The 57,671-nt window shown below is 69.0% G+C and carries 44 protein-coding genes, 6 tRNA genes and 1 pseudogene (1 of these 51 running past the window's edge); 14 read left to right on the forward strand and 37 right to left on the reverse strand.

Annotated elements, in window-relative coordinates; genetic code table 11:
- Positions 1-712: 712 nt before the first annotated feature.
- The 6 genes from ctaF to ACT3SQ_RS11595 all read right to left on the reverse strand — a co-directional run bounded on the left by ctaF (position 713) and on the right by ACT3SQ_RS11595 (position 6,356).
- Complete coding sequence (gene ctaF, locus ACT3SQ_RS11570) at positions 713-1,129, reverse strand: aa3-type cytochrome oxidase subunit IV (RefSeq protein WP_441445672.1); 417 nt, start codon at positions 1,127-1,129, stop codon at positions 713-715.
- A gap of 1 nt (position 1,130) precedes the next feature.
- Positions 1,131-2,843: an aa3-type cytochrome oxidase subunit I gene (ctaD, locus tag ACT3SQ_RS11575; protein ID WP_441445671.1), complete on the reverse strand. Its 1,713-nt coding sequence runs from the start codon at positions 2,841-2,843 to the stop codon at positions 1,131-1,133.
- Positions 2,840-3,796 (reverse strand): aa3-type cytochrome oxidase subunit II, encoded by a 957-nt coding sequence (gene ctaC, locus ACT3SQ_RS11580; RefSeq protein ID WP_441445670.1) that lies wholly within the window; start codon positions 3,794-3,796, stop codon positions 2,840-2,842. The genes ctaD and ctaC overlap by 4 nt, the downstream gene beginning before the upstream one ends.
- A gap of 385 nt (positions 3,797-4,181) precedes the next feature.
- Positions 4,182-4,541, reverse strand: a complete 360-nt coding sequence (erpA, locus tag ACT3SQ_RS11585) for an iron-sulfur cluster insertion protein ErpA (protein WP_441445669.1) — start codon at positions 4,539-4,541, stop codon at positions 4,182-4,184.
- A 133-nt stretch (positions 4,542-4,674) separates the two neighbouring features.
- A complete protein-coding gene (locus ACT3SQ_RS11590) occupies positions 4,675-4,944 on the reverse strand; it encodes a hypothetical protein (RefSeq protein WP_444592404.1) in 270 nt (89 codons plus the stop codon).
- Positions 4,941-6,356 (reverse strand): dipeptidase, encoded by a 1,416-nt coding sequence (locus ACT3SQ_RS11595; protein ID WP_442332254.1) that lies wholly within the window; start codon positions 6,354-6,356, stop codon positions 4,941-4,943. The genes ACT3SQ_RS11590 and ACT3SQ_RS11595 overlap by 4 nt, the downstream gene beginning before the upstream one ends.
- Before the next feature lie 102 nt (positions 6,357-6,458).
- Between ACT3SQ_RS11595 and ACT3SQ_RS11600 the strand changes: the two genes are divergently transcribed.
- Positions 6,459-7,052 carry a DUF3043 domain-containing protein gene (locus ACT3SQ_RS11600; protein WP_442332255.1) on the forward strand — a complete coding sequence of 198 codons (594 nt, stop codon included), beginning with the start codon at positions 6,459-6,461 and terminating at the stop codon, positions 7,050-7,052.
- Between the two features lie 168 nt (positions 7,053-7,220).
- Here the strand turns inward: ACT3SQ_RS11600 and aspS are convergent, their stop codons facing one another.
- Positions 7,221-9,026 carry an aspartate--tRNA ligase gene (gene aspS / locus ACT3SQ_RS11605; protein WP_444592402.1) on the reverse strand — a complete coding sequence of 602 codons (1,806 nt, stop codon included), beginning with the start codon at positions 9,024-9,026 and terminating at the stop codon, positions 7,221-7,223.
- 336 nt (positions 9,027-9,362) lie between these two features.
- On the opposite strand from aspS, the gene ACT3SQ_RS11610 reads away from it, so the two are divergent.
- The gene (locus ACT3SQ_RS11610) at positions 9,363-11,375 is read left to right on the forward strand and encodes a DEAD/DEAH box helicase (protein ID WP_441445664.1); all 2,013 of its coding nucleotides are present in this window, start codon (positions 9,363-9,365) and stop codon (positions 11,373-11,375) included.
- A gap of 159 nt (positions 11,376-11,534) precedes the next feature.
- Here the strand turns inward: ACT3SQ_RS11610 and trxA are convergent, their stop codons facing one another.
- Both trxA and hisS read right to left on the reverse strand, forming a co-directional pair.
- Positions 11,535-11,903: a thioredoxin gene (gene trxA, locus ACT3SQ_RS11615; protein WP_441445663.1), complete on the reverse strand. Its 369-nt coding sequence runs from the start codon at positions 11,901-11,903 to the stop codon at positions 11,535-11,537.
- 71 nt (positions 11,904-11,974) lie between these two features.
- Entirely contained in the window at positions 11,975-13,342 is a 1,368-nt protein-coding gene (gene hisS / locus ACT3SQ_RS11620) for a histidine--tRNA ligase (RefSeq protein WP_441445662.1), read from the reverse strand.
- A 237-nt stretch (positions 13,343-13,579) separates the two neighbouring features.
- On the opposite strand from hisS, the gene ACT3SQ_RS11625 reads away from it, so the two are divergent.
- Together ACT3SQ_RS11625 and ACT3SQ_RS11630 are read left to right on the forward strand one after the other, a co-directional pair.
- Positions 13,580-15,385: a DUF349 domain-containing protein gene (locus ACT3SQ_RS11625; protein WP_444601148.1), complete on the forward strand. Its 1,806-nt coding sequence runs from the start codon at positions 13,580-13,582 to the stop codon at positions 15,383-15,385.
- A gap of 135 nt (positions 15,386-15,520) precedes the next feature.
- On the forward strand, positions 15,521-16,282 hold the full coding sequence (locus ACT3SQ_RS11630) for a hypothetical protein (protein ID WP_444601149.1): 762 nt from the start codon (positions 15,521-15,523) through the stop codon (positions 16,280-16,282).
- On the opposite strand, the gene ACT3SQ_RS11635 is transcribed toward ACT3SQ_RS11630, so the two are convergent.
- From ACT3SQ_RS11635 to thrS, 12 genes are all read right to left on the reverse strand, one after another.
- A complete protein-coding gene (locus ACT3SQ_RS11635) occupies positions 16,213-18,627 on the reverse strand; it encodes a RelA/SpoT family protein (protein WP_441445659.1) in 2,415 nt (804 codons plus the stop codon). The genes ACT3SQ_RS11630 and ACT3SQ_RS11635 overlap by 70 nt on opposite strands.
- Before the next feature lie 127 nt (positions 18,628-18,754).
- Positions 18,755-19,306: an adenine phosphoribosyltransferase gene (locus ACT3SQ_RS11640; protein WP_441445658.1), complete on the reverse strand. Its 552-nt coding sequence runs from the start codon at positions 19,304-19,306 to the stop codon at positions 18,755-18,757.
- Positions 19,303-20,508, reverse strand: coding sequence for a protein translocase subunit SecF (gene secF / locus ACT3SQ_RS11645; RefSeq protein ID WP_444592401.1), 1,206 nt, complete (start codon positions 20,506-20,508; stop codon positions 19,303-19,305). Before secF ends, ACT3SQ_RS11640 begins: the two co-directional genes overlap by 4 nt.
- On the reverse strand, positions 20,505-22,397 hold the full coding sequence (secD, locus tag ACT3SQ_RS11650) for a protein translocase subunit SecD (RefSeq protein ID WP_444601150.1): 1,893 nt from the start codon (positions 22,395-22,397) through the stop codon (positions 20,505-20,507). Before secD ends, secF begins: the two co-directional genes overlap by 4 nt.
- Positions 22,398-22,483: 86 nt before the next feature.
- Positions 22,484-22,879: a preprotein translocase subunit YajC gene (yajC, locus tag ACT3SQ_RS11655; RefSeq protein WP_441445655.1), complete on the reverse strand. Its 396-nt coding sequence runs from the start codon at positions 22,877-22,879 to the stop codon at positions 22,484-22,486.
- A 133-nt stretch (positions 22,880-23,012) separates the two neighbouring features.
- The gene (gene ruvB / locus ACT3SQ_RS11660; protein WP_441445654.1) at positions 23,013-24,059 is read right to left on the reverse strand and encodes a Holliday junction branch migration DNA helicase RuvB; all 1,047 of its coding nucleotides are present in this window, start codon (positions 24,057-24,059) and stop codon (positions 23,013-23,015) included.
- Positions 24,056-24,661 carry a Holliday junction branch migration protein RuvA gene (gene ruvA, locus ACT3SQ_RS11665; protein ID WP_441445653.1) on the reverse strand — a complete coding sequence of 202 codons (606 nt, stop codon included), beginning with the start codon at positions 24,659-24,661 and terminating at the stop codon, positions 24,056-24,058. The genes ruvB and ruvA overlap by 4 nt, the downstream gene beginning before the upstream one ends.
- Positions 24,662-24,687: 26 nt before the next feature.
- Positions 24,688-25,281 carry a crossover junction endodeoxyribonuclease RuvC gene (gene ruvC / locus ACT3SQ_RS11670; protein ID WP_441445652.1) on the reverse strand — a complete coding sequence of 198 codons (594 nt, stop codon included), beginning with the start codon at positions 25,279-25,281 and terminating at the stop codon, positions 24,688-24,690.
- 61 nt (positions 25,282-25,342) lie between these two features.
- Positions 25,343-26,101: a YebC/PmpR family DNA-binding transcriptional regulator gene (locus tag ACT3SQ_RS11675; protein ID WP_442332258.1), complete on the reverse strand. Its 759-nt coding sequence runs from the start codon at positions 26,099-26,101 to the stop codon at positions 25,343-25,345.
- 119 nt (positions 26,102-26,220) lie between these two features.
- Complete coding sequence (locus tag ACT3SQ_RS11680; protein ID WP_441445650.1) at positions 26,221-27,498, reverse strand: PrsW family intramembrane metalloprotease; 1,278 nt, start codon at positions 27,496-27,498, stop codon at positions 26,221-26,223.
- A gap of 104 nt (positions 27,499-27,602) precedes the next feature.
- Positions 27,603-28,160: an HIT family protein gene (locus ACT3SQ_RS11685; protein WP_444502509.1), complete on the reverse strand. Its 558-nt coding sequence runs from the start codon at positions 28,158-28,160 to the stop codon at positions 27,603-27,605.
- The gene (gene thrS / locus ACT3SQ_RS11690; protein WP_441445648.1) at positions 28,157-30,157 is read right to left on the reverse strand and encodes a threonine--tRNA ligase; all 2,001 of its coding nucleotides are present in this window, start codon (positions 30,155-30,157) and stop codon (positions 28,157-28,159) included. The genes ACT3SQ_RS11685 and thrS overlap by 4 nt, the downstream gene beginning before the upstream one ends.
- A 287-nt stretch (positions 30,158-30,444) precedes the next feature.
- Between thrS and ACT3SQ_RS11695 the strand changes: the two genes are divergently transcribed.
- Entirely contained in the window at positions 30,445-32,328 is a 1,884-nt protein-coding gene (locus ACT3SQ_RS11695; protein WP_441445647.1) for a BCCT family transporter, read from the forward strand.
- A 168-nt stretch (positions 32,329-32,496) separates the two neighbouring features.
- Here ACT3SQ_RS11695 and ACT3SQ_RS11700 read toward each other — a convergent pair.
- The 4 genes from ACT3SQ_RS11700 to ACT3SQ_RS11715 form a co-directional block, all read right to left on the reverse strand.
- Positions 32,497-32,571: transfer RNA gene (locus ACT3SQ_RS11700), tRNA-Val, on the reverse strand.
- 27 nt (positions 32,572-32,598) lie between these two features.
- Positions 32,599-32,669 (reverse strand) — tRNA-Cys (locus ACT3SQ_RS11705).
- Between the two features lie 60 nt (positions 32,670-32,729).
- Positions 32,730-32,802, reverse strand: a tRNA-Gly gene (locus tag ACT3SQ_RS11710).
- Between the two features lie 26 nt (positions 32,803-32,828).
- A tRNA-Val gene (locus tag ACT3SQ_RS11715) sits at positions 32,829-32,900 on the reverse strand.
- Positions 32,901-33,491: 591 nt separating this feature from the next.
- Between ACT3SQ_RS11715 and ACT3SQ_RS11720 the strand changes: the two genes are divergently transcribed.
- The 5 genes from ACT3SQ_RS11720 (at position 33,492) to treZ (ending at position 40,548) form a co-directional block, all read left to right on the forward strand.
- Positions 33,492-33,567 (forward strand) — tRNA-Gly (locus ACT3SQ_RS11720).
- Between the two features lie 27 nt (positions 33,568-33,594).
- A tRNA-Val gene (locus ACT3SQ_RS11725) sits at positions 33,595-33,669 on the forward strand.
- Positions 33,670-33,920: 251 nt separating this feature from the next.
- Positions 33,921-36,107: a glycogen debranching protein GlgX gene (gene glgX / locus ACT3SQ_RS11730; RefSeq protein ID WP_441445620.1), complete on the forward strand. Its 2,187-nt coding sequence runs from the start codon at positions 33,921-33,923 to the stop codon at positions 36,105-36,107.
- A 68-nt stretch (positions 36,108-36,175) separates the two neighbouring features.
- Positions 36,176-38,758 (forward strand): malto-oligosyltrehalose synthase, encoded by a 2,583-nt coding sequence (gene treY / locus ACT3SQ_RS11735; protein ID WP_441445621.1) that lies wholly within the window; start codon positions 36,176-36,178, stop codon positions 38,756-38,758.
- Positions 38,755-40,548 carry a malto-oligosyltrehalose trehalohydrolase gene (treZ, locus tag ACT3SQ_RS11740; RefSeq protein ID WP_441445622.1) on the forward strand — a complete coding sequence of 598 codons (1,794 nt, stop codon included), beginning with the start codon at positions 38,755-38,757 and terminating at the stop codon, positions 40,546-40,548. The genes treY and treZ overlap by 4 nt, the downstream gene beginning before the upstream one ends.
- A gap of 69 nt (positions 40,549-40,617) precedes the next feature.
- On the opposite strand, the gene zapE is transcribed toward treZ, so the two are convergent.
- Both zapE and ACT3SQ_RS11750 read right to left on the reverse strand, forming a co-directional pair.
- Positions 40,618-41,721 carry a cell division protein ZapE gene (gene zapE, locus ACT3SQ_RS11745; protein WP_441445623.1) on the reverse strand — a complete coding sequence of 368 codons (1,104 nt, stop codon included), beginning with the start codon at positions 41,719-41,721 and terminating at the stop codon, positions 40,618-40,620.
- 226 nt (positions 41,722-41,947) lie between these two features.
- Positions 41,948-43,303 (reverse strand): alpha/beta hydrolase family protein, encoded by a 1,356-nt coding sequence (locus ACT3SQ_RS11750; RefSeq protein WP_441445624.1) that lies wholly within the window; start codon positions 43,301-43,303, stop codon positions 41,948-41,950.
- A gap of 123 nt (positions 43,304-43,426) precedes the next feature.
- Here ACT3SQ_RS11750 and msrB point away from each other — a divergent pair, with 123 nt between their 5' ends.
- From msrB to ACT3SQ_RS11765, 3 genes are all read left to right on the forward strand, one after another.
- Complete coding sequence (gene msrB, locus ACT3SQ_RS11755; RefSeq protein ID WP_441445625.1) at positions 43,427-43,879, forward strand: peptide-methionine (R)-S-oxide reductase MsrB; 453 nt, start codon at positions 43,427-43,429, stop codon at positions 43,877-43,879.
- Positions 43,880-43,968: 89 nt separating this feature from the next.
- On the forward strand, positions 43,969-44,640 hold the full coding sequence (locus ACT3SQ_RS11760; RefSeq protein WP_441445626.1) for a DUF3000 family protein: 672 nt from the start codon (positions 43,969-43,971) through the stop codon (positions 44,638-44,640).
- A gap of 47 nt (positions 44,641-44,687) precedes the next feature.
- Entirely contained in the window at positions 44,688-45,836 is a 1,149-nt protein-coding gene (locus ACT3SQ_RS11765) for an HRDC domain-containing protein (RefSeq protein ID WP_444601154.1), read from the forward strand.
- A gap of 58 nt (positions 45,837-45,894) precedes the next feature.
- Here ACT3SQ_RS11765 and ACT3SQ_RS11770 read toward each other — a convergent pair whose 3' ends face one another.
- A complete protein-coding gene (locus ACT3SQ_RS11770) occupies positions 45,895-46,518 on the reverse strand; it encodes an NUDIX domain-containing protein (RefSeq protein ID WP_441445646.1) in 624 nt (207 codons plus the stop codon).
- Between ACT3SQ_RS11770 and ACT3SQ_RS11775 the strand changes: the two are divergent.
- Positions 46,480-46,596, forward strand: a pseudogene (locus ACT3SQ_RS11775) (hypothetical protein); the annotation flags it as partial. The gene ACT3SQ_RS11770 and the pseudogene ACT3SQ_RS11775 overlap by 39 nt on opposite strands.
- 64 nt (positions 46,597-46,660) lie before the next feature.
- Here the strand turns inward: ACT3SQ_RS11775 and ACT3SQ_RS11780 are convergent.
- The 9 genes in view from ACT3SQ_RS11780 to ACT3SQ_RS11820 are tightly spaced (at most 17 nt apart) and all read right to left on the reverse strand, a layout consistent with a single transcriptional unit that may run on beyond the window.
- Entirely contained in the window at positions 46,661-48,490 is a 1,830-nt protein-coding gene (locus ACT3SQ_RS11780; protein ID WP_441445627.1) for a CTP synthase, read from the reverse strand.
- A gap of 11 nt (positions 48,491-48,501) precedes the next feature.
- On the reverse strand, positions 48,502-49,719 hold the full coding sequence (locus ACT3SQ_RS11785) for a glycosyltransferase (protein ID WP_441445628.1): 1,218 nt from the start codon (positions 49,717-49,719) through the stop codon (positions 48,502-48,504).
- Positions 49,716-51,500 carry a murein biosynthesis integral membrane protein MurJ gene (murJ, locus tag ACT3SQ_RS11790; RefSeq protein WP_441445629.1) on the reverse strand — a complete coding sequence of 595 codons (1,785 nt, stop codon included), beginning with the start codon at positions 51,498-51,500 and terminating at the stop codon, positions 49,716-49,718. The genes ACT3SQ_RS11785 and murJ overlap by 4 nt, the downstream gene beginning before the upstream one ends.
- The gene (locus ACT3SQ_RS11795; RefSeq protein ID WP_441445630.1) at positions 51,497-52,351 is read right to left on the reverse strand and encodes a hypothetical protein; all 855 of its coding nucleotides are present in this window, start codon (positions 52,349-52,351) and stop codon (positions 51,497-51,499) included. The genes murJ and ACT3SQ_RS11795 overlap by 4 nt, the downstream gene beginning before the upstream one ends.
- Positions 52,348-53,421, reverse strand: a complete 1,074-nt coding sequence (locus ACT3SQ_RS11800; protein WP_441445631.1) for a copper transporter — start codon at positions 53,419-53,421, stop codon at positions 52,348-52,350. The genes ACT3SQ_RS11795 and ACT3SQ_RS11800 overlap by 4 nt, the downstream gene beginning before the upstream one ends.
- Positions 53,422-53,436: 15 nt before the next feature.
- Positions 53,437-54,612 carry a putative cytokinetic ring protein SteA gene (gene steA, locus ACT3SQ_RS11805; RefSeq protein ID WP_441445632.1) on the reverse strand — a complete coding sequence of 392 codons (1,176 nt, stop codon included), beginning with the start codon at positions 54,610-54,612 and terminating at the stop codon, positions 53,437-53,439.
- A complete protein-coding gene (gene recN, locus ACT3SQ_RS11810; protein ID WP_441445633.1) occupies positions 54,609-56,357 on the reverse strand; it encodes a DNA repair protein RecN in 1,749 nt (582 codons plus the stop codon). Before recN ends, steA begins: the two co-directional genes overlap by 4 nt.
- A gap of 17 nt (positions 56,358-56,374) precedes the next feature.
- Positions 56,375-57,319, reverse strand: a complete 945-nt coding sequence (locus tag ACT3SQ_RS11815) for an NAD kinase (protein WP_444601151.1) — start codon at positions 57,317-57,319, stop codon at positions 56,375-56,377.
- A 5-nt stretch (positions 57,320-57,324) separates the two neighbouring features.
- Positions 57,325-57,671: the 3' end of a TlyA family RNA methyltransferase gene (locus ACT3SQ_RS11820; protein ID WP_444601152.1), read on the reverse strand. It continues 499 nt past the right edge of the window; the window shows 347 of its 846 coding nt (coding positions 500-846); the start codon falls outside the window, past its right edge; it ends in the stop codon at positions 57,325-57,327.

Below are 57,671 nucleotides of genomic sequence, written 5' to 3' on the forward strand. Positions count from 1 at the left end.
CACGACCGGCACGAACCTCGGCTAACCTAACCCCGCGACCCGGGGAAGTTCACCGAGCAACTCTGGGGAAAATCGATGAGCGCCATCACTGTAGGGCCGGCAGAAGCCAGCCGCTCGGGTTGTGGTGTTGTCCTGTCCGGACGGCCAGGTCGTCAGTTCCCCGGGCCGGTGTCGGCACCCGCGTCGCTGAAGCCGCCCGAGCCGCTGGAGCAGAGCCACCGTGCTCTGACGTCGGCGATTCCACGCCGACCGTCGCGACTATCGCCGAAATCATTTGTAGTTGCTGTTACAGCCCCACGGTCAGGAGCATCTCGAGGCGGTGCCATCGCGGCACCTTCTCCCCGCTGATGACGCTCGCCATCGCTTCACCAGTGCACATCCGGGAGTCCCAGGGGAATCCACGCTCCCCGACAGCAGCAGAACTCATCGACCGCGACGCAGCAGCCCGGAGATCGCGTACAGGTTCCGCGGGTCCCGCATCGGGATCCGACAGCACGGCGCAGCCTCAGCGGGATTCCACGGCGACGCAGGGGTGAGCAGGGCGCGCAGCACCGCCGGAAGGCCGTGCGCCCGCCCAAGGTGCAGAGCACAGACGCAGGCACTGGCGCAGGCGCAGGCACAGCCGCAGACGACGAGAAGAGGGCCCCGCATCGTCGACACGATGCGGGGCCCTCAGCTGCCCGTCCCTGAGCAGGGATGCGGGCGCGATCGATCAGTGTGCGTGCTGGCCCACCGAGAACTCCATGACCCACAGGAGGATCCCGTAGATGGCGAAGATGACGCCGAAGGCGAAGATCCACCAACCGGCGGCAACCCCTAGGAAGCAGAGCGCGGCGCCGAGCGAGGCCCACAGCGGCGCCCAGCTGTACGGGGAGAAGCTTCCCTGTACGCCGGCGTCGTCGGCGACCTCGCCGTCCAGCTCGTCAGAGGCACCGAGGTAGTTCTTCTTGACCGCCAGGGAGGTCGCCATGGCGATCATGACCGACAGACCCGTCAGGCCGAGAAGCGCCGGGAAACCGACCGGCTCGAGGCCCAGAGGCTCGTAGCGCGCGGTGAGGAAGCCGTAAGCGATCGCGACGATCAGGAAGAAGACCGCCAGGATCCAGAAGATCTTTGCCGTTGCTCTCATGTCAGTTGGTCCTCGGGTTCGCGGCGGGCTCCTCAGCGAGCATGTGGTCCTGCAGAGCGACCTCCGGGTGATGGAGATCGAAGGCGGGACGCTCGGAGCGGATCCGGGGCAGGGAATGGAAGTTATGACGCGGCGGCGGGCAGGACGTCGCCCACTCGAGCGAGGCGCCGTAGCCCCACGGGTCGTCGACCTCGACCTTCTTGCCCTTGACGTGGGTCAGCACCACGTTGAGCAGGAAGGGCAGGGTGGAGACGCCCATGATGAAGGCGCCGACCGTCGAGATCTGGTTCATCCAGTCGAAGCCGTCCTCATGGAGGTAGTTCACGTAGCGGCGGGGGGCGCCGTCCACACCCAGCCAGTGCTGGATGAGGAACGTCATGTGGAAGCCGATGGTCAGCAGCCAGAAGTGCAGCTTGCCGATCCCCTCGCTGAGCTTGTAGCCGAACATCTTCGGCCACCAGAAGTAGAAGCCCGCGAACATCTCGAAGACCACGGTGCCGGCCATCACGTAGTGGAAGTGCGCGACCACGAAGTAGGTGTCGGAGATGTGGAAGTCCAGCACCGGCGAGGACAGGATCACGCCGGTCAGACCACCGAAGATGAAGGTGGTCAGGAAGCCGAGGGTGAACAGCATCGGCGTCTCGAAGGTCAACGACCCTCGCCACATCGTGCCGACCCAGTTGAAGAACTTCACGCCCGTCGGCACTGCGATGAGCATTGTCATGAAGGCGAAGAAGTCGAGCATCACGGCACCGGTGGTGTACATGTGGTGCGCCCACACGGTCACAGAGAGGGCGGCGATGGAGATCGTCGCACCCACCAGGGTCTTGTAGCCGAAGATCGGCTTGCGCGAGAAGACGGGGATGATCTCCGAGGCGATGCCGAAGAAGGGCAGCGCGAGCACGTACACCTCGGGGTGGCCGAAGAACCAGAACAGGTGCTGCCAGAGCACCGGTCCGCCATTGGCCGGGTCGAAGATGTTCGCGTCGAAACGGCGATCAGCGCCCAGCGCCAGCAGTGCGGAGGCCAGCGGCGGGAACGCCATCAGCACCAGCACCGCAGTGATGAGCGTGTTCCAGGTGAAGATCGGCATGCGGAACATGGTCATGCCCGGCATGCGCATGCACAGGATCGTGGTGATGAAGTTGACCGAGCCCAGGATGGTACCGAATCCCTGCAAGGCAAGTCCGAAGACCCAGAGATCACCCCCCAGGCCCGGGGAGAACGTGGTGTCCGACAGCGGCGCGTACGCGAACCAGCCGAAGGAGGCAGCTCCTTGCGGGGTGAGGAAGCCGGAGACGACGATCAGCGAGCCGAAGCCGGTGATCCAGAAGGCGAACATGTTCAGGCGCGGGAACGCCATGTCGACGGCACCGATCTGCAACGGCACCAGGTAGTTGGCGAAGCCGTTGAACAGCGGGGTGCCGAACATCAGGAGCATGATCGTGCCATGCATGGTGAACAGCTGGTTGTACTGATCCTTGGAGACCACGACCTGCAGGCCGGGCTCCCAGAGCTCGGTGCGGATGCCGAGGGCGAGCAGACCCGCGAAGCCGAAGAAGGCGAAGGCCATGCCCATGTACATCATGCCGATCAACTTGTGATCGGTCGTGGTCAGGAGCTTGAAGATCTGCGTGCCGAGATTGGTCGGCCGCTCCTCCTGGAACCGTCCGGCCACCGAGGTGCTCGGTGCGGCGGTGGTCTCGGTGCTCACTCGTTCTCTCCCTCGGTCCCGGTGGAGACGGTCTCCTCGGTGTAGCGAGGACCGGCGTCATCATGCTTCTCTCGCATGCTCCACTCCTCGTGGTTGCGGTTCAGGTCGACACCCAGCTGACCCTCGTTGCCCTGCTCGCGCAGCTCTTCCATGTGCGCGTCGAACTCCTCCTGGGAGACGACGACCACGTTGAACAGCATGTCCGAGTGGTACTCGCCGCAGAGCTCTGCGCACTTGCCGGCGTAGGTTCCCTCGGTGGTCGGGGTGACCTGGAAGCTCGTGGTGTACCCCGGCATCATGTCCTTCTTGTACAGGAAGTCCACGACCCAGAACGAGTGGACGACGTCGCGCGAGTCGAGTCGGAACTCGACGGACTGACCGACGGGCAGGTACAGCGTGGGCAGCGCATCGGCGGCCGCGTCATCCCCGTCGGCATCCACCTCGCCGGTCGCGAAGGACTGGATGCCCGCAGGCTCGTGGACGTTCTGGTCCACGTAGTTGATGTCCCAGCTCCACTGCTTGGCCACCACGTTGACGGTGTAGTCCGGCTCCGCGACATGCATCTCGATCTCGCGGGCGTCACGCTGCGTGAAGTAGAAGAAGGTCAGCACCATCACCACCGGAACGAGCGTGAACATCAGCTCGAGCGGCACGTGGTAGCGCAGCTGCACCGGGAAGCCGGTGTCATTCTTGCGACGGCGGTAGGCGATCGCGCACCAGATCGTGAGGCCCCAGATCATGAGGCCGACGAGGACCAGCACGGTCCAGGAACCGACCCAGAGGTTCGTGATGCGCTCGGTCTGGCTGGTGACCTCCTGGCCATCTTCCCGACCGGGCAAGAACCCGCGCTGCTGCGCCTGGGTGCAGCCCGCGAGGACCAGAGTGGCCAAGGCGAGGCCTGCTGCTGCTGCACGGCGTCCACGCCGCGCGCGCTGAGGAACCTGGGGGATCACAGAGGATGACCTTCCGCTCGTCGTCTCCACCCGCGACTCCGGAGCGAGCACACTGGCTCTCCCCGGCCCCGTGGTGCGGAGCTGGTACTTATATGGGCGGTACATACCCACAGTGCCGCGCCCTCCCCACGAGGAGAAGGCCGTGACCGGCCACGGGGGCCCGCCACTTGACGGCACGCTGTCATCATACGGCTTTTCGGAGGTGGTGAGGCCACCTCGACTCGCCGCAGAGCGCCCTGCCCAGGGCTCCGTGACCGGTCCGTGATCTGCAGGTTGCTGCGGTCACATGAAAACAGGCCCGGTCCGGTGACCTGATCGTCACCGGGCCGGGCCCGTCTCATCCGGGACGTACCCCGCCTCTGGGCGGGACCGCTCCGCAGGGGACTCAGCTGAAGGAGTCGCCGCATGCGCAGGAGCTGCCTGCGTTGGGGTTGTCGATCGTGAAGCCCTGCTTCTCGATGGTGTCGGCGAAGTCGATCACCGCACCGGAGAGATAGGGGCTGCTCATCTTGTCGATGATGACCTCGACGCCGTCGAACTCGACGACCTGGTCGTTGTCCATCAGGCGCTCATCGAAGTAGAGCTGGTAGATCAGTCCGGAGCAGCCGCCGGGCTGGACTGCGATCCGCAGGCGGAGGTCGTCCCGACCTTCCTGCTCCAGCAGCGTGGTCACCTTCTGCGCAGCGCCGGAGGTGAGGGTGACGTCGTGCGCCGCAGTCGGGCGCTCAGTGGTGGGCGTGGTCATGCGTTCCTCCTCGAAGCTCGTGTCCAGCCAGGATACGCCTCGGCGCTGCCGAACGGGGGGTGGAGGTCCCGGCGATCCGCCACACCCTCGGCCCCGGTGCCCGGGACGGGCGTGCATCGAGCTCGCCGCTGATTCACAGCACCCCGCGGAAGAGCGCGAGCAGGATCACTCCCGCGTATCCCAGCACCACGCCCGCGACCGCGCCGGTGGCCCCGTCCCGGCTGCGCCCGGTCAGCACCATCGACGCCGCTGCGACGAGCACGGCGATGACCGCGATGAGCCCCCACCACACGAAGAAGTAGCCGGCGATGAAGCCGATGATGATCCCGAGGAAGAGGAGCGGGATCATCAGGGGCGAGACGGTGGGGCTCCCACCGCCGGAGGGCTGGCCAGAGGTGTTCACTTGGTCCGCCCGTCGAGGGAGCCGGCGCTGCGCAGCAGCAGCGCTTCGGCGAGGCACACTCGTGCGAACTCGCCGAGGTGGAGGGATTCATCGACTCCGTGAGCTCTGGACTCGGGGTCCTCGACTCCGGTGACCAGCACCTCTGCTTCAGGGAACACCTCGAGAAGGTCGGCGATGAAGGGGATGGATCCCCCCAGCCCGGTATCCACGGCCGGCGTGTCCCAGGCACGGGCGAAGGCGTCGCGGGCGAGGTCCATGGCCGCGGACTCCTGGCGCGCGCTGTACGGCTTGCCCCGTTCGCCGCGGTGCACTGTGACCTGTGCGGTGGCGGGCGTGTGCCTCTCCAGATGCGTGACCAGTGCCTCCATCGCCGCATCTGGGTCCTCGCCCGGCGGGATGCGCAGCGAGACCTTGGCCCGAGAGACCGGCACCAGAGTGTTCGAGGCATCTCGCACGCTCGGCGCGTCGATCCCGATCACGGACAGCGCGGGCCTGGTCCACAGGCGCGAGGTGAGCGAGCCGGTGCCCGAGAGCTCGAGCCCGTCGACCACACCCGCGTCCCGGCGATAGTCGGTCTCGTCCATCTCGACCGTCGGGTCCGCTGCACGGATCAGCCCTTCGACGGCGACCTCGCCGTTCGCATCGTGCAGGGTGGCAAGCAGCCGGGAGAGCTGGGTGAGGGCGTCCAGCACCGGACCACCGAAGAGGCCCGAGTGGACGGCATGGTCCAGCGCACGCACCTCGACCACGAGATCGACCACTCCCCGCAGGCTGGTGGTCAGGGCAGGAGTGCCCACGGCCCAATTCGCGGAATCCGCGACGATGATGAGATCGGCGGCGAGACGATCCCGGTAGGTCTCGATGAAGGGACGGAAGGTCGGTGAGCCCGCCTCCTCCTCGCCTTCGATGAAGACTGTCACCCCGACGCCCTCGGCGGCGAGCTCCTCGCCGACCAGGCGGAGCGCGGTGACGTGAGCCATCACACCAGCCTTGTCGTCGGCGGCGCCGCGGCCGTACAGCCGACCATCGCGCTCGGCCGGCTCGAAGGGCGGGCTGGTCCAATCCGAGAGGTCGCCAGTGGGCTGGACATCGTGGTGGGCATAGAGCAGAACGGTGGGCCGGCCAGCGGCGGCAGGCGTGCGGCCGATCACCGCGGGGCTTCCACCGTCGACCGATTCGATGCTCACTTCGGCCAGGCCGGCGCCGCGCAGCAGCTCGGCGACTGCCTGGGCGCTTCGCTGCACCGGGTCGCGGTCATAGCCGTCGAAGGCGATCGAGGGGATGCGGACGAGGTCCTTCAGATCATCGATCGCGGCCGGGAGCAGCGGTTCGAGACGTGCGCGCAGCGCTGCGACCTCGTCGGGGTCTCCGGGGGCGGCAGAGTGCCGGAGGGAATGGTCAGGAGTGCTCATGGACGTCACCGTACCGCCGGGGCTCCCCCGTGCCGAAGTGACGGCGCGATGTGACTGCTCACGCCGGGACGGGTCCCAGGAGACGTCGCCTAGACTGCCCTGGTGATCTTCCGCAAGTCTGAGACTCCCCCGAACCCTGAGCCCGCACCGCTGAACGCGCGTCCCGGCTCCAAAGGGCGACCCACCCGCAGCCGCAAGGAGGCCGAGGCCGCTCGTCGCAGGCCGCTGGTGGTCGACGACCGCAAGGAGGCCCGCCGTCGTGATCGGGAGAAGGCCAGCCAGGAGCGCATGGAGGCGCAGCAGGCGCTGATGACCGGCGATGAGAAGAAGATGCCGCTCCAGCATCGGGGGCCGCAGCGCAGTTTCGTGCGCGATGTGGTCGACACGCGACGCAACATCGCCGAGCTCTTCTTCCCGATCGCCCTGATCTTCATGCTCGTGGCTCTCGTGCTGCCACTGATCCGCCCCGATCTCACGACGCTGCTGAGCACCGGCATGATCGTGGTGCTCTGGGGTGGTATCGCCCTGTGCGTGGTCGACTCGCTGTTCCTGCGGAAGCGGCTGCGACGCGAGCTCACCGAGCGCTTCGGCGAGGTGCAGCAGGGCCTGGTGGGCTACGGGATCATGCGCGCGATCCAGATCCGCCGGTTCCGTCTCCCCCGCCCGCAGATCAAGCATGGTGAGCAGCCGCGCTGAGCCGGACTCCACGCGGCATCTGAGCCGCCCCGGACCGCGCCGCAGAGGCACCGCACCGCGGGACGGCCTCTCGACCGCACGGGAGAACGACTGCACGACGGAACGGCCACCCGGCAGAACGGCCGACGCGATCTCTCGCGTCGGCCGTTCTGTCGTGCGTCTGCCTGCTCAGGCGTCGGTGGCCTCGGGGGCCGCCTGGGTCTTCGCCTTCTCCTCGCGCACGGCGGGCTTGGCGTCGACGCCGGCCTCCTTGCGCTGCTGCGGAGTGATCGCCGCGGGAGCCGCGGTCAGCGGGTCGTAGCCGTTGCCGGTCTTGGGGAAGGCGATGACCTCGCGGATCGAGTCCTCCTTCGCCAGCAGGGCGACGATGCGGTCCCAGCCGAAGGCGATGCCGCCGTGCGGCGGGGCGCCGAACTGGAAGGCGTCCAGCAGGAAGCCGAACTTCTCCTGCGCGTCCTCCTCACCGATGCCCATGACCTTGAACACGCGCTGCTGCACGGACTGGTCGTGGATGCGGATCGACCCGCCACCGATCTCGTTGCCGTTGCACACGATGTCGTAGGCGTAGGCCAGTGCAGACCCCGGGTCGGTGTCGAAGGAGTCCATGAACTCCGGCTTCGGGGAGGTGAAGGCGTGGTGGACCGCGGTCCACGAGCCCTCTCCCACCGCGACATCGCCGGCGGCGCGCGCATCGGCCGCGGGCTCGAACATCGGGGCGTCGACCACCCAGACGAACGCGAAGGCGTCGTGATCGATCAGGCCCAGACGCTCGGCGATCTCGGCGCGAGCGGCGCCGAGCAGTGCGCGCGAGGACTTGGCCTCGCCAGCCGCGAAGAAGATGCAGTCACCGGGGGTGGCCCCGGTGGCGTCGAGCAGCCCGGCCTTCTCCGCCTCGGAGATGTTCTTGGAGACCGGCCCGGTGAGGGAGCCGTCCTCTTGGACCAGGACGTACGCGAGACCCTTGGCGCCGCGCTGCTTGGCCCATTCCTGCCAGGCGTCGAGCTGGCGGCGAGGCTGGGACGCCCCGCCAGCCATGACGACCGCGCCGACGTACGGGGACTGGAACACCCGGAACGGCGTGTCCTGGAAGTACTCGGTCATCTCGACCAGCTCGAGGTCGAAGCGCAGATCCGGCTTGTCCGAGCCGTAGCGCCGCATCGACTCGGCGTAGGTGATCCGCGGGAACGGCGTCGTGATCTGATGGCCGCCCTTGGCCCAGACTGCGGTGAGGATCTCCTCGGCCAAGGCGATCACGTCCTCCTGATCCACGAAGCTCATCTCGACGTCCAGCTGCGTGAACTCGGGCTGGCGGTCGGCGCGGAAGTCCTCATCGCGGTAGCAGCGCGCGAGCTGGAAGTACTTCTCGACACCGCCGACCATGAGCAGCTGCTTGAACAGCTGCGGAGACTGCGGCAACGCGTACCAGGAGCCCGGGGCGAGCCGCGCAGGCACCAGGAAGTCGCGAGCGCCCTCCGGGGTGGAACGGGTCAGAGTCGGGGTCTCGACCTCGAGAAAGCCCTGGTCCAGAAGGGTGTCGCGAGCGGCACGATTGACGTCCGAGCGCAGGCGCAGCGCCTTGGCCGGTCCCTGGCGCCGAAGGTCGAGATAGCGGTAGCGCAGCCGCGCCTCCTCGCCCACCTCACTGTGCTCGTCGAGCTGGAAGGGCAGCGGGGCAGAGGCGCTGAGCACCTCGACGCTCTCCGCAGTGACTTCGATCTCGCCGGTGGGCAGCAGCGGGTTCTCATTGCCCTCGGGCCGCTTGCCCACCGTGCCCACGACCTTCAGGACGTATTCATTGCGCAGGTGCATCGCTTCGTCCTCACGCACCACCACCTGGGTGACGCCGCCGGCGTCGCGCAGATCGAGGAACGTCACACCGCCGTGGTCACGGCGACGGCCGATCCAGCCGGTGAGGGTGACGGTCTGTCCGATGTGCTCCTGGCGGAGCTCACCGGCGGTATGGGTGCGCAGCACGAGGTGTCCTTCTGAAGGGGTCAACAGGTCACGGCACCGTCATGCTCGGAAGCACGCGGCGGCCATCACGCAGATCGCGTGGACTGCTCAGCCTACCGCGCAGCGTGAGGGATCTCGCCACCGCAGCACTGTCGCACCGGCCATCACGCCCGTAGACTCGACGATGGTCCGACCTGCGAGATCGCAAGTCTGTTTTCGCCCAAGTTCGCCTGAGCCGCATCATGCCACCGCATGATCCTCGTAGCGCGAGATGTAGGGCGCCCACGCCCAATGAATGGGCAATCACGCCCTGCGACACGTTAGGGCTTGTTCACCCCCTGACTGTCGAAGGACACCATGACTGAAACCTCCCCTGCTGCTGCGCCCGAGAACGTCGACGCCACCGTCGAAGAGGCCGCAGCCGCCGCGCCTGCTGCCGAGGCCACCGCGCCGGCCACCGAGGCCGCCGCCCCCGAAACCGAAGCCCCCGTTGCTGAGGCCCCCGTTTCTGAGGCCCCCGTTTCTGAGGCCCCCGTTGCTGAAGGCGAGACCTCCGCTGCTGAGGCCCCCGCCGCCGCCGAGGCTGAGGTCCCCGCCGGCCCCACCTTCGATGACATCGCCCTGCCGGCACCGCTGCGCCGCGCCGTCGACGAGCTCGGCTTCACCACCCCGTCGGCCATCCAGTCCCAGGCGATCCCGCCACTGCTGGAGGGTCGCGATGTGATCGGCGTCGCCCAGACCGGAACCGGCAAGACCGCCGCCTTCGGCCTGCCGCTGCTGGCCGCGATCGACCCGAACCTCCGTCAGGTGCAGGCCCTCGTGCTCGCCCCGACCCGCGAGCTGGCGATGCAGGTGGCCGACGCCATCGCGTCCTTCGCCACCTCGATCGGAGGCCTCGACGTGGTCGCGCTCTACGGCGGCTCCCCCTACGGCCCGCAGGAGCGTGCACTCGCCCGCGGTGCGCAGGTCGTCGTCGGCACCCCCGGCCGCGTGATGGACCACATGCGTCGCACCAACCTGCGCCTGGACACCATCCGCTTCGCGGTGCTCGATGAGGCCGACGAGATGCTGCGGATGGGCTTCGCGGAAGACGTCGAGGAGATCCTCTCCCACTCCCCCGCCAGCCGCCAGGTCGCGCTGTTCTCGGCGACCATGCCCTCCGCCATCCAGCGCGTGGCCCAGACCCATATGAAGGACCCGGTGCGCGTGAGCGTGTCCCCGCAGTCCTCGACGGTCAAGAGCGTCACCCAGTCCTACGCCGTGGTGCCCTTCCGGCACCGCACCGGCGCTCTGGCCCGGGTGCTCGCGACCTCCGAGGCGGAGGCGGCGATCGTCTTCGTGCGCACCCGCGCCGCCGCGGAAGAGGTGGGCTCGGCCCTGGTGGCCCGCGGACTGATCGCGGCCTCGATCAGCGGTGATGTGCCCCAGAAGGAGCGCGAGAAGATCGTCGAGCGGCTGCGCGACGGTTCACTGCAGGTGCTGGTCGCGACCGATGTCGCCGCCCGCGGCCTGGATGTCGAGCGCATCGGTCTGGTCGTCAACTTCGACGTGCCCAAGGAAGCCGAGTCCTATGTGCACCGCATCGGGCGCACCGGCCGCGCCGGCCGCACCGGCGAGGCGCTGACCTTCATCGGCCCCCACGAGCGGCGCCAGCTGAAGAACATCGAGCGGGCCACCAAGCAGACCCTCGCGGAAGCTGTGATCCCGTCGCCGCGCGACGTCTCCAAGCACCGCCTGGCCTCTCTGCTGAAGCAGGTCCCCGAGCGCATCGAGCGCGGTCGGCTGGAGCTGTACCGCGAGCTGATCGGCGAGTTCCTCACCGAACAGGGCATGGACCCGCTCGAGCTGGCCGCGGTGCTCGGCGCGATGACCGTCGGCGATGAAGGCCCCGGCTCCGCATCCGAGGAAGAGGAGTTCACTCCCTCGAAGCTCTCGGGCGATGACCGCTCCGGCGATCGCGGCTCCCGCGAGTCCCGCGAGCCGCTGCAGACTGAGCGCGGCTACACCTCGTACAAGGTCGGGGTGGGACACACCCACGGCGCACGGCCGCCGGGCATCGTGGGTGCGATCACCGGTGAGGGTGGTCTGACCGGGAAGGACATCGGCAAGATCCAGATCTTCCCGAACTTCGCCCTGGTCCAGATCCGCGGCTCCCTCTCCTCGGAGCAGATGGAGCGGATCTCCCGCGCCAAGGTCGGCGGGCGTGAGCTGCGCATCGGGCCGGATCATGGCCCCCGCGGCAGCAGCGGACCGCGCCGGGACGGCGATCGCCCGTTCCGCCGGGATGATCGTCCGCGCCGTGATGGCCGTGAGGACCGCGGTGGTCGCTTCGACTCCAAGCGCCGCCCGTTCCGTCGCTCTGAGGGCTGAGCGCCCCTCTCAGCGGACCCGCTGAAAGAGAACGACCCCGCCACCGAGATCGGTGGCGGGGTCGTTCTTCGTGGTCATACAACGCGGTCACGCAGCACAGTCACATTGCGTGGTCACACAGCGTGGAACTGTGTGGTCACACTGCGCGGAGTGGGATTCTCAGTCCTGCTTCTCCTGCGCCTCGGTGTACGCCTTGCGCACCTCATCCATGTCCAGGTTCTTCACCTGGCCGATGAGATCCTCGAGGGCGGACTGCGGCAGGGCGCCGGCCTGGGAGAACACCGGGATGCCCTCGCGGTAGGCGACCAGGGTCGGGATCGACGTCACGCCGTAGCGCATCGCCAGCTCCTGCTGGTCCTCGGTGTCGACCTTGGCGAAGGTGACGTCCTCGTGGGTGTCGGAGGACTCCTCGAAGATCGGGGCGAAGCGCTGGCACGGCACGCACCAGCCTGCCCAGAAGTCGATCAGGACGATGCCGTCCTCGACGGTCTTGTCGTGGTTCTCGGTGGTCAGAGTGAGCGTAGCCATGTCCCCTGGAACGCCGCGGCACCGAGGATCATTCCCTCTGCGCCGCGGCGTGACTCAGATCACCGGGCGGCTCAGGTGCTGGGCATCCCCGTGCCCGCCAGGATGCGCACGTTCCGGTCCTCCGTCGGCGGCTCCCAGGCAGCCGCATCGGCGACCGACTGCTCCCCGCTGCGGATGTCCTTGACCTCATCTGCGGCCCCGTCGGTGCCCGGGAACCAGATGAACGGGATACCGCGGCGATCGGCGTAGCGGATCTGCTTGCCGAACTTCGCCGCTGCGGGCGCCACCTCGCAGGCGATCCCGCGGCTGCGCAGAGAACGGGCGGCGGCGTCGCTGAGCGCTCGGTGCTCCTCGTCGGCGACGGAGACCAAGACGCATGTGGGCACCGCGCGGGAGGGCGTGGCGAGGTCCGCGGAGAGGAGCCGGGAGACCAGCCGGGACAGCCCGATCGAGAGCCCTACTCCGGGATAGGTGTGGCGGTTGTCCGCGGCCAGCGAGTCGTAGCGACCGCCGGAGCAGATCGAGCCGAGCGACTCATGCCCGGCCAAGAACGTCTCGAAGACGGTGCCCGTGTAGTAGTCCAGCCCGCGGGCGATGGAGAGGTCCGCCATGATCACGCCGGGCACCGCCGCCTCGACCCGCTCGAGGACCGCGGTGAGCTCGGCGATGCCCTGCTCGAGCATCTCGCCACTGCCACCGAGATCGCGCACCTGCTGAGCGAAGGAGCCGTCGCGGGTGCGGATCGCGGCGAAGTCGAGGCAGGCCTGCGCCTGCTCCGGAGTTGCACCGGTCTCGGCGAGCAGCAGATTCCGCACCGCCTCCGCACCGATCTTCGGAAGCTTGTCGAGGCTCCGCAGCACCGCGGACTGGTCCTCGAACCCGATCGAGCGGAAGAAGCCCTCGGAGAGCCGACGGGTGTTGGCATGGATCGTGAACGTGGGCAGCGGGAGCCGGTCGAGGATCTCGGCCATCACCGTGGCGACCTCGGCCTCGATGTGCCCGGGGAGGGTGTCCTGCCCGATGACATCGAGATCCGCCTGGTAGAACTCGCGGAAACGGCCGTCCTGGGGGCGTTCGCCGCGCCACACCTTCTGGATCTGGAAGCGGCGCAGCGGGAAGGCGAGGTCGTTCTGGTGCTCGAGCACGTACCGGGCCAGCGGCACGGTGAGATCGAAGTGCAGCCCCAGGGTGCGCGAGCGATCCTCGCGACCCGGATCTGCGCCCTCCTCTTCAGCGTGGAGGCGCCGCAGGACGTACACCTCCTTGTCGATCTCCCCCTTGCGCAGCAGCTGGTCCAGCGGTTCGACGGCCCGCGTCTCGATGCCGGAGAAGCCGTGCAGCTCGGCCACTTCGCGGAACACGTCGATCACGTGCTGCTCGACGAGGCGCTCCGCGGGGAGCCACTCCGGGAATCCTGACAGGGCGGCGATCTTCGCCATGCGGTGCACATCCTTCTGGGGTTGGGCCGAGTGCCGGGTCCCATTATCCCCTTGTCCCCTCCCGTTGTCGGCGATCGATGTATCGGAGGGCAGGACCGGTCCATCCAGATCCACCGGCCACGGTAGAGTTCCGTGACGTGGTTCTCCCCTCATCGGGGCAGTCCATGTGCCAGCCCGGCCGCCGACCATGGCGGCAGTGTCCCGCCCCGCAGCGGATCCCTTCGAAGGAGCTCAATCGTGAGCGAGTCCGAGACTCCCGTCCCCGCGTCGAACCCCGCCGCTCAGCCCGCCGAACCGGCCGCTGATCAGCCCTCGATCTCCCCGACCGCCCCCGATCCCGCGGCGGAGACCACCGACGCCGGCGCATCTGTCAGCCCTGCAGAGCCTGCGGCTCCCGCAGCAGAGACCAGCACCGAGAGCGATCCGGCCGCAGCTGCCCCTGAGGCGCCCGCTGCGGAGGACGTGGTGGACGACACCGCCGACGCCGCCGGTCCCGAGACGGGGCAGATTCCCGAGGCCGACGGTCCCACCGACGCCGAGGCTGGCGCCGACTCCGATTCCGACGCTGGCGCTGGCGCCGACTCCGACACGGAACAGGCGGCGGAGCCCGTCGGGGATCCGGCCCCCGCGTCCGCTGCTCCGACTCCGGCGCCGAAGCCGCCGGTGCCCGGGGCGCGCGGGCCACGGCCGAAGCCCATGGTCCCCTCCCCCGCGGCGATCGCGGCGAAGAAGCCCAGCGCCGCGCTGCTGCCGGTCGCGCCGCCGGTCACCGAGTACGCCCCTGAGCAGATCGCCGCGGCCGCAGCCTTCGGCACGGTCGGCGAAGACGGGACCATCACGGTCCAGGACGGGACCCAGGTGCGCACCATCGGGACCGCCACGGGAACCGATCCTGAGGCGGCTCTCGAGCCCTACGCCCGGGGCTACCTCGATCTGGTGGCGTTCCTCGACCTCACGCAGTCCACGCTGAACGCTCCCGAGCACACCCAGAACGAACTGAATCGCCTCCTGGAGAATCTGCGGAAGAACCTCAAGGAGCCGCAGGTCGTCGGGGACATCCCGGCGCTGCGAGCCCGCGCCGGCGAGCTGCGGGAGCAGGCTAAGGAGAAGATCAGGGCGCTCGAAGCCCAGCGTACGGAGGGCCGCGAGGCCGCCGCCCGTCAGCGCAGCGAATTCGTCGAGTCCATCGAAGCGCTGGTCGCCACTGATCCCGAGCAGCTCTCCTGGAAGAACGCCGGCGACACGATGCGCCAGATGGTGCCCACCTGGAAGCAGATGCAGTCCGAGGGAGTCCCCCTGGACCGCCCCACGGAGGAGGCGCTGTGGAAGCGGCTCTCCGCGGCGCGCGCCACCTTCGACCGGATGCGCAAGCAGTTCTTCTCGCAGCTCGATGAGAAGCACTCCGAGGCCGCCAAGGTCAAGGAGGGCCTCATCGCGCGGGCCGAGGCGATGCAGGAGTCCACGGACTGGGGCACGGCCGTCCGTGCATACAAGGATCTGATGGCCGAGTGGCGCGCGGCGCCGCGCGGCGGGCGGAAGAAGGACGACGCCCAGTGGAAGCGCTTCAAGGCCGCCCAGGACACCTTCTTCTCGGCGCGCAACGCAGATCTCCATGAGACCGAAGAAGAGCAGCGCAAGAACCTCGAGGTGAAGGAGTCCCTGCTGACCGAGGCTGAGGTCATCGACCCCACCAAGGACCTCGAGGGTGCCAAGAAGGCGCTGCGCTCGGTCCAGGATCGGTGGGAGGAAGCAGGCAAGGTGCCCCGCGGGGACATGCGGCGCATCGATGACCGCCTGCACGCCGTGGAGCGCGCGGTGAAGAACGCCGAGCAGGACGAATGGCGTCGCACCGATCCTCGGACCAAAGCACGTGTGGAGGGCGCCTCCTCGCAGCTGCACTCCGCGATCGCGTCGTACCAGGATGCGCTCGACAAGGCCGTCGCCGGCGGTGACCCGTCGAAGATCGCTGAGGCGGAGTCAGCTCTCGAGGCTCGCAAGGAATGGCTCGCAGTGATCGAGCGCTCCGCACGCGACCTCGGCTGACGCCGCCGACTGTCGACCACCTCGGCGCCTCAGCTCGCCGGCTCCGCGAGGAACGACCGTTCCTCCACCGCCCCGTCTGTCCACAGGACAGGCGGGGCGATTGCCTTCGGTCCCCCTCCTTGCCAGAGTCGGTCCATGGAACTGCTCCTCTCCTCCCGCCGCACCGTCCCGCAGAACGCCACCGGTCCACCGGAGACGCCCCCGCCCCCGGGACTCGGTCGCGTCCGTGAGGTGCCAGGGCTGACCTCGATCGGCCTGTGCGCAGCCTGGTCAAGGCATGCGGCCGAGCTCGCAGTCCCCCTCGGTGCGGCCCTCCAGCGATGGGACGAGACCCCGTCCACCCACGCCCTTGTGGCCGACGGCTATCTCACCCGGATACTGCCGGGCATCTTCCTCCCACCCGATCTGCTGCGCAGCGCGGTGCAACGAGCGCTCGCCCTCGGCTGCGCTCTGGGCGCCCAGCTGCAGGCGCATCACGTCATCGCGGGTCTTTCAGCGGCCTGGGTGGTGCTGGGCGGGCCTTCACCGGCCTATGCGGAGCTGCTCTCCCCCGCCCATCGCGGCGATCAGGCTGGGGTGGTGCTGCGACACGCCCGGTTGCAGCCGGACGAGGTCGAGACGATCGGAGGGGCCCCGGTCACGATCCCGGTGCGCACTGCAATGGATCTGCTGAGGTTCGCTCCCCCATGGATCGCAGAGCCGACATTGCAGCGACTGGTCGCAGAGGGCCATGCTCAGGTTCCCCAGATTCGCCAGCGCCTGCACCGCATGCATCGCCACCCCGGCGTGCAGGCGGCCAGGGAGCGGCTCGAGCAGATGCTGGGAGATCAGCGGGTGAGCAGCGGGGCGCTCGAACCCACCGGTCTGCCGTCGGCCGTGACCCGATACACGTCGTAGACGCCTTCGATGCGCCGCACCTGCGCGAGGACCGACTGCAGATGGGAGGGGTCGGCGAGCTCGAAGGAGAAGAACGTGGTGGCAAGGCGATCGGTGTTCGAGTGGGCGGAGGCTGACTGCAGATTCACCTGCTGCTCTGAGATCACCAGTGCGAGATCCGTGAGCAGGCGGGGACGATCCAGCGCCTCGACCTTGATGTGCACGAGATAGGCCGTGCTGTGCCTCCCCGACCACGCCACCTGCACGATCCGATCCGGTTGCTGCTCCTGCAGCTGGATCGCATTCGCGCAGCTCTCGTGATGGACCGAGATCCCGGAGCCCCGGGTGATGAACCCCACGATCGGGTCCCCCGGAACCGGAGCGCAGCACTTCGCGAGCTTGACCCACAGATCCGAGTGCCCGTCGACGATGACGCCCTGATCCGTCTCGGAGGTATGCCGCTCCGCGCGACCACCACGAGGCCGAACCCGCGAGGGCAGCGTGATCTCCGCGAGATCCTCTGCGGCGCCCTCGGAACCGCCGAATGAGGCCCGCAGCTTCTCGACCACGTGCTGCGGACCGGTATGGCCCTCGCCGATCGAGGTGTACAGCGCATCCACCGACGCGAGGTTGAGGTCATCCGCGACGGTCGCGAGGGTCTCGTGGGTCAGGAGACGCCGCATCGGCAGATCCTGCCGGCGCAGCGCCTTGGCCAGCTCCTCCTTGCCCTTCTCGAGCGCCTCCTCTCGGCGCTCCTTCGAGAACCAGTGACGGATCTTGCTGCGGGCACGGGGCGACTGCACGAAGCCGAGCCAGTCGCGGCTCGGGCCTGCGTCGTCCGACTTCGAGGTGAACACCTCGACCACGTCGCCCGTGGACAACGACGACTCGAGGGACACCAGGCGGCCGTTGACCCGCGCCCCGATCGTCCGATGCCCCACCTCCGTGTGCACGGAGTAGGCGAAGTCGACGGGCGTCGCCCCCTGTGGGAGGGCCAGCACGTCCCCCTTGGGGGTGAAGACGTACACCTCCTGGGTGTTGATCTCGAAACGGAGCGAGTCCAGGAACTCCCCGGAGTCGGTGGTCTCCTTCTGCCAGTCCATGAGCTGGCGCAGCCAGGCCGCGTCGTTGGCGATGGGCGTTGCGTCCGCCCCGCCCTGCTGGGCGGCCATCGCCTTGTACTTCCAGTGCGCGGCCACCCCGTACTCGGCACGGCGGTGCATCTCCCGGGTGCGGATCTGGATCTCCACCGGTTTGCCGGTGGGGCCGATCACCGTGGTGTGCAGCGACTGGTACAGGTTGAACTTCGGCAGTGCGATGTAGTCCTTGAACCGGCCCTGCACAGGGGACCAGCGAGCGTGCAGCGTGCCCAGCACCCCGTAGCAATCCCTCACCGAATCCACCAGGACGCGCACCCCGACCAGGTCGTAGATGTCCGAGAAGTCGCGACCGCGGACGATCATCTTCTGGTAGATCGAGTAGTAGTGCTTGGGTCGCCCCGTGACTTCGGCCTTGATCTTCGCCTTGCGCAGGTCCTCGTTGATCTGCGAGGAGACGGTCGAGAGGTACTGCTCGCGGGCGGGCGCGTGCTGGGTGACCAGGGAGACGATCTCCTCGTACACCTTGGGGTAGAGCACCTGGAAGGAGCGGTCCTCGAGCTCCCACTTCATGGTGTTCAGGCCCAGGCGGTGCGCGAGCGGAGCATAGATCTCCAGGGTCTCCTTCGCCTTCCGCTCGGCAGAGGCGGCGGGGACATACTTCCAGGTCCGGGCGTTGTGGAGGCGGTCGGCGAGCTTGATCAGCAGCACCCGCACGTCGCGGCTCATCGCCACGATCATCTTCCGCACCGTCTCGGCCTGCGCGGCCTCCCCGTAGGTGACCTTGTCGAGCTTGGTGACCCCATCGACCATCACGGCGATGACCTCACCGAATTCGGCGCGCAGCCGCTCCAGCGAATAGTCGGTGTCCTCGACGGTGTCATGGAGCAACGCCGCCGCGACCACCTCGGCAGGAGACCCGAGCTCCCCCAGGATCGTCGCGACCGAGACCGGATGCGTGATGTAGGGGTCGCCGCTCTTGCGGGTCTGTCCCCTGTGCGCACGCTCGGCGACGGTGTAAGCCCGCCGGATGACGTCCAGGTTCTCCTTCGGGCTCACCGCGGTCATCGTCTCGAGCAGCGGCGCCAGCAGCGGATCCACGCCGGTGCCGGCGCGGGGCGCGAAGAACGACAGCCGGGAGCGGGTGCGCCGAGGGACCGGCGAAGAGGGTCGAGGCGAGGGGGCGGGCTGCGCCACCGGCTGGTTGCCCTGGTCGCCCGACCCGGCAGCGTCTGCCTTGGCCGGCTGGGATGCGGGCTGCTGCGACATGCACACCTCCTGGCTGAGATTCATCAGTCTACGCGCGGGTCACCGATGCGCGGACGGTGTCCGCCCACCGCTGCACCGCCGTGAAGCCCGCCGTGGATTCCGCTGTGGAGCGGGAGGCCTGGCAGGTTCAGTTCTTGAGGGTCCACACGGTGGACAGCGGCACGCCCGGCAGCTGGTCACGGCCGCCCAGGCCGTCGAGCTCGATGAGGAACGAGGCTCCGAGGATCTCGACGTCGAACCGTCGGGCAAGCTCGATGGTCGCCGCCGCGGTGCCACCGGTGGCCAGCAGATCGTCGACGACGAGGGTGCGGGCTCCGACGGGCAGCGAGCTCTCGGGCAGCTGGATCTCGGCGCTCCCGTACTCGAGGTCGTAGGTCAGCCCGACCGGATCGCCCGGGAGCTTCCCCGCCTTGCGCGCCGGGATGAAGCCGGCTCCGATCTCATAGGCCAGCGGCGCACCCAGCACGAACCCGCGAGCCTCGGTCCCGATGACGTACTCGACGCCCTCGGGGATCAGGGTCGTCCAGTAGCGGATCACGGCACGCAGCGCGTCCGCATCTCGCAGCAGCGGGGTGATGTCGCGGAACAGCACTCCGGGCGTCGGGAAGTCCGGGTACTCGGCGATGTGGGTGTGCAGCAGCGTCTCGATCTGCGCTGCGCTGGGCACGGAACCGCTCACCTGCGTCCTCCCTTCGGGGTGCTGCGCTGGCGTCGGTTCGAGCGGCGCGGCTGATGACGCTCACGAGCGATCGCCGGCTGACCGTCGGTCTCGGGCTCTTCTCGCTCCTCGGCGGACTCGTCGTCCGTGCCGGGACCCTCGATCGTGCCGGGATCCTCGACATCCGCTCCGACCGTCTCCGTGACGGACGTGGTGGGGTGTCGCACCGCGGGTGCCGCCACGCTCTCGCCCCGGCGCTCGCGCAGCACCTGATCGGTGTGCGCAGCGATCTCGGGCTCACGGCTGCGCAGCTCCACCAGGAATCCCGGTGCCAGGAAGATGGAGGAGTAGGTGCCCACGATGATGCCGATGAACAGTGCCAGCGAGATGTCCTTGAGCGTGCCGGCGCCGAGCAGGAACGCGCCGATCGCGAGGATCGAGCCGATCGGCAGCAGAGCCACCACGGAGGTGTTGATCGAGCGCACCAGGGTCTGGTTCGCAGCCAGCTGCACCTGGTCGGCGAAGGTGGTCCGCCGCTGGCGGGTGAGGCCGTCGGTGTTCTCACGGACCTTGTCGAAGACGACGATCGTGTCGTAGAGGGAATAGCCCATCACGGTGAGGAAGCCGATCACGGTGCCCGGGGTGATCTCGAAGCCCACCACCAGGTACACGCCCGCTGTGACCAGCATGTCGTGGACCAGCGCAGCCATCGCTGCCAGAGAGGCCTTGAGGTTGCGGAAGTACACAGCCATCATTCCCGCGACCAGCACCAGGAACACGATGACCCCCCGGAGCATCTTCTGGGTGACGTCCCCGCTCCACACCGGACCGATGTAGGAGGTGGAGATCGCCTCCGGCGAGACCTCATAGGCGGTGGCGAGATCCTGCGCGAGGGCGGCAGTCTCCGTCGAATCGAGCTGCTCGGTCTGCACCCGCACGGTGTCCTGCCCGAGCACGGTGATCTTCGGCTCGCGGTCCGGCAGGTGATCGCGCACCACATCGCGGGCGGAGCTCTGCTCGGTGTCCGAGACTCCTGCGATCTGGAACTCGGAGCCGCCGGTGAACTCGATGCCGAGGTTCGGTCCGCGCAGGCCTGCCAGCGCAGCGAGCAGCACGATGCTGATCGCGCTGATCAGGTACCAGGTCTTCCGGCGGCTCACCAGCGGGATGATCCGACGCCCTGCGTGCAGGTCGTTGCCGAAACGGGCGAAGGTCGCGCTCATCGGCTCTGCTCCTCGGTGTCGTCCTCGCCGGTCACGGACTGGTCCTCGGGGTCGGGGCTCGTCTGCCCGGGGTCGTCAGGGGCACTCTCCCCGCCTCCCGCGAGAGCAGCCTGCTCCGCGGCCTCCTTCTCCAGGCGGGCACGGCGCACAGCGATCGGCTCCCGCACCTCCTCCGCAGCGCTGCCACGGCCTGCTCGCTCCCCGGTCAGCCGTACCCGGCCACGTCCGGCATAGGCTGGTACATCACGGTCCAGACGCGCCGGATCCAGCCCGCTCCAGGGATGGCCCTTGCCGAAGAACCGGGTGCGCACCAGCGCCTGCAGCACGGGATGGGTGAACAGGAAGACGACCAGCAGGTCGAGCACGGTGGTCAGCCCCAGGACGAACGCGAAGCCCCGCACCCCGCCGGTGGACAGCACGTAGAGCACCACGGCAGCGATCAGGTTCACGGTGTCGGAGGCGAGGATCGTACGCTTGGCGCGATCCCAGCCGTGGTCCACCGCTGCGACGATCCCGCGGCCCTCGCGGATCTCGTCACGAACTCGTTCGAAGTAGACGATGAAGGAGTCCGCGGTGAAGGCGATCGCGACGATCAGCCCCACCACACCAGCCAGTGAAAGGCGGTAGCCGATATCCGGGATGTTGGACAGGACGGTGAGCGTGGCGTACGTCAGCAGGCCCATGATCAGCAGGCTCGAGGTGGTGACGATCGACAGGAGGCGGTACTGGGTGAAGGCGTACAGGACCACCAGCGCCAGGCCGATGAGACCGGCGATCAGTCCCATCTGCAGCTGATCGGCGCCGAGGGTGGCGGAGATCTGCTGCTCGGACGCGACCTCGAACTCGAGCGGGAGCGCACCGAATCGCAGCTGGTCGGAGAGCTGGCTGGCCTCTTCCTGCGAGAAGTTGCCGGAGATGGACGCCTCCCCACCGGGAGACGGCTCCTGGACCTCAGGGGCGGAGATGACCAGCCCGTCCAGCACGTTGCCGAAGGCCGCGGTCGCGCCCTGCCCGCCGTAGAGGGCCTTGGTCATCTCGGAGAACGACGCCGCGGTGCTGTCGTTGAAGCTCATGTTCACGACGTAGTAGCCGGTGGCCTGGCCGGTGGGCGTGACATCCGAGGCCACGCCCGAGCTCTCGATCGCCGAACCGGCGACGACCTCGGGGCCGAGCAGGTACTTCGCGGTGCCGTCCGGAGCGCATGCCACCACGGGTTCGTCAGGCGCGGCCGCAGCGGCTCGCTCCTGCTGCGCGGCAGGGTCGACGCAGTCGGCGCTCATCAGCTCGGTCTGGACCTCCGGTGTCAGCCAGTCCAGGCTCCAGGCCGGGTAGGGCAGGTCGCCTGCGGCGGGAGCAGCCGGAGGCGCGAGCGAGGAGTCCTCGCTGATGAGGCCATCGAACAGGTGCTGGGAGGGGTCCGCGGGCGCGCTTGAGCTCTCCCCCGGGTCCTGACCACCGGCATCGGACGCCTCGCCGCCGCCGTCGGAGGGCATCGGCTCGCCGGAACCCTCCGGCGCCACGACACCGAGCACCGGCCGGAACGACATCGAGGCCGTCTGTCGGACGGCCTCCGAGGTCGCCTGGTCCAGCTGGCCCGGGACATCGATGACGATGTTGGTGCCGCCCTGCACGGTGATCTCAGTCTCCGCAACGCCCATGGCGTTGACCCGCTGGCTCATGATCTGGCGAGCCTGCTCCATGGCTGTCGCGTCGATGGCCGAGCCATCACGCGACTGCGCCTGCAGGATGATCTGGGTACCGCCCTCGAGGTCGAGGGCGAGTTTGGGGGCTGGCTGCCAGTCGCCCTTCCAGACCCCGGCACCGATCCCGCCGCCGAGCAGCAGGATCAGCACCGCAAGGGCCGCGAGGGCTATGCGACGTGCGGGCATGGTGCGAAGTTCCTCAGGACGGCGGACGGGCGGTTATCAGGCGAACAGGCCGCGAACGACCCGTCCAGGAGCGACTGTGAGGCGGCTCAGCGGTCGTCGCGACGCGGGTCGTCGCTGCGGAGATCCTCATCGGCGACGGTCACGCCGGGGATCGCACGATCATCCTCGACGTCGGTGCTCTGCTCCTCCGAGGAGTCCTCGAGATCGGCGGCGAACTCTTCGACGGGGTCGACTCGCTGGGAGACGGCCTGGCGGGCCCACTTCGTCTGGGCGCCGTTCTCGGACTCGAGGATCACGACGTCGTCGTAGGAGTCGATGATCAGGCCGTAGAAGCCGGAATGGGTGCGCACCTCATCGCCGACGCCGAGCTGCTTGACCAGGTCCGCCTGCTTCTGCTGCATCTTCTTCTGGCGGTTCGACATGAACAGCAGGGGCAGCATCATGACGGCGAAGATGAGCAGGAGAGGAAGGAGGGATTCCACGAGGTTCCTTTCGGCGGACGACCCTTCACGATGCTCATGCATAGATCGGGACCTGCCGCGGACGATTGACCGCCCCACTGTACCCGCCGAGGCGTCACTCGACTCCCAGGGGTGAGCGGAGGATCATCGACTCTCAGAAGCGACCGAGCATGGGCGCGATGCCCCCGGGGCCCTCTGGCGGTTCCAAGCCCAGATGGGTCCATGCAGCCGGGGCTGCGGCACGGCCGCGGGGCGTGCGCAGCAGGAAGCCTTCTCGCACCAGGTAGGGCTCCACCATGGTCTCGACCGTCTCGATCTCCTCTCCCACGGCGACCGCGAGGGTGGACAGGCCGACCGGCCCGCCCGCGAACCGCCCGCACAGGGCGGACAGCACCGCGCGATCCAGGCGGTCCAGCCCCCGTTCGTCCACCTCATAGACGCGAAGGGCCTCCTTCGCGGCGCCGAGGTCCAGACGCCCGGTGCCACGGACCTGGGCCCAGTCCCGCACTCGGCGGAGCAGCCGGTTGGCGATGCGCGGGGTGCCCCGTGAGCGGGAGGCGATCTCGATCCCTGCCGCGTCCTCGAGGTCGACCTCGAGGCGCAGCGCCGAGCGCCGCACGACTTCCTGCAGCTCGTCGGCGCCGTAAAAATCGAGATGGCCCATGAAGCCGAAGCGGTCGCGCAGCGGCGCCGGCAGCAGGCCAGCCCGGGTGGTGGCCCCGACCACCGTGAACGGGGGCAGGTCCAAGGGGATCGACGTCGCTCCGACCCCCTTGCCGACGATCACGTCGACCCGGAAGTCCTCCATCGCGATATAGAGCATCTCCTCGGCGGGGCGTGCGAGGCGGTGGATCTCATCGATGAACAGGACCTCCCCCTCATCGAGCGAGGAGAGGATGGCGGCCAGGTCGCCGGCATGCTGCACCGTCGGACCAGAGGTGATTCGCAGCGGGGCGGACAGCTCAGCCGCGATGATCATCGCCAGTGTGGTCTTGCCCAGGCCTGGCGGGCCCGAGAGCAGCACATGCTCCGGGGACCTGCCTCGAGCGGCGGCGGCATCGAGGACCAGCGAGAGCTGGTCGCGCACGACCTTCTGGCCCACGAACTCATCGAGCCGTCGCGGCCGCAGCGCGGCCTCCGCAGCGCGCTCGGGGGGCACCGCCTCGGCACTGGTCACCGACGGGGTGTCGTCCTCGATCATCGATGTCCCCCGAGGCCTCGCAGGGCCTGACGGAGGAGCTCCGCGGAGCCCAGCTCCTCCCCGCCCGCCGCTCGGGCGGAGTCGACCGCGCCGATCGCCGCCTTCTCTGCCCAGCCGAGGCCCACCAGTGCGTCGACGACATCGGCGTCCGCGCCCTGGGGTGTGCTCTGGGCCGCGGAGGGACCGGAGGTGACGGTGCTGGGCGCGGGCAGCTTGCCACCGAGCTCGAGCAGCATGCGACTGGCGACCTTGGGGCCGATGCCGGGAGTCCGGGTGAGCGTCTTGGCATCCTGCTCCGCGACGGCACGCCGCAGCTCCTCGGGCTCGAGCACCGCCAGCACCGCGAGCGCGGTGCGGGGGCCGATCCCGGAGACCGACTGCACGATCCGGAAGGTCTCGGCCTCCTCCGCGTGCGGGAACCCGTAGAGGGTCATCGAATCCTCTCGCACCACCAGTTCGGTGTGGAGGGTGAGCTCGGCGCCGTGGCGGGTGGCGCTGAGGGCTTCAGGCGTGGTGCGGACGAGATACCCGATCCCGGCCACCTCCAGCACGAGGGAGTCGAGGTCGATGCGGGCGACTCGCCCGGTCAGGGATGCGATCACGCGCCAATCCTAGAACACCTGTTCGATCAGTGTCGGGAGGAAGAGCGTTCCCGGGCGCGTCGCGCCTCCCGCTCGGCGCGGGCCCACACCGCCTGTGCGCTGGTGCGCGCTCCCCCGCCGGAGTCCAGCGCCACCGGGCCGGGGCCGCGCCACAGCTGGGTCAGCGCGATCGCCACCGCGTCGGAGGCGTCAGCCGGCTGGGGTGCGGCGTCGAGGCCCAGCAGCTTGATCAGCATGGTCTGGATCTGCTTCTTGTCGGCTCGGCCGCTGCCGGTCACCGCCGCTTTCACCTCCGAGGGGGTGTGCAGCGCGACCGGGATGCCGCGCTCGGCGGCCTCCAGCAGGGCGATTCCCGAGACCTGCGCCGTGCCCATCACGGTGGAGATGTTGTTCTGGCTGAAGACTCGTTCGACGGCGACGGTGTCGGGCGCGAACTCCTCGAGCACGGCGCGCAGCCCCCGTGCGATCGTCAGCAGGCGCTGGTCGAGCGGGGAGGCCGGCGTGGAGACGATCACCCCGGCATGGACGAGCTTCGCACGCCGGCCACCGAGGGCATCGACGACCCCGATCCCGCAGCGGGTCAGCCCAGGATCGACCCCGAGCACGCGCAGCGTCGTCATCGCCTGCACCCCCGGGCGGACGGCGCGCCCTCGCTGCCGGGGGCCGCGCCGTCCACGGGGATCACTCGGCGTCCGCGAGCTGGGCCGCGACGTCGTCCGGGATGTCGAGGTTCGAGAAGACGTTCTGCACGTCGTCGCTGTCCTCGAGGGCCTCGATCAGGCGCAGAGCCTTCTGCGCACCCTCGAGATCCACCGGGGTGCGCATGGTGGGCACGAACTGCGCCTCGGCGCTGTCGTAGTCGATGCCCGCCTCCTGCAGCGCGGTGCGAACGGCCACCACGTCGGTGGCCTCGGAGAGGATCTCGAAGGTCTCGCCCTCGTCGTTGATCTCCTCGGCGCCGGCATCGAGGACCACCTCGAGGAGCTCGTCCTCACTGTGCTCTGCCTTGGAGACGGCGACCACGCCCTTGCGCTCGAACAGGTACGACACCGAGCCGGACTCCGCCATGTTGCCGCCGTTGCGGTTGAAGGCCAGGCGGACCTCGGAGACGGCACGATTCTTGTTGTCGGTGAGGCACTCGACCAGGACTGCGACACCGCCGGGGGCATAGCCCTCGTACATCAGCGTCTCGTAGTCGACGCCTCCGCCATCGAGCCCGCCGCCACGCTTGACGGCGCGGTCGATGTTGTCGTTGGGCACGGAGGTCTTCTTCGCCTTCTGGATGGCGTCGAAGAGGGTGGGGTTGCCGACAGGGTCAGGACCACCCATGCGTGCGGCAACTTCGATGTTCTTGACCAGCTTGGCAAACAGCTTGCCTCGTCTGGCATCGATGATGGCCTTCTTGTGCTTGGTGGTCGCCCACTTGGAATGCCCCGACATCTTTCTCCTCCCGGCTCTGCCGCCGAACGGCGGCGAATTGCCGTCCCATTCTAGGCCAGTGCAGGAATGTTCCAGGAGACATGGCCACGAGGCGCGGGCTGCTGGCGGGCGAAACCCGTTCAGCCTCGCACGACGGGCGCAGTCAGCGAGCCGATCAGGCGACGGTCGGCGGTGACCGTCTCGAGCAGCTCGCGCTCACGTGCACGTGTCTTCGCGCTCGGCGTGCCGAACAGCACGCTGTGCCTTTCGATCCCCAGCGCGATCGAGGTCCGGATCAGATCTCGCATCGCCATCCGGGACACGGCGCCGTGGCGGGCCGCCCAGCGCTCGGCCCGTCGGCGGCGACGCATCGAGACCAGCAGCTCCACCTCGTCGGGCGAGAACCAGCCGGCCCTCCCGTATTCCGCGAGCTGGCGGCGCAGGATGCGCTTCTCCCGCAGTCGGAGGAAGAGCACGATCGCGACCAGCAGCACGAAGATCGGCACCTGCACCGTGACGTAGTAGCGCAGGAAGCCCGCCAGGGGTGCCGCGGGGTCGACCGGGATGAAGAAGGTCGAGCCGTTCCACAGCGCATGCAGCACCATGCCCAGTGACAGGCCACCCGCGCCGAGGCCGAAGTAGAGCATCAGCGATCGTCGTTCGGCGGCGATCCCCAGGCCCAGTCCGCACAGGGCGGTGAAGGAGACATGGGCGAACGGGGAGAGCACTCCGCGCAGGAAGAAGGTCTGCCAGAAGACGGCGACCTCACCGGCGGCCTGTGCCTGGTGGAACGAGCTGCCGAAGTAGAGGATGTTCTCGGTGAAGGCGAAGCCTCCGGCGATCAGCGCCGCGTAGACCACACCGTCGATCGGGCCGGCGATATAGCGACGCCCCCAGATCAGCAGGCCGATCAACCCGGCACTCTTCATGGCCTCTTCGATCACCGGAGCCTGGATGACGGCGCCCAGGAACGAATCGATCAGCTGGTTCGTCTCCGTCGGGGTGATCCACGCCGTGAAGTAGCCGCCGAACCAGAGGGTGAGCAGCACCGAGCCGATCGCACCCCAGGCGAAGGCGTAGACGAGCGACATCCGGGGCTGCGGGGTGTAGCGATCGATCCACCACACCGCGCCGAGGACCAGTGCGACCGGAACCAGGGCGGCCGTGAAGGCGACCAGAGAGGTGCCGAAGCCCAGCGGGAGGATGACGAAGAAGTACAGCGCCAGCGCCGAGACCGCGAGCCCGAGGAAGGACAGTGCGAACAGCACCCAGCGCACCCAGGGACGTCGCCGCTTCGCGCGCTGCGCCTTCCCCTCCCCGATCTGCCCGGGAGCTCGGGGATCCACCCGCTCGACGTCATAGCCGTAGGGGTCACCCGATCGAGAGGGCGGAGCAGGGTGGGGCGGTGCGCCGGTCACGCTCGTCACGGTCGGTCCCGCCTCTCCCCCGGTCGGTGCGGCCGATGAGTTCGCTGTCCGGGGGCCTCACGGTTCAGCGTCGGCACGGCCTCGGTCATGGTAGCTCAGGGCCAGGCGTCGGCGTAGAGCTGACGGGTGTGCCCGAGCAGGATCGGGACCGCCTTCGTGCGGCCGACGATCGGCAGGAAGTTCGCATCCCCGGGCCAGCGCGGGACCACATGCTGGTGGAGGTGCGCGGCGATCCCGGCCCCCGCCACCTCGCCCTGGTTCATGCCGAGGTTGAACCCCGCCGGCCGCGACACCTCGCGGATCACGCGCATCGCCGTCCGGGTGAGCTCGGCGACCTCGAGCACCTCGGCCTCATCCAGGTCGGTGTAGTCCGAGACATGCCGGAAAGGGCACACCAGCAGGTGGCCGGCGTTGTACGGGTAGAGGTTCAGGATCACGTAGGCGGTCTCCCCCCGGTGGACGATCAGCGACTCCTCGTCGGAGCGCTGCGGTGCCGCGCAGAAGGGGCACTGCTGATCGTCGTGGGGATCCTGCGGCTTGTTCTCCCCGCCGATGTAGGCCATCCGGTGCGGGGTCCACAGCCTCTGGGTGTCGTCGGGGACGCCCGCGAAATCGCGGGCGTCCTCGACGACGGGCTCGGGATCCGAGCTCACACCTGGGCCTTCGTCGTCACAGCCTCGACGATCCGCTGGACTGCGGTATCGACATCGATGCCGTTGTCCTGGCTGCCGTCACGCATGCGGAAGGAGACCGCGCCCTTCTCCTGGTCCTCGCCGCCGGCGATGAGCAGATAGGGCACCTTCTCCTTGGTGTGGGTGCGGATCTTCTTCTGCATGCGGTCGTCCGAGGAGTCGACCTCGACGCGGATGCCGTGGGCGCGGAGCTTCGTGGCCACCTCGTCGAGATAGGGCACGTATTCCGCCGCCACCGGGATGCCGACGACCTGCACGGGGGCCAGCCACACCGGGAACGCGCCGGCGTAATGCTCCAGCAGCACGCCGAAGAAGCGTTCGATCGAGCCGAACAGGGCGCGGTGGATCATCACCGGGCGCTGGCGGGAGCCGTCGGAGGCGGTGTACTCGAGCTCGAACAGCTCGGGCTCGAAGAAGTCCAGCTGGATGGTGGACAGCTGCCAGGTCCGACCGATCGCGTCCTTCGCCTGCACGGAGATCTTCGGGCCGTAGAAGGCGGCGCCGCCCGGATCCGGGACCAGGTCCAGGCCGGAGGCGGTGGCAACCTCCTCGAGGGTGCGGGTCGCCTCCTCCCAGGTGCTCTCGTCTCCGACGGACTTCTCGGGATCGCGGGTGGACAGCTCGAGGTAGAAGTCATCCAGGCCGTAGTCCTTGAGCAGGCCCAGGACGAAGTCCAGCGTCGCTGCGATCTCCTCCTTCATCTGCTCACGGGTGGTGTAGATATGCGCGTCGTCCTGGGTGAATCCGCGGGCGCGGGTCAGCCCGTGCACCACACCGGACTTCTCGTAGCGGTAGACGCTGCCGAACTCGAACAGCCGCATCGGCAGCTCGCGGTAGGAGCGACCGCGCGAGCTGTAGATGAGGTTGTGCATCGGGCAGTTCATGGGCTTGAGGTAGTAGTCCTGGCCCTGCTTGGTGATGTTGCCGTCAGCATCGACCTCCTCATCCACGTGCATCGGGGGGTACATGCCGTCGGCGTACCACTCGAGGTGCTTGGAGGTCTCGAAGAGGTTCTTCTTGGTGATGTGCGGGGTGGAGACGAAGGAATACCCGGCCTCGACGTGCCGACGGCGGGAGTAGTCCTCCATCTCCATCTTGATCATCGCGCCCTTGGGATGGAACACCGGCAGCCCGGAGCCGATCTCGTCGGGGAAGGAGAAGAGGTCCAGCTCGTTGCCGAGGCGGCGATGATCGCGGCGCTCGGCTTCGGCGATGCGCTCCTGGTGGGCACGCAGCTCGTCCTTGGACGGCCAGGCGGTGCCGTAGACGCGCTGCAGCATCGGGTTCTTCTCGCTGCCGCGCCAGTAGGCGGCGGCGGAGCGGGTGAGTGCGAAGCCGTTGCCGATCAGCTTGGTGCTGGGCAGGTGCGGGCCGCGGCACAGATCCGTCCAGACGGTCTGGCCCTTCTTGTCCACGTTGTCATACATGGTCAGCCCACCCTCGCCGACCTCGACGCTGGCCCCTTCGGCGGCGTCACCGGCCTGGGACTTCAGTCCGATCAGCTCGAGCTTGTACGGCTCGGAGACCGCCTCGGCCCGGGCGTCGTCGTCGGAGATCTCGCGGCGCACGAAGCGCTGGCCGGACTTGATGATCCGGTTCATCTCCTTCTCGAGCGTCTTGAGGGACTCCGGGGTGAAGGGCTCGACGACATCGAAGTCGTAGTAGAAGCCGTCGGTGATCGGCGGCCCGATGCCGAGCTTGGCCTCAGGATTCGTCTTCTGCACTGCCTGGGCGAGCACATGGGCGGTGCTATGACGGAGGATCGACAGTCCGTCAGGGCTGGAGATGTCGACACCGTCGACGACCTGCCCGGCGGAAAGGGCGGTGTCCAGGTCCCGCAGCTCGCCGTCGATGCGAAGGGCGATGATCGAGGTGGTGTCCGCGAAGAGCGCGGTGCCCGTGGTCCCCTCGTCGATGTGCTGGGGTGAACCGTCGAGGGTGATGGCGATCTGGGCCACGGAGTTGCTCCTTGTGTTCGGGTCGAGCCGGCCGACGATGCCGGCTCCGCCGCCGATGGTATCCGGCGCAGGCAGAACGCCTCGACCCCTGGGGCGCGCGTCACCTCCGTCACGTCGTGGCCGTGACGGTATGCACACCGTGACGGCGATGCACCTGTCCGTAGACGGGACGGCCGATCTTCAGATTGTCAGATCGCTGAACTGGCGCTGCACGACATCCCTCCCCAGGAAGGAGTGCGTCCCTCCGCGCGCTCACCAACGAGACGGCACGACGAGGCGACGTCACCATGAGCCAGAACACACAGACGACCAAGGAGCTCCTCGAGGACCTCCGCAGCGCCAAGCCACGGCGACGAAAGCGCCATAGCGCAGGACTCGACAAGGTGGTCTTCGGCGTCGCCGGGGTCCTCGCCATCGCCTTCGTGGTGCGGGGGCTGATCTCACCGACCGGCCTCGGCACCGTCGCCACCAACGCCCTGAACGGCGTGATGGAGAACTTCGGATGGCTGTACGTGATCGCGGCGACGGTGTTCACCGTCTTCGTCATCGTCGTCGCCATCTCCCGCTTCGGCCGCATCCCACTGGGGCGGGACGGCGAGGAGCCGCAGTTCCGTACCGCGTCCTGGATCTCGATGATGTTCGCGACCGGTATGGGGATCGGCCTCGTCTTCTATGGCGTGGGCGAGCCCCTCTTCTTCTACATGTCTCCGCCGCCTGGCACCGTGGATGGTCAGACCGCCGCGGCGATGACCACGGCCATGGGCACCACCCTGTTCCACTGGACCCTCTACCCGTGGGCGATGTACGCGATCGTGGGACTGGGCATGGCCTACGGCACCTACCGCCTGGGTCGGCCGCAGCTGTTCTCCTCGATGTTCGCCTCGATCTTCGGAGAGCGCGTCTCCGAGAGCATCGGCGGCCGCATCATCAATATCCTTGCGATCCTGGCCACACTGTTCGGTTCGGCCTGCTCCCTGGGTCTCGGTGCCCTGCAGATCGGTGGCGGGATCGAGTCCGTCGGCCTGCTGGAAGAGGTGAAGTCACCCGTCCTGGTGATCATCATCGCCGCCCTCACCGCCTGCTTCGTGGCCTCAGCCGTCTCCGGCGTGGAGCGCGGCATCCAGTACCTCTCGAACATCAACATGGTGCTCGCGGTGGTGCTCGCCGTGGTCGTCTTCATCGGCGGTCCGACGCTCTTCATCCTCAACGTGGTGCCCAACGCCGTCGGCGGTTTCATCGGCGACCTGCCCCAGATGGCTTCGCGCACCGCCGCAGCGGGCGATGAATCCATGGCCTCATGGATGAGCACCTGGACGATCTTCTACTGGGCCTGGTGGGTCTCCTGGTGCCCCTTCGTGGGCCTGTTCATCGGTCGCATCTCCCGCGGCCGCACGATCCGCCAGTTCATCGTGGGCGTCTTGCTGGTCCCCTCGGTGGTCTCGCTGCTGTGGTTCTCCGTCTTCGGCGGGGGCGCGATCGGCATCCAGGAACGCGCCGAGCGTGCCGGAGACACCACGAAGATGCTCTCGCAGATCGTCGACGGCGCACCGGACATCGACTTCGACCTCATCCTGTTCGACACCCTCCGGGCGCTCCCCCTGCCCGGCGCAGTCCTCGTCGCGCTGATGGTCCTGACGGTGCTGCTGATCGCCATCTTCTTCGTCACCGGTGCCGACTCGGCCTCGATCGTCATGGGCGGTCTCAGCGAGCGGGGCGCCGAGGAGCCGACCCGGAAGGTCGTCATCTTCTGGGGCGTGGCCACCGGCGCCGTCGCCGCGATCATGCTGCTGGCCGGCGGTAACGACCCGGCTGCTGCACTGAACGGTCTGAAGAACATCACGATCGTGGCCTCCCTGCCCTTCGTGATCGCCATGCTCCTGCTGTGCGTGGCGATCTGGAAGGACCTCTCCCGGGATCCGCTGATGATCCGCAACCGGCTGGCCCGGCACATCCTCGAAGACTCCGTGGACACCGCCATCGATCGTCATGACGGCGAGCCCTTCGAGCTGCGCACCGTCGAGACGATCGTCGAGGTGACGCCCGCGGATGCCAAGAAGCTCGAAGCGGAGAAGGAGGCCCGCGAGCGCTCGCGGGGAACGGACACCGCGTCGCCAGCGGTGGAGGACGAGCACCCCCAGGGGACCGACGAGTCGCCGGAGCCCAAGAGCTGACCCTCCTGGCGCCGCCGAGCCGGCGTCCGTCCCATTGACGAGGGCCCCTGCCGATCGGCAGGAGCCCTCGTGTGTTGCGTTCCGCCCCGGTCACCGTGCCTCTTGGAAGTCACCGGAGCCCCGGGACGCAGCAAGGGCCCCGGTCCGCAGACCGGGGCCCTTCTGTGCTGGTGGGCGATACTGGGATCGAACCAGTGACCTCTTCCGTGTCAGGGAAGCGCGCTACCGCTGCGCCAATCGCCCAGGACGGCATCGTACAGACGCCGACGGAGGTGGGTACGGGATTCGAACCCGTGTACACGGCTTTGCAGGCCGTTGCCTAACCACTCGGCCAACCCACCGGGATGTGCCACACCAAAGGAAAAGGCGCTTCCGACGATCGTCGAATGCGCCGCTCCCAGAGCGGACGACCGGATTCGAACCGGCGACCCTCACCTTGGCAAGGTGATGCTCTACCAACTGAGCTACGTCCGCATGACATGGATCCGAAAATCCTGCCGTGGGCGATACTGGGATCGAACCAGTGACCTCTTCCGTGTGAAGGAAGCGCGCTACCCCTGCGCCAATCGCCCGAAGGTGCTGGCCACCCTCTCGAGTGGACCAGAAGAATCTTACATGGTTTCCGCAGTGCCCCGCACCGATCCGGGTGTGACCTACGTCCTGACGTGCTTTTCGATGGCCCCACAGCCGCTCGCCACAGCCTCCGCCGCGACTGCAGCTGCCACCGCGAATCCCTCCACACCCCTTCGCGCCCACACTTAAGTGCGGCCCGATCCAGGGCCCACTGCACTCACGCCCCTCCCCAGCCCCTGCACGCCTACAGCATAGAGTGCTCAGCACGCGCAGGGCTCGACACATACGAGGGGGCGGGCGTCGAAGCGCCGCTCCGGGCCTGCCCATTCCGGACCGACTGAACGGGCGACGCCGAACGGGTGACGCTGAACGGGTGACGCTGAACGGGTGACGCCGAACGGGAGTCGGCAGGCGGGATCCCACCCGGGCTCAACGCAGGCATGGCCCGCCTCCTCGCCGAGGCGTCCTCGCCGAGGTGGGAGGCACGAGCTCGGAGGGAAATGGCGGTGACCTCGGACACTGTGCGGTCCCTGCATTTGCGAAGCGGACCGGAGCCGAATATTGTCTTCCTTCGTCGGCACTGCCGATGTGCGGACGTAGCTCAGTTGGTAGAGCATCACCTTGCCAAGGTGAGGGTCGCCGGTTCGAATCCGGTCGTCCGCTCCATCCCACCCCCGCATCCTCGGATGCATTGGGCGATTGGCGCAGCGGTAGCGCGCTTCCCTGACACGGAAGAGGTCACTGGTTCGATCCCAGTATCGCCCACCACGGAAGGCCCCCTCGGAACGTCGAGGGGGCCTTCGTCGTGCCTCGCCCGGGACGCTTCCCGTACTCGGGGCCGCCATCGGCGAGCTGAGCGGCCCCGCGAACACTGCGCCTGCTGCGAACGCTGGAACCGAGCAGCGCGAGCATCTCGGAACCGAGGTGCTCGCGCATCACATCGGGCCGGCGATGTGATGTCCTGAGTGAGTGCCCCGGGTCCGGGACGCATCCAGGAATAAGCCGTCTACTCTGAGGTCATGCAGATCTGGCCCGGACAGTCCTACCCCCTGGGTGCCACCTTCGATGGGTCGGGCACCAACTTCGCCCTCTTCTCAGAGGTGGCGGAGCGCGTCGAGCTATGCCTGATCGGCGACGACGGTGCCGAGCGCCGGGTCGAGATCACCGAGGTCGACGCCTACGTATGGCACGTCTACCTGCCGTCGGTCCAGCCCGGCCAGCGCTACGGCTTCCGGGTGCACGGCCCTTACGATCCCGCCGCAGGGCATCGCTGCGACCCCTCGAAGCTCCTGCTGGATCCCTATGCGAAGGCGATCGCCGGGATGGCGAGCAACCATCCCTCGCTCTACAGCTACGACTTCGAGGACCACGAAGCTCGCAACACCGAGGACTCCGCCGCGCACACCATGCACTCGGTGGTCGTCTCCCCCTTCTTCGACTGGGGCAACGACCATCCACCGGCCCATGAGTACCACGACACCGTCATCTACGAGGCTCACATCAAGGGCTTGACGATGCTCCATCCCGACATCGATGAGGACATCCGGGGCAGCTATGTCGCGATGGGGCACCCGGCGATCATCGATCACCTCAAAGAGCTGGGCGTCACCGCGGTGGAGCTGATGCCGGTCCATCAGTTCGTGCAGGACGGCCACCTGGTCGAGAAGGGCATGCGCAACTACTGGGGCTACAACACCATCGGCTTCTTCGCCCCGCACAACGAGTACGCGCACGCCGGACAGCTGGGCCAGCAGGTCCAGGAGTTCAAGCAGATGGTCAAGAACCTGCACGAGGCGGACATCGAGGTGATCCTCGACGTGGTCTACAACCACACCGCCGAGGGCAACCAGATGGGCCCGACCCTGTGCTTCCGCGGCATCGACAACGCCGCCTACTACCGCCTGGTCGACGAGGACAAGGCCCACTACTACGACACCACCGGCACCGGGAACTCCCTGCTCATGCGCACCCCGCACGTGCTCCAGCTGATCATGGACTCGCTGCGCTACTGGGTCACCGAGATGCATGTGGACGGTTTCCGCTTCGATCTCGCCTCGACCCTGGCCCGTGAGCTGCACGAGGTGGACCGCCTCTCGGCCTTCTTCGACATCATCCAGCAGGATCCGGTGATCTCCCAGGTGAAGCTCATCGCCGAGCCCTGGGACCTCGGTGAGGGTGGCTATCAGGTGGGCGGGTTCCCGCCCCTGTGGTCGGAGTGGAACGGCAAGTACCGCGACACGGTGCGGGACTTCCACCGCTCAGAGCCGGACACGATCGGTGACTTCACCTCACGCCTGGCCGGCAGCTCAGACCTCTACCAGCACACCGGGCGCACCCCGATCGCCTCGATCAACTTCGTGACCGCCCACGACGGCTTCACCATGCGGGACCTGGTCTCCTACAACGACCGGCACAACGAGGCCAACGGAGAGGACGGGAAGGACGGCGAGAGCCACAACCGCTCCTGGAACTCCGGAGTCGAGGGCCCGAGCGAGGACCCGGAGGTACGGGAACTGCGCCTGCGCCGCACCAAGAACCTGATGGCCACGCTGCTGCTGAGCCAGGGCGTGCCGATGATCCTGCACGGCGACGAGATGGGCCGCACCCAGAACGGCAACAACAACACCTACTGCCAGGACAACGAGCTGTCGTGGATGGACTGGGAGCTGAACCAGTTCGAGATGGAGATGCTCTGGTTCACCCAGCAGATGATCACGCTGCGGAAGGAGCATCCGATCTTCCGGCGCCGCCGCTTCTTGAAGGGAGTGGTGCGCGACGACGCTGACTCCCCGCTCGCGGACGTGGTCTGGATCGGCACCGACGGAACGCTGATGACCGATGCGGACTGGCAGGATCCCCACAACAAGTGCCTGACCATGTTCCTCAACGGCTCCGCGATCCCCGAGCCGAATCTGCGCGGCGAGCGCATCATCGACGATTCGGCGCTGGTGATGTTCAATGCCTCCGGAAATCCTGTCGACTTCACCCTTCCCTCGGCCGAACACGGCGCGCAGTGGAAGGTCGAGCTGGGCACCGGCGGCACGATCGACGTCGGGGACGTGCTCGACGCCGGGCAGACGATCAGTCGGCCCAGCCATTCTCTGCTCGTCCTGCTGCGTCCGCCGCTGACGGAGCAGGGTGAGGATGCCGCCGCCCCGCGGGAGGTCCGCGGGGAGCAGGGAGAGATCCGCCCCATCCGCGCCTGAGACCGATTCCCCCCCTGCCCCGGGGCAGCGACCTTGGCCCGGGCCGTGATGAAGGAGAGCATCGACCCGTGAGCACCGATTCCAGCCACCGTCCCGCCGCGAGGGGGGCTGAAACCGCGACCACCACCGGTGCCCTGCGCGCCATCCGGCCCGTGCCGACCTCCACGTACCGTCTGCAGCTGCACGAGGGCTTCACCGCCGACGATGCCGTAGCCGTGGTCCCGTATCTCGCCCGGCTCGGCGTGGGGCACCTGTTCTGCTCCCCCGTGCTGCAGGCGGCTCCCGGGTCCACCCATGGCTATGACGTGGTCGACCATTCCCGGATCGGCGAGGAGATCGGCGGAGAGGGGGCGCTGCGCCGACTTGCCGACGCCGCGCACGCCCACGGGATGGGACTGATCGTCGACGTGGTGCCCAACCACATGGCGATCCCCACCCCGATCTGGCACAACCGTGCGCTGTGGTCGGTGCTGCGGGACGGGCCCCGCTCCCCCTTCGCCGACTGGTTCGATCTTGACCCCTCGTCTGAGCTGTCCATCCTGGTGCCCGTCCTCGGCAGGACCATCGGTGCGGTCCTGGCCGATGGGGAGATCAGTGTGGGCCCGGAGGAGATCCCTCAGGCCGACGGCACCACCGCGGTCGAGACCGTGGTGCGCTACTTCGACCATGTGCTCCCGGTCGCCGCCGGCACCGAGCACCTGGGCCTGGCGGATCTGCTCGAACGGCAGTGGTACCGCCTGGCGTATTGGAAGGTCTCCGATGAGGAGCTGAACTACCGCCGCTTCTTCGACGTGGACACCCTCGCCGGGCTCCAGGTGGAGCTGCCGCACGTGTTCGAGGCGACCCATGCGACGCTGCTGCGTCTGCAGGGCGAAGGGGTCATCGACGGCTACCGCATCGATCATCCCGACGGCCTGTCCGATCCCCGCGGCTACCTGCGGGACCTCGAAAGCTCCACCGGTGGCGCCTGGACCGTGGTGGAGAAGATCCTCGAGGGCGAGGAGCAGCTGCCCGGTGATTTCCCCTGTGCGGGGACCACCGGCTACGACGCCCTCTGGCGAGTGGGAGGGCTCTTCCATGACCCGCACGGGGCGATCGGTCTGACGCATCTGTGGCAGCGACGCACCGGGGACCTGCGCCCCTTCGAGGAGGTCGCCGAGGAGTCGACGGACCTGATCGTCTCCACCAGCCTGTGGGCGGAGGTTGAACGGCTGACCACCCTGATCCACCGCATCTGCCAGGAGGACATCCGCCTGCGCGACACGACCCGTCGGAACCTGCAGAAGGTGATCGTCGCGCTGCTGGGGTCGATGGACCGCTACCGCGCTTACATCGTCCCCGGCGAGCCGGCCTCCGGCTCCGAGCGGGCGGTCCTCGAGCAGGCGGCGGCCCGCGCGCGCCAGCGTCTCGGTGAGGACGAGGATGTGGTGACCACCCTGGAGACGGTGCTCGCGCTGGTCTGCGGGGACGAGGTGGGCAGCGCGGGCCGTACGGGCAGCGCGGAGCGGGACGAGGTGGTGGTGCGCTTTGCACAGACCTGCGGCCCGGTCCACGCCAAGGGGCTCGAGGACACCGCCTTCTACCGCTACACCCGCTTCCTGCCTGTCAACGAGGTCGGCGCGGACCCGGACCGGATCGGTGTCGAACCGGACCAGCTGCACGATCATGCGCAGTCGATGGTCCGCACCCGCCCCGATGCGATGACCACTCTGTCCACGCATGACACCAAGCGCAGCGAGGACGTCCGGGCGCGGCTCGCGGTGCTCACCGAGCAGCCGCTGGAATGGGCGCTGGTGGTGCAGGATCTCGACCGTGCGACCGCCGAGGACCGCGGGGACCGGGTCGACGGGGCGATCGAGCTGCTCCTCTGGCAGACCCTCGCCGGATGCTGGGAGCTTCCCGGATCGTCGGCCGCGGCGCTGAGCGCGGAGCGGCTCGAGGGATATCTGCTCAAGGCCATGCGGGAGGCGAAGAGCTTCACCACCTGGACCGAGCAGGATGCGGACTACGAGCAGCAGGTGCTGGCGCTGGGACGCGCGGCGCTGGAGTCCTCCGACGTGCAGCGGATCCTCACCGACTGGACTCGCCGCACTGCCGCCGCGCAGCGCAGCGCGATCCTCGGGCAGAAGCTGGTGCAGCTGACGATGCCCGGGGTGCCGGATGTGTATCAGGGCAATGAATCGATCGATCTCTCCCTCGTGGATCCGGATAACCGGCGCCCCGTGGACCATGCGCTCCATGAGGAGCGGCTGGCCCGGATGATCGAGGGTGCCGGACCCGATGGGATCGCCGACGAGAAGCTCTGGCTCACCCACCGTGCGCTGGTGCTGCGCAGAGCGCGCCCTGAGCTCTTCCAGGGACGGGACGCGAGCTACCATCCGCTGCCCACCACCACGGGACATGCGGTCGCCTTCGGTCGGGCGGCCGCGGAGGGAGACGTTGAGGTCGTCACGGTCGTCACTCGCCTCGCCCTTGGGCTCGCCCAGCGTGGAGGCTGGGGAGACGGCTGGATCGCGCTGCCTTCCGGACGCTGGCGGGATGCGCTCAGCGGCGCCGAGTTCGACGGCGGTCAGGTGAGCCTCGGCGAGCTGCTCGACGCCTGGCCCGTCGCGCTGCTGGTGCGCAGCGCGGGGATGGAGGAGTCCCGATGACCACCGGTGCTGCGAGCCCTCCCGGCCCCCGCCGCTATGACCGCTTCGAGCTGTGGGCCCCGGCCGTCCGCACCGTGGAGGTGCGGATCGACGGCGTCGTGCACCCGATGAGCGCGAGCGCAGAGGGCTGGTTCCGCCTGCCCGACGTGCCCGCCGTGCCGGGAGCCCGCTATGCCTACCGGCTCGATCAGGGCGAGCTATGGCTGCCCGATCCGAGGTCCCTGTCGCAGCCGGACGGCGTGCACGGCGAGAGCGAGGTCCTCGATCCTCGGTCCCTGCGCACCGCGACCCCATGGCGGGGCAGGAGCCTGCGCGGGCGGGTGCTCTACGAGCTCCACGTCGGCACCTTCGCCCCCGGGCCCGACGGGCGCGGAGGCAACTTCGACTCCGCCATCGAGCGGCTCGACGCACTGGTCGAGCTGGGGGTCGACGCGATCGAGCTGCTGCCGGTGGCGACCTTCCCCGGAGATCGCGGCTGGGGCTATGACGGGGTGGGCCTGTACGCGGTCCATGCCGCCTATGGCGGGCACGCCGGGCTGGCCCGCTTCGTCGAGGCCGCGCATTCCCGCGGGCTCGCCGTGCTGCTCGATGTGGTGCACAACCATCTGGGCCCCTCCGGGAACTACCTGGGCATGTTCGGGCCCTACTTCACCGACCAGCACGAGACCCCGTGGGGCGAGGCGGTCAACCTCGATCAGCCGGGCTCCCGCCAGGTGCGCGACTTCCTGCTGGGCAGCGTCCGTCAGTGGCTGGTGGACGTGGGCCTGGACGGGCTGCGCCTGGACGCCGTCCACGAGCTGCAGGACGATTCCCCGCAGCACTTCCTGGCCGAGCTCGCCGAGGCGGTCTCCACCTGGGAGGACGAGACCGGCCGCGAGCTGACCCTGATCGCAGAATCTGACCGCAACGACCCGGCCACGGTCTCCCCCACCCGCGCCGGCGGCCTCGGCATGGACATGCAATGGGCCGACGATGTCCACCATGGCGTCCACGCCTGGATCACGGGCGAGCGGGCAGGCTATTACGGAGACTTCGGGAGCGCCGAGGCGCTCGCCGCCGTGCTGCAGCGGGTCTTCCTGCATGCGGGCACTTTCTCCACGTTCCGCGACACGGTGTGGGGAGCTGCCGTGGATCCGGCGTCCGCCGACTACGACGCGCACTCCTTCGTGACCTTCCTGCAGAATCACGACCAGGTGGGCAATCGCGCGAGCGGAGACCGCATCCACCATGGCATCGACCTCGCGCAGCAGGCCGCGGCGATCGCCCTGATCCTGCTGGGCCCGGGTACCCCGATGCTGTTCCAGGGCGAGGAGTGGGCGGCCTCGACGCCGTTCGCCTTCTTCACCGACCATGACGACGAGCTGGGCCCGCTGGTGAGCGCCGGGCGGGTCGCGGAGTTCGCCGCCATGGGCTGGGCCGAGCAGGTCCCCGATCCGCAGTCGCGAACGACCTTCGAGTCCTCGATGCTACTTTGGAGCGAGCGGGAGCAGGGCAGCCATGCCCAGATGCTGCAGTGGTATCGCACGTTGATCGCCCTGCGCCGGGAGCAGGCGGACTTCCATGATCCGGACCTCCGACGCACCAGGGTCAAGGTGCTCGCCGAGGAGACCGTGCTGCTGCAGCGCGGGGATCTAGCCGTACTGGCCCATCGAGGACCGGGTCCGCTGGCTGGAGGTCTCCGCGCGGCCGAGGTGCTCGCCTCCTTCGGCGGGATCGATCGAGCACCGGACGGCACGCTCTCGATGCCCGGCCCCGGAGCAGCGGTGCTGCGTCCCCTACCGGCTGTCTAGGGGGGCCAGGAGACGGCGTCGGCACTGCCTGAGCGGGTCAAGAAACTCCGTCGGCGCCGCCTGAGCGGGTCAAGAGACTGCGTCGACCCCGCCCGTGCGCAGCAGCCCCGCACCGTCGTTCGCGAGTGAGGCGAGCCGCGAGAGGGATCGCAGGTACTTCTTGCGGTAGCCGCTGCGCAGCAGCTCCTCGGAGAAGAGGTCACCGAGCACGGGGGGCGCATCGTCGCCGTCGCGCTCCCCTTCTCGCTCCTCTTCGCGCTCGCCGTTGTTGCCCGGTGCGAGGGCTACGAGGGTGGGCACCTCCCTGTCGTAGAGCCGGTCCACCAGGACCACGAAGCGCAGGGCGTCGTGATGACGGGTGAGCCCATGCATGCCGACGAGGTGGACTGAGGAGACCTCATCGATCAGGGCGCCATAGCGGGAGGGGTGCACGGTGCTCAGGTGCTTCAGCAGCGGGTCGAAGCTGTCGAGTGTCGCCCCCGGGGTGGACCCGGCGTGCTCAGCCACCTCCGCCTCGGGAAGGGTGCAGATCTCGCTGACGCCGTCACGCCGCCGGTAGTCCTCGCCGTCGATCCGCAGCACCTGGAACCGCTGAGCCATGGCCTGGATCTCCCGCAGGAAGTCCTGGGCGGCGAAACGTCCCTCGCCGAGCGCATCGGGCAGGGTGTTCGAGGTGGCGACGATCGCGACGCCCCGGTCGGAGAGCTCGCGGATCAGACGGGTCATCAGCAGGGTGTCGCCGGGATCGTCGAGCTCGAACTCGTCGATGCACACCAGCTGCGACTCGCCCAGCAGGTCGACCGCCTTCTGGAACCCGAGCGCCCCCACCAGATCGGTGTACTCCACGAAGGTGCCGTAGACGCGCGCGCCGTCGACCGCATGGAACAAGCTGGTGAGCAGGTGGGTCTTGCCGACCCCGAAGCCGCCGTCGAGGTAGATGCCGAGCGCGGGCTCCGGCTTCCGGCGCAGGCGGGCCAGGAAGCCGCCGCGCGGCTGCCCGAGCGCAGCGGCGAAGGCGGTGATGCGCTGCTTGGCCTCCTCCTGGGAGGGATACGCGGGGTCCGGGACGTAGTTATCCAACCGCGCCTGGGCGAAGCGCGGCGGCGGCACCAGATCTGCGAGCAGGCGCTCGAGGGAGGGTGCGGGCCGGCGGTCGCTCAGTGCATCGGTCACGCCGGTCAGTGTAGGCGGCGGGATCCCGCGCTCGCCGGTTCTCCGCCTCGGGTGCCGCTGGTGGATGAGCGAGACCACATCGCCGCGCAGCCCCACTCGTCGCCACCGACCGCCGCTGACCGCCGCTGACCTCCCTGACCGCCCCGACCGCCACCCGGCGGCGCACATCGCCGCCTGGCCCCGGTGCGGCAGTGCTGGCGCAGGCCTCACGACCGCCAGCGACGGTTCAGAGTCGGAGGCCGATCGATCCCTCGAGAGCAGGAGAGGCGGGGTCTCGCACCGGCACCTCGACCCTGCCCACGGACTCCTCGAGTCCCAGCTCGCGCACCAGGTAGTCCGCGAGCAGCCGTTCATAGCGGGCCGGGTCGCGGTTCCACTCCCGGGTGTGAGAGGCGCCCTCGAAGGGGACGAATTCGATGAGGTCGGGCCGCAGCGCAGCAAGCTGCCTGCTGGGCTCGGGCGGGACCGTCTCGTCATCCAGGGCATGGAACAGCAGGGTGGGATGGATGAGGCGCTCGGCGTAGTACGGAGGCGTCATCTCATGCAGCGCGAGCGGCTCATGCAGGCGCACCATCCGGGCACCGATCTGCGAGGTCATCATCCACAGGGCGAGCTGTCGCATCGGAGTGGGAGCTTTGAGGGAGGTCGCGTGATGGAACAAGATGTCCTGCCAGTCCACGGCCGGGGAGTCCAGCACCAGCGCGATGATGCGGTCCCGATGCGCAGAGCGGACGGAGGTGCGCAGCGCGATCCCACCGCCCATCGACCATCCCACCAGCACGATCCGACGTGCCCCCTGCGCCACCGCGTAGTCGATCGCGGACTCGGTGTCCTCCCACTCAGCGGCTCCGAGATGGTGCATGCGGTCAGCGGAGGGAGGTGCGCCGACGTCATTGCGATAGGTGATCGCCAGGCTTGTCAGGCCCAGCCTGTGCAGCAACGGGATCACGCGCAGCGCCTCACCGCGCGCGGAGCCGTGCCCGTGGATGAGGATCGCCCAGGTGTCCTCATTGCCGCTGGCGGAGCCGTGGTCAGCATCGGGCCGCACCTGCCAGGCGGGCATGTGCCCCACCGGCGAGTCGATCTGGACCTCCTCGGTGGGCAGGCCGTGAGCGGTCTGCGGGGTCCCGGCCCAGTAGAAGCCGTTGCTCGCGGCGCGGTCCACCTCGAGCGGCTCCGCCGTGTCATCGCCCCATCGGGGCCGCGAGACGGTGGTGGGCGTCGGCCGCCCGTCGACCGGCCCCAGCCGGACGTGGACGGCGCCACCGCCCTGGCGGAGTGCGAGCACCCCACCGCGACGGGTGACCTTGGTGTCGTCCAGATGAACTCGATCCGGGTGGACCGCGCGGATCGCCACGTCCCGGCGGCCGCGCAGGGTCTCGCGCGGCACCAGCGGCAGTCTGGCCATGACCCGTGCCCCCACGGTGAGCAGGCCTCCGCTGAGCGCGAACATCGAGGCCGCTCCGACGGCGCCGTAGACGGCCACCTCGGGCCAGCGTGCCTGGTCAGGACGATGCGGGCGGGGCAGGAAACGGCCCAGCGAGCCGGTGGTCCGGCGGGTCCGGTAGAGGTCGCGCGTCATACCGCGCATCCTATCGGGGGGCTAGGATCGAGACTGTGAACGCCTCGTTCACCATCCCCTCACGAGCGATCGCCAGCTCGTATGAGCGACACCCTCGGGCGTCGCAGAATCGGAGGCTCTCAGATGTCCACCGAACCCATCGGCACCCGTCCGTACCCGATCACCGTCAGCGATCTGGAGTGGCGCGAGCGCCTCTCCCCTGGTGAGTACCAGGTCCTCCGACAGGGCGGCACCGAACGCCCCGGCACCGGTGACTACGAGGAGGTCCGCTCAGCGGGCACCTATGCCTGCAAGGGGTGCGGCGCTGAGCTGTTCACCGCCACCACCCAGTTCGACGCCCACTGCGGCTGGCCAGCTTTCTACGCCCCCACGGACTCCGACGCCGTGGAGCTGCTCGAGGATGTCTCCCTGGGGATGCGGCGCATCGAAGTGCGCTGCGCCGGCTGCGGTTCCCACCTGGGTCACGTCTTCGAGGGAGAGGGCTTCGCGACGCCGACGGACCAGCGGTACTGCATCAACTCGATCAGTCTGGTCCATAGCGACGACGCGAGCGCGAGCGCCGCCGACCCCGCCTGATCGCGCAGCACGACGAGCTGATCCCGCAGAGCGGGGAGAGCTCGGCGCGCCTGCCGGACTCGAGGTCACGCCGCGGATAGCCTCCCTGCGTGTCCGTCCATCGAATCCGCTCCAGCGATGACACCTTCCGTGCCGCCATCGACGCCATGACCAACGCTCCTCAGCCCGCAGAGTTCAGCTGGCGCACCATCCCCGCCCCGTCGCGGATGGCACCGTCGACGTGGGCCTGCACCGGCGAGATCCTCGTGCATGACGATGAGCTCGCCTCCGGTCGCCTGGTGATCCTGCACGATCCGGAGGGGCAGGAGTCCTGGGACGGCACATACCGGATGGTCGCGCTGGTCCAGGCGCAGCTCGAACCCGAGTTCGCGATCGAGTCGATGCTCGGCGACGTGGCCTGGTCCTGGGTCACCGAGTCCCTCGAGCTCCATGAGGCCGAGGCCCGGGAGCTGGGCTGCACCGCCACCCGGGTGGTCTCCCAGTCCTACGGGGCGCTCGCCTCGCGCGCGTCCACGGTGGACGTCGAGATGCGGGTGTCCTGGACGCCCGAGCCGCTCGTACCCTCGGACAGCCCCAGTGCACAACAGGACGCCGGGCAGGGAGAACTGCCGGCCATCGATCTGGTGCCCCATTTCGCTGCCTGGACCGCGATGCTTGCTGCGGCCGGCGGTCTGCCCCCGGCACCGCCGCGCATCGCCCCGATCGCCCCCACCCATCGCGCGAGGGCACCGCGCCCCGAGGAAGCGGGAGACGCCCGGTGACGGACTCGCCCCAGCTCAAAAACCTCAAGGCGCCCCGCGACGGTCTCATGCCCGTCATCGATCGGATCCAGCCGCTGCTGGCCTGGTGCGAGGCCGCCGCCACCGCTCCCGAGGAGCCGGTCTCGGTCGATGCCGAGCGTGCCTCGAGCTACCGCTACAGCTCTCGGGCCTATCTGGTCCAGCTGCGCACCGAAGCGGCCGGCACCGCGCTCATCGATCCCCTGGCATTCCCGATGCCGGGCACCCTGATCAAGCTGCTGGCGGGTCGGGAATGGGTGCTGCATTCGGCGGGCCAGGACCTTCCGAGCCTCGCCGAGCTCGGCCTGCACCCGGCAGCGCTCTTCGACACCGAGCTGGCCGCGCGGCTGCTGGGGATGGAGCGGGTGGGTCTCGGCGCAGTCGTCGAGGACACCCTGGGACTGCATCTGGCCAAGGAGCACTCCGCCGCTGATTGGTCGCGGCGCCCGCTGCCCGAGGGATGGCTCAGCTACGCGGCCCTCGATGTGGAGGTGCTCGTGGAGGTCCGTGAGGTCCTGGTCGAGCGGCTGCGCGCGGCGGGCAAGGAGGACTGGGCGCGCCAGGAGTTCGAGCACGAGCGCACCCGCGAGCACGGACCCACCCGGTCCTCCAGCTGGCGGGGGCTGCACGGCCTGGGGGGCCTGCGCAGCACCCGACAGCTCGCGGCGGCCCGCGAGATGTGGAACCGTCGCGATCAGATCGCGAGCGCCGAGGACCTCTCCCCACACCGGGTGATCAAGGATCGGGACATCGTCGCCGCCGCGAAGGAGGCACCCCGAGGCCGGGAGGCCTTCGACCGTGCGCTGCCCGCTAAGCTCCGCCGCAAGGACACCTGGTGGCAGGCCGCACGCACCGGGATCGAACTGCCTCCGGCTCATCTGCCCGAGCGCAGCGAACGCTCCTATCCCCCGCCGCACAAGCTGTGGTCCAAGAAGTACCCCGAGGTCGCCGAGCGCTACCAGCTGGTGCGCACCGCCGTCGGTGAACGGGCGGAGGATCTCGAGATGCCGCCGGAGAACCTGCTCCAGCCCGCGCTGCTGCGCCACTGGGTGTGGGAGCACGAGCAGGCCCCGGAGGAGACCGAGATCGCCGAGCAGCTGACCGCACTCGGCGCCCGGCCGTGGCAGGTCGAGCAGGCCGCTCCGGTGATCCACCGGTCACTCACCGAGCAGGACTGACAGCAAGCTGGACTGAGACCGCACCAGTTCGAATCATGCCGGTTCAGACCGCGCCGGTTCAGTCCCTCCCTGGACGCTCCATGAACGGCGCGTCGGCAGCTCGCAGCTGCGTCGCGCGCTCGGATCCAGCGCTGCGCAGCACCTGCAGCGCCAGCAGAGCGGAGACCGTGGTCCCGTTCGTGATGCGGCCCTCGAGCACCGCGGTCACCGCCTCGGACAGCGGCACCCAGCGGGAGATCAGCTCCGCCTCCTCATGGGTGCGTTCGAACTCCGCGGAGCTCACTCGCACGCCGGAGGCGAGGTACACGCGGATCACCTCGTCGTTGCCTCCCGGGCTGGGACGCAGATCCACCAGGGTCTGCATCTGCCCGGGCTCATATCCGGTCTCCTCGGCGAGCTCCCGCGCCGCGGCGATGTGCGGTGCCTCGCCGTCGAGATCGAGCAGGCCAGCCGGGATCTCCCAGAGGCTGTGGCCCACTGGATGGCGGTACTGCCGGATCATCAGCACCCGGTCCTGATCGTCGACGGCGAGCACCGCCACCGCTCCGGTGTGCCAGACGTACTCGCGGTCGAAGCGCACTCCCTCAGCGAAGTCCACGGTGTCCCGCACCAGATCCCACACCATGCCTTCATGCAGAAGGCGATGAGCGGCGACCGGGCGGCGGTCGGGCAGATCCCGCAGAGGCGCCTCGGTGCCGCTCTCGGCGCGGTTCTCAGCGGTGCGGTGCTCAGCGGTGCGGTTCTCAGCGGTGCGGCTCTCAGCGGTGCGGCTCTCGGCGGTGCGGCTCTCGGCGGTGCTGCTCTCCGCGGAGCCGCGGTTCTGGTCAGTCATCTGCTCGCTCCTTCGTCATCGTGTCGTCCTTCGGCGTCGTGCCGTCGAGGTCCTGTGCGGCATCGGCAGGTTCCGAGGGGACCTCCAGCAGCCGGGTCGCCTTCTGCAGCTCAACCGCTGCGCCGATCAGCCCCGCGAACAGTGGATGGGCGCGGGTGGGGCGGGACTTGAGCTCGGGGTGCGCCTGAGTGCCGATGTAGAAGGGGTGAACCTCCGGGTCGAGCTCGACGAACTCGACCAGGCTGTGGCCATCCTCGAGCTGCGAGGTCCCCGAGATCCGCAGCCCTGCCTGCTCGAGCGATTCGCGGTACGCGTTGCCGACCTCGTAGCGGTGACGGTGACGCTCGGAGACCGTGGTGGTGCCATAGGTCCGGGCTGCGAGTGAACCCTCCACCAGCGTGTGCTCATAGGAGCCCAGGCGCATCGTCCCGCCCAGGTCACCCTGACCGGAGACGATGGCGGCCTGTTCGGCCATGGTGGCGATCACCGAATGGGCGGTGTCCGGATCGAACTCGGTGGAGTGGGCATCTGCCAGAGCGAGCTCGCTGCGGGCGTACTCGATGACCATCGACTGCATTCCCAAGCACAGCCCCAGCGCAGGGATGCCACGGGTGCGCGCGTGGCGGAGGGCACCGATCTTCCCGTCGACCCCTCGCACCCCGAACCCGCCGGGCACCACGATCGCGTCGACCCCCTTGAGCTGTTCCGCCGCCCCCTCGGGGCTGGTGCAGAGATCGGACTCGATCCAGCGCAGGTTCACTTTCGCGCGGTGGTGGAAGCCCCCGGCTCGCAGCGCCTCGGTGACCGAGAGATAGGCGTCCGGCAGGTCGACGTACTTGCCGACCAGGGCGACGCTGACCTCGTAGTCGGGGTGATGGACCCGCTGCAGCAGCTCCTCCCACTGCGCCCAGTCGACGTCATGGCTGAGCAGGTCGAGGCGACGGATGGCGTAGGCGTCCAATCCCTCCCCGTGCAGCACCCGCGGGATCTCATAGATCGAGGAGGCATCCGCGCAGGTGACCACTGCGTCGAGGTCCACATCGCACATCGAGGAGATCTTCGCCTTCACCGAGGCGGGCAGCTCACGGTCGCTGCGCAGCACGATCGCATCGGGTTGGATGCCGATCGAGCGCAGTGCCGCCACGGAGTGCTGGGTGGGCTTGGTCTTCAGCTCCTTGGACGGACCGATGAAAGGCACCAGGGAGACGTGCACGAAGAACACATTGTCCCGGCCCACGTCCTGGCGCACCTGACGTGCCGCCTCGAGGAACGGCTGGGACTCGATGTCGCCGACGGTCCCGCCGATCTCGGTGATGATCACATCGATGTCGTCCCCGGCCTGGGAGCGCATCGACGCCTTGATCGCATCGGTGATGTGCGGGATCACCTGGACCGTGTCGCCGAGGTACTCGCCTCGGCGCTCCTTCGCGATCACGGTGGAGTAGACCTGGCCGGTGGTGATGTTGGAGTTCGCGGTGAGGTTCTCATCGAGGAACCGCTCGTAGTGCCCGATGTCCAGATCGGTCTCGGCGCCGTCCTCGGTGACGAACACCTCTCCGTGCTGGAACGGGTTCATGGTGCCCGGATCCACGTTGAGGTACGGATCGAGCTTCTGCATCGTCACCCGCAGTCCGCGACTGCTCAGCAGCATCCCGAGAGACGAGGCGGTCAGCCCCTTGCCGAGGCTCGAGACGACGCCGCCGGTGACGAAGATGTGCTTGGTAGTGCCGTGGTTCCTGAAGGGCTTGGCCGCTGCGGCCGCCCCAAGTCGTTGAAGGGGGCTGGTGCCGGTCTGGGGGGCGCTCGCGCTGTTATCTACCACGGACCCCCAATCTACCAGTGGCGAGGGCCAGGCGCGAGCACCTCGTCGAGCTGGACGAGCAGATCCTCGGCCGTGGGGAGCTCGAGCGCCCGGCGGCGGGCAGACTCCTCCGCGGTGCTGCGCAGCGCAGGATCCTGCATCGTGGTGATCGCAGCGGCGAGTGCTGCGGGATCACCGACCGGGACCAGATGGGCGGCGTCTGCGGTGACCCAGCGGGTACCACCGGCATCCGTCGCCACGATCGCCCGGCCTGCTCTCAAGGCTTCCTGGAGCGAGACCGGCTGCCCCTCCCAATGCGCCGCGGAGACCAGCAGGTCGCAGGCCGCCAGCAGAGCGGGGACATCATCACGCCGCCCGAGCAGCTCGACCGGGAGCCGTTCGGCGTGGATCCGCGCGTCCAGCTCCTGCGCGAGCGGACCATCTCCGGCGACTCGGATCCGCACCGGTGCGCCGTCCCGCAGCAGCGCGGCGGCGTCGAGCAGGTCGTGCAGCCCCTTCTGCGGTGCCAGGCGGGCGATCACGAGGATCTCCAGGTGGCTCCCGCCCCGGGCCTCGCTCGGTACGGCAGCGGCAGTCGCTGGCACCGGCACTGCGTCGGTGCCCATGGGCACCAGCACTGCGTCGGTGGCCCCGGTCGCGGCGTCGGTCGGCGATGGCGCGGGGATGATCGCGTGGTGCACGTCGCCGGCCCCCGCCTTCCGTGCGGTCTCGGCGAGGTCGGGAGAGACGGCGAGCACCGTGTTCGCCCGACGGGCGAGCAGGCGTAGCAGAAGCGCGCCGACGACACGGGTGGGCAACGAGCCGACGGTGCGGTTATGCAGCGTGACCACCAGGTGATGACGGCTCAAGCCCCACATCGCCACCGCGGCCAGGGCCCCGGCTCGCAGCCCGTGGGCATGGACAGTCACCGCTGACGGCGCGAACCGCGGGGACCCGGCGGACTCGGTGGACTCGGCGGACTCGGCGGATTCGGCCGGCTGGGCCGGCTGGGCGCGCTGAGCTGGTTGGGCGGTCGTCGTGGTCGTCGCGGGGATCGCGAGCGTGGCGCTGCTCAGGATCTGCCGCAGCGTCCTCACGGTGCGCAGATCTTCGAGCAGATCAGGACGTTCTCGGATCCGCACCGGCGCCTCGCGGACGTCACGTCCGGCTGCCTCCAGCAGAGCCAGCTCCTGATCGACATGCGCCGCCAGACCGCCGCTCGCCGTGGGTCGCACCAGCAGGATCGTCACGATGCTGACCTCGCCGCGCCGAAACGTCCGCCCCGCAGGCGGCGCAGCGCCCTCCGGGTCAGCTCCGGATCCGCCGCGGCCATCGCCGCAGCCGCGATCAGACCGGCGATCAGACCGCAGGCGATTCCGACCAGCACAGCGCCCACCTCCCCCATGTCGGTGGTCACGAGCTGCCTGCCCAGCAGCAGCCCGGGGATCCCACCGCCCAGCAGCGCGACCGGGACCATCAGCGCGGTGCGTCGCACCGCAATGAGGTGTCCCCCGTGCTCGAGGACGTCCGCGATCCGTGCCAGTCCCACCAGCCCGGCCAGCGCCATCCCCACAGCCATGGAGAGCCCGAAGGCGGTCGAGGCCTCTGCCGCGGAGCGCTCAGGACTGGGCAGCACGATGATCAGGATCACCGCGCCGGCGATCATCCAGCCGACCGAGCCGACCAGCAGCGCATCCCGGGCCCGCAGGGCCGCGGCGAGGATGCGGGTGCACTGGATGGAGACGGCGAAGCCCACCAGGCCCAGCGAGAGCCCCGCGGTGGTGGAGCCGACCCCGGTGGCCCCGGCCCTGTCGATCTGGCGGAAGAACTGCTCGAGCGCGGGCCCAGCGGCCAGCAGCATCGCGGCACCGATCACGGAGACCGCCATCACGGTGCGCACGGAAGCGGCGGCGACCTTGGCGAAGCCGGAACGGTCCCCCACCAGACGCAGCTCCGACAGATGCGGAAACACCGAAGTGACCAGGGGCACCACGAGAATGGCGTAGGGAAGGAGATAGAGGGCCTGGGCGTACTGGAAGACCGGCAGGGTCCCCACCCCGCCAGCTCGCATCGCGAGCACCATCACCAGCGCGAGCACCAGCTGCTGCGCCCCGACGGCCCCGAGTCCGGCACCGCCCAGGGCCAGCGCACGCCGCCCGAAGCCGGCCGGCATCCGCAGCGTCGGGCGCAGCCGCAGGCCCGTCCGGAGCGCGACGACCACCACGGGCAGCGCCATCATGGCGACGCCTGCGGTGGTGCCCCACCCGAGCCACCACACGGCCGAGGGGTCGATGGTCGTGGTGGTCGCCACGGGAGGCACCAGATGGGCGTAGACCCGGTAGGAGATCATCACGATGATCGAAGACAGCAGCGGCATCATCGCGGGCCAGAGGAACCGCTTGCGGGCCTGCAGATAGGCGGCGAGCACCACGGACAGCCCGTACAGCGGCAGCTGCAGTGCGAAGATCCGCAGCAGAGTCGCTCCGAGCGGTACACCGGCGGTGCCCGGCGTCTCAGCGGCCAGCAGCAGCTGGGCCAGCGGGGCAGCGAAGGCGATCACCAGCGCGGCCATCAGCCCGGTTCCCAGCAGCGTCCAGGTGAGCAGGCTCGAGACGATGCGGTCGACGAGCGCGGCGCCTTCGCGGGCGGAGCGCCCCCGCCCTTCGGCGCGAAGCTCCCCGACCTGTCTCGGGTCCACGCTCTCCTCGGCGCCGACGAGATCCTTCGGGTCCCCCTCCGGGACCAGTCCCGCGATCAAGGGCACCACCACTGCGGCGAGGACGCCGCCGGCGACGACCTCGAACAGGACGTTGGGGAGCATGTTCGCCGTGGTGTAGGCGGTGCCCACGTCCCCCGCGCCGACGCTCGCCCCGAACACCAGGTAGCGGACGAAGCCCGCGATCCGTGCGAAGACGGTCACCAGCAGGATCACGCCCGCACCGCGCAGCACCGATCGGGTGATCCCGCCTCGACGACTGCTCATCTCAGCGGTGGGCCGGGACGGCGTGGGACGCCCAGGGGTCGAGTTCATCGTTCCTCCTCAGCCGCCGGGTCCGGGTCGGCAGCCGAGCCCTCAGACGTGCCCTCAGCCGGCCGCTCAGCCGAGCGTTCAGCGGAGACCGGCAGCCGCCCCAGCCGGTCCAGCCGGCGGAGCGGTGCGGTGGAGTCGATCACGGCGCTGAAGCTGACCTTCTCACTGGCGAGCGTCAGCGCCACCACCGCGGCCAGCAGAGAGATCCGGGCTGGGGCGGGCAGCAGCCTGGTCGCAGCGCTTCCCACGGCGGCGCCGAGCACGTTGGCACCGGCGTCTCCGAGCATCCCGCGCTCTCGGAGGTCGGCCGGCAGCGCCAGCAGCCCGGGCAGCGCAGCGGCCAGCGCGAGCTGCTCGCCGGTGCGAGCACGGTCGGTGCCCGCCGGGACGAGCAGCAGCAGAGCAGCCGGAGGCAGCACGGCCTTCAGCGCCCGCCCGGGACGCAGATCCAGGAGGTTCGCGAGGTTCGCGCAACCGGAGACCAGCGCGGCATCGGCCAGGACCATTCCCGCTCCGCGGGGAGAGGGGGCGGAGAGGACGCCCGCCAAGGAGAGCAGCGGGATCCCGAGCGCCTTGGCGGCGCCCGTGGTCAGGTGGCCCTCCAGCAGCGCGCCGAGATGACCCCGCAGACCCTTGGAGACGGGTCGTCCCGCGCGACGCTGACGAGGCTCGAGCAGGTCATCGACCAGGCCCAGAGTGCCGATGCCGGCCAGGACGCATGGATCTGCGGGGCGACCGGTGCGCAGGGACAGCGCGACCACCCCGCCGATCACCAGTGCACCCTCGGCCAGGCTCACCTCACGGCCGGCGAAGTTCGTGCGTCGCAGCTCCTCACGCAGCGCGCCGATCATCCCTCTCCCCCGCCATCGGAGGGCTGCGTGCCAGTCTCTGCAGTTCCGCCATCGCCCTGCTGGTCAGCAGCCTGCTCCTCGAGGCCCTGAGTCTCCGGAAGCGCGGGCAGCCGGTTCTCGGCGTCACCGGTGGTGCCGTACGCCCCGCTGCCACCGCGCGACTGCTCGATCAGGGCGAGCACCGACAGCAGCGGGCCGTCAGCTTCCTGGAGCCGATCAGTGGTCGAGAGGGCATCGAAGCTGGCGTCCCCGCGCACTGTGCGCAGGACGCCGGTGGAGGCATCGTTCCCGGGGGTGGCCGCGGAGACCACTGCGGGAAGACCGGTGCGGGCGAGCTCTCCGAGCAGGTTGGTCTGGGAGGCGAGCAGGCCCTGCGCACGTTCGGTCGCGACCTGCTCATCCTCCTTCGCATCGGCGAGCTCCTCGGGGGCGGCGCTGGCATAGATCACAGCATCGACCGCCACGGGCGCCTCACCATCGATCGAGACCAGGTCATGATCGATCAGCACCTGCCACAGCTGGGTGCGCAGCTCGGGGGTGAGCCCGCCTTCGGCATCTGAGTGCAGCAGCCTGGGAATCATGGCCGAGAGCAGAGCACTGTCGGTCAGCTCCCCCTCGGGGTCCTCGGGCAGCACCGCCGGGGCGATCGAGCGGACCGTCTCCAGCGCCTGCGCACGGGTCTGCTCCGCATCGGGGGCCCAGAGGGCGGGGAGCAGGTTGATCTGGACGGTGGACCCGACCCCGGCGTCCTCCAGCAGAGTCACGATGCGCTCGGTGCCCGGGCGGGTGGAGCTGTCGTCGGCCAACAGAGCCACCTGCTTCCCGTCGAGGGTGCCGGCGACCAGCTCCGGACCCAGCTCGGTGATGAAGGTCGCCAGCTGGTCATGCTTCGCGGAGAGCTCCTCGGTGTCGCCGCGCAGCTGCTCCTGCTCGGTGCGCAGCTGCTCGACCTGGCCGGCGAGCTGGTCGCCGAGGTTCTCACGCAGCGGGCCGGCGCCGAGCACGATGCCGACCGCCAGTGCCAGGAACACGGAGATCAGGGAGACGAGGTGGTAACGAAAATCGATCACGGGGTCGAGACCCTCCTACGACCCGGTGGCCCGGGGTGAGAACAGCAAGGTGAACCAGGACAGGATCCCATCCAGGCGGGCGCCGAAGATCTGGACCAGCGCCTGCCCTCCGGGGGTCGCCCAGAGCGCGACCGCGAGTGCGGCGAGCCCGGCCAGTGCGAGCAGCACCAGCTGGAAGGTGGAGATCCTCTGACGGTACAGGCGGGAGACGCCTTTGGCGTCCACCAGCTTGGACCCGATGCGCAGCCGGGTCAGGAAGGTCGAGCTCATCCCGGCGCGTCCCTTGTCCAGGAACTCCTCCAGGGTGCCGTGAGTGCCGACGGCCACGATCACCGAAGCGCCCTTCTCGTCGGCCAGCAGCATCGCGATGTCCTCGCTGGTGCCGGAGGCCGGGAACGAGATCGCGTCCCGGTCCAGGCCCAGCTCCGTCAGCCGCTCCATCCCCGGGGCGCGGCCATCACGGTAGGCATGGACCACGAGCTCGGAACCGCTGCGCAGGGCACGGTCGGAGACCGAGTCCATGTCCCCGATGATCATGTCCGGATGGAACCCGGCGTCGATCACAGCGTCCGCACCGCCGTCGACACCGATGATGATCGGTCGGTTCTCGCGGAGGAAGGGCTTGAGGGTCGCCAGGTCCTCCTTGTAGTGGTAGCCGCGCACCACGATCAGCACCGGTCGCCCGTCCATGCGGGTGCGCACCTCGGGCGCGCCGATGCCGTCCAGCAGCAGATCCCGCTCCCGCAGCATGTATTCCATGGTGTTCTCGGCGAACAGTTCGAGCTGCTCGGACAGGCCCTCGCGCGCGATCTCGAGGGAGGCGGTGACGCTCTCGTCGTCCTGTCGGGTGCCGGCGGCGATCGGAGTCCCCTCGAGCTGCACCTCGCCGTCCGTCACGGTGATCGTCTCCCCGTCACGGACCCCTTCGAACACGGACTCGCCGAAGCTGTCGACCAGGACGATGCCTGCATCGATCAGGATTCGGGGACCGGCGTTCGGGTAGCGCCCGGAGGTCGACGCCGCGACGTTGAGCACGGCGGCCGGCTCCCGTTCGACCAGGGCCTCAGCGGCGACGCGGTCGATGTCCTCATGGTCGATGATCGCGATGTCACCGGGCTGGAGCCGCTTGGTGAGGTCCTTGGTGCGCTTGCCGAGCCGGGCGGTTCCGGTCACCGAGCGCACAGCGCTCATCGTCGCGCTCCCGGCGGAGTCTCATCAGAAGTCGCGACCGCACGTGCCTCGTCCAGGAGCTCCTCGGCATGGGCGAGGGCCAGGTCGGAGGCGTCGTCACCGGCGAGCATCCGTGCCAGCTCCCGGATCCGTGCCGGCTTGTCCAGATGCTCGACCGTGGAGCTGGTGGTGCCGTCGGTGGAGGACTTCACGATCTGCAGGTGGGTGCTGGCGTGGGCAGCGACCTGAGGAAGGTGGGTGACCACGATGACCTGGGCATGACGTGCCAGTCGGGCGAGCCGCTGCCCGACGGCGAGGGCGGCACGGCCGCCGATCCCCGCATCGATCTCGTCGAAGACGAACACCGGTGCCGCGCTGCGATCGTTCCGGGAGGAGGACAGCGCCACCTCGAGGGCGAGCATCACCCGGGAGAGCTCACCTCCGGAGGCGGCCTGGGCGACGGGCAGATGGTCGGCGCCGGGATGCGGGGCGAGGAGGATCGCGACGGCGTCGCAGCCGTGGGAGCGATGGCTCTGTACGGACACCTCCACTCGGATATCGGCGTCGGGCATCTCGAGATGCCGCAGCTCCTCCTGCACCGCGGAGGACAGAGCAGAGGCGGCGATGCGGCGGGCCTCGGTGAGCGCCGCAGCGGTCTCGGAGAGGTCCGCCTCAAGACCCTCGAGCCGGCCGACGGTCTCGGCCCGCTCCTCCTCGGCACCCTCATAGCGGTCCAGAGCGATCGCGGCGGTGCGGGAGGTGGCCAGCAGCGTGGTGATGTCCCCGGCCGGGCCGTCCGGGCCCGGCAGCATCGCGCCGAGGTCCCGGACCAGCAGGGTCAGCTCATGGAGACGTTCATTGGCCTCCTCGATCCTGCTGGGCGAGCCGTCGATGCTGTCTGCATAGCGGGAGATCTCCGCGGCGACGTCCGAGAGCTCGAGGCGCACGGCGTCCATCCGCTCGACCAGCGGTTCCAGAGTCGTATCGGTGCGGGCAGCGCGTCCCAGGCTCTCCGCCGCGAGTGCCAGCAGCGGTGCGGCGGCGGGGCCGTCATCGTCACCGACCAGGGCCAATGCTGCCTGCCCGGCGGCGCCGCGCAGCTCCTCGGCATTGGCGAGCCGCTCGATCTCGGCACGCAGATCCTCGTCCTCCCCCTCGACCGGGTCGGACTGCTCGAGCCGCTCGAGGGCCTGACGCAGCGCAGCGCCGCGCCGGTCTCGTTCAGTCAGCAGCTCATCGAGCTCGGCCAGACGCTCGGTGAGTGTGGAACGCTCGCGCCAGATCTCGCGGTGGCGGGTGAGCAGCGGTCCGATCTCAGCGATGGCGAAGCGATCCAGCGCATCGCGCTGGGCCTCGGGGTCGCGCAGACGCTGCTGATCGGACTGGCCGTGCACCGTGACCGCCGTGCCCACGAGACGGGCGAGCGTGCCGATCGGCACCGGGACCCCTCCGATCTGGGCGCGGGAGCGGCCATCGCGGGTGACCCGTCGGACCACCAGCACCTCGCCGTCCTCCTCTTCAGCGCCCAGCTCGTCGAGCGCGGCGGCGAGCTCGGTGTGGCCTGCCAGGGCGAGGGTGCCGTCGACGGTGCTGGAGCCGCGGGTGCGACCGCGGTCGAGCCGCTCGCCGAGCAGCATGGTCAGGCCGGTGACGATCATCGTCTTGCCCGCCCCGGTCTCACCGGTCAGCGCGGTGAATCCGGGCCCGAAATCGAGCATGGCGTCGTCGATCACACCGATCTGACGAATACGCAGGGTTGACAGCATGGTGGTGCCTCCTGCCCTCAGCGGGTGCCGGGGCTGCGACCCCGCCAGCCCACCACCGGCAGCTGGAACTTCTCGACGAGCCGGTCCGCGAAGGGCGTCGGCGCCAGCCGCGCCAGCCGCACGTACCGCTCGGAGAGCCGGGATTCGATGCGCATCCCTGCGGTGATGTCCTCGGTGCGTCGGCCATCCAGGGTGAGGATGCCGTCCTCGCGGTTGTCGAGGGTCATCTCGATCGCCGCCTCGGAGGAACGCCCCAGCACCAGCGGCCTGGCGAACAGGGCGTGCGCTGCCAGCGGGATCAGCATCATCGCGTCGACCTCCGGCCAGATCACCGGTCCGCCGGCGCTGAAGGCGTAGGCCGTCGAGCCGGTGGAGGTGGACAGCAGCACGCCGTCCGCCCCGAAGGAGGAGACCGGGCGCCCGTCGATCTCGATCGCGACGTTGATCATCTTCTGCCGGTCGGCCTTCTCGAGGGAGGCCTCGTTCAACGCCCAGTGATGGGCGAGGAGGGCGTCATCCGAATCCAGCACCGAGATGTCGAGGGTCGAACGCTTCTCGATGTCGTAATCGCCGTCGAGCAGGCGGGCGACGGTGATCGAGAGATCCTCGACCTCGCTCTCGGCGAGGAAGCCGACATGACCGAGGTTCACTCCGTGGACGGGGATGTCCGCCTCGCGCACGGCCTCGAGGGCGCGCAGGATGGTGCCGTCGCCGCCGAGGACGATGCCGAGTTCGACGAGATCCTCCGCCGTGACGGATTCGAGCACATCGACGGCGCCGTTGGTGAGGAAGGTCAGCAGGCGCGGGGGTGCCATGTCCTCGGGCAGGGCGAGGATCTCGTCGACCTGCTGCTGGACGACGATCGCACGCACGCCACGCAGCCGGAGCTCCTCGAGCACCGTGAGCGTCGCGCACAGCGCCGCTCGGCGGCCCGTATGGACGTAGAGGAGGAACCGTCGCATCGGGGTCAGTCCTCCTGGCTGGGGTGCTGGTCGTGGCGTCGCCGCGGACGGTCCCCGCGCACGGCAGACTCGATCATGTCACAGGCCTCGGCATCCAGCGTGAACGCCGTGCCGTGCGGACGCAGATGCAGGAAGTACTCACGGTTGCCGTCCTGTCCGGGTAGCGTGCTGGGCCCGACAGCTGCTGCGGAGAGCCCGGATCCGGCGGCCGATTCTGCGACCTCGCGCACCGCCCGCACCCGTTCCGCCTGGTCGCTCACGACGCCGGACTTCGGCAGGGCTGCTCTTCCCCCCTCGAACTGCGGCTTCACCATCAGCAGCAGCTGCCCGTCGGGCCGGACCACTGATCCAA

The organism is Brachybacterium sp. AOP42-C2-15 (genome assembly GCF_052377065.1).
In the GTDB taxonomy this organism is placed as follows: Bacteria; Actinomycetota; Actinomycetes; order Actinomycetales; family Dermabacteraceae; genus Brachybacterium.

What these genes read in the sequence shown, in the direction of transcription:
- ctaF (WP_441445672.1), bottom strand. Translation starts at nt 1,129, where the DNA reads ATGAGAGCAACGGCAAAGATCTTCTGGATCCTGGCGGTCTTCTTCCTG.
- erpA (WP_441445669.1), bottom strand. Translation starts at nt 4,541, where the DNA reads ATGACCACGCCCACCACTGAGCGCCCGACTGCGGCGCACGACGTCACC.
- ACT3SQ_RS11595 (WP_442332254.1), bottom strand. Translation starts at nt 6,356, where the DNA reads ATGAGCACTCCTGACCATTCCCTCCGGCACTCTGCCGCCCCCGGAGAC.
- ACT3SQ_RS11610 (WP_441445664.1), top strand. Translation starts at nt 9,363, where the DNA reads ATGACTGAAACCTCCCCTGCTGCTGCGCCCGAGAACGTCGACGCCACC.
- trxA (WP_441445663.1), bottom strand. Translation starts at nt 11,903, where the DNA reads ATGGCTACGCTCACTCTGACCACCGAGAACCACGACAAGACCGTCGAG.
- hisS (WP_441445662.1), bottom strand. Translation starts at nt 13,342, where the DNA reads ATGGCGAAGATCGCCGCCCTGTCAGGATTCCCGGAGTGGCTCCCCGCG.
- ACT3SQ_RS11630 (WP_444601149.1), top strand. Translation starts at nt 15,521, where the DNA reads ATGGAACTGCTCCTCTCCTCCCGCCGCACCGTCCCGCAGAACGCCACC.
- ACT3SQ_RS11635 (WP_441445659.1), bottom strand. Translation starts at nt 18,627, where the DNA reads ATGTCGCAGCAGCCCGCATCCCAGCCGGCCAAGGCAGACGCTGCCGGG.
- secF (WP_444592401.1), bottom strand. Translation starts at nt 20,508, where the DNA reads ATGAGCGCGACCTTCGCCCGTTTCGGCAACGACCTGCACGCAGGGCGT.
- secD (WP_444601150.1), bottom strand. Translation starts at nt 22,397, where the DNA reads ATGCCCGCACGTCGCATAGCCCTCGCGGCCCTTGCGGTGCTGATCCTG.
- ruvB (WP_441445654.1), bottom strand. Translation starts at nt 24,059, where the DNA reads ATGATCGAGGACGACACCCCGTCGGTGACCAGTGCCGAGGCGGTGCCC.
- ruvC (WP_441445652.1), bottom strand. Translation starts at nt 25,281, where the DNA reads ATGACGACGCTGCGCGTGCTCGGGGTCGATCCTGGGCTGACCCGCTGC.
- ACT3SQ_RS11675 (WP_442332258.1), bottom strand. Translation starts at nt 26,101, where the DNA reads ATGTCGGGGCATTCCAAGTGGGCGACCACCAAGCACAAGAAGGCCATC.
- ACT3SQ_RS11695 (WP_441445647.1), top strand. Translation starts at nt 30,445, where the DNA reads ATGAGCCAGAACACACAGACGACCAAGGAGCTCCTCGAGGACCTCCGC.
- glgX (WP_441445620.1), top strand. Translation starts at nt 33,921, where the DNA reads ATGCAGATCTGGCCCGGACAGTCCTACCCCCTGGGTGCCACCTTCGAT.
- treZ (WP_441445622.1), top strand. Translation starts at nt 38,755, where the DNA reads ATGACCACCGGTGCTGCGAGCCCTCCCGGCCCCCGCCGCTATGACCGC.
- ACT3SQ_RS11750 (WP_441445624.1), bottom strand. Translation starts at nt 43,303, where the DNA reads ATGACGCGCGACCTCTACCGGACCCGCCGGACCACCGGCTCGCTGGGC.
- msrB (WP_441445625.1), top strand. Translation starts at nt 43,427, where the DNA reads ATGTCCACCGAACCCATCGGCACCCGTCCGTACCCGATCACCGTCAGC.
- ACT3SQ_RS11765 (WP_444601154.1), top strand. Translation starts at nt 44,688, where the DNA reads ATGCCCGTCATCGATCGGATCCAGCCGCTGCTGGCCTGGTGCGAGGCC.
- murJ (WP_441445629.1), bottom strand. Translation starts at nt 51,500, where the DNA reads ATGAACTCGACCCCTGGGCGTCCCACGCCGTCCCGGCCCACCGCTGAG.
- ACT3SQ_RS11795 (WP_441445630.1), bottom strand. Translation starts at nt 52,351, where the DNA reads ATGATCGGCGCGCTGCGTGAGGAGCTGCGACGCACGAACTTCGCCGGC.
- steA (WP_441445632.1), bottom strand. Translation starts at nt 54,612, where the DNA reads ATGAGCGCTGTGCGCTCGGTGACCGGAACCGCCCGGCTCGGCAAGCGC.
- recN (WP_441445633.1), bottom strand. Translation starts at nt 56,357, where the DNA reads ATGCTGTCAACCCTGCGTATTCGTCAGATCGGTGTGATCGACGACGCC.
- ACT3SQ_RS11815 (WP_444601151.1), bottom strand. Translation starts at nt 57,319, where the DNA reads ATGCGACGGTTCCTCCTCTACGTCCATACGGGCCGCCGAGCGGCGCTG.